A 57,671-nucleotide genomic window follows, 5' to 3' on the forward strand; every position below is an offset into this window, starting at 1 on the left:
GTGATTATTCAAAGAAGCTTTCCTTAGTGGAGCACAAATCAACAGACCAATTTAACACAGCCTACTGAAAAAGTAACCTCTTTGATATAAGTAAACGGATATGTTAAACTAAAATTAACTTATAAGAAATGGAGGTTTTCCCTTTGACTGCGTCTATGAGACTACGATTTCCTGCTTTGAACTGTTAATTGAATAGGTTCAAGGACTTTGCTTTTTGCAGAGTAACGGGAGTGGTCTGTCTATTTTTAGGAAACCTTTATTTTACGGTGATGAAAAACAAGAGGGGACGATTCTGCCCTCTTTTTTGCTGTCTTTTTTTAGATGTATTTTCAGTTTCTATTAAAAATGTCCTTGACCACATACTAGACAAATAAAAATAATTTATAGGACGTGTAATCTATGGAAACACCAAAACAAGAAATGAATAATTGGAAGAGGAATACGATTCTCTTTTTAGGTTGTCAAACTATATCGCTATTTGGATCAGCATTGGTTCAGTATGCAATTATGTGGTATATCACCTTGAACACTCAGTCGGGTGTGATGATGACGATTTCCATCATCTGCGGCTTTGTCCCAACCTTTTTTCTTTCTCCATTTGCAGGAGTATGGGCAGATCGCTACAACCGAAAAATACTGATTATCCTATCAGATTCTTTGATAGCCATTTCAACTTTAATTTTGGCCATCTTGTTTTTAATGGGGTACGAGGCACTTTGGTTATTATTTCTTATGTCAGCCATCCGGGCGATAGGAACTGGAATTCAAGGTCCAGCGGTTGGGGCTATTCTTCCTCAGCTTGTACCAGAGGATAAACTGACAAAGGTGAACGGAACAAACGGAAGTATACAGGCGTTAATCATGCTTGTTGCGCCTATGGTCAGTGCGGCATTGCTGACAATGGCTTCAATGGAAGCCATCTTCTTTATAGATGTAGTCACTGCAGCAATCGCTGTTTTTATCTTACTCACTTTTTTGCATATTCCAATCCATGCAAAAGCTGCAGAAAAGCAAACGACCAGTTATTTCAGCGACTTGAAGCAAGGTTTTATCTATATTCAAAACCACGCTTTTGTTAAAAAGTTTTTTGCATTTTTTGCGTTTTTCTTTGTATTAGCGGCTCCGGTAGCATTCCTAACTCCGCTACAGGTTACTCGAAGCTTTGGTGATGATGTATGGCGGTTAACAGCGATTGAAATTACTTTCTCAATTGGAATGATGCTAGGTGGTGTGCTTATGGCATCGTGGGGTGGATTTAAAAACAAGATTCATACGATGACATTAGCTGCACTAGTGATGGGTGCCTGTACGTTTGCGCTAGGCATTATCCCTAACTTTTGGGTTTATATCGTGTTCATGGGATTCGTAGGTATGGCAATGCCAATCTTTAACACACCATCCACTGTTCTGTTACAAGAAAAAGTGGAGGGAGATTATTTAGGAAGAGTCTTTGGTGTACTAGGAATGATTTCAACCTCCATGATGCCGCTAGGAATGCTCATATTTGGACCAATCTCTGACATTATCGACATAGAATGGCTGCTGATAGGGACTGGAATACTAATGTTTATCCAAGGATTCTTCTTAGTTGGCAGTAAGGTTTTATTAGAAGCTGGTAAACCAGTAGTAAAAGAAAGCACAAATTAGAAGGAAATACAAAAACCGTTTTCTTTTTAAAAGAAAACGGTTTTTGCGTTAGATTCTATAAATTATTAGTTTGCAGCACGTTTTCTTTCATCTTTTTTATCTGTTTGATAACCGTCAGCCCAGAATTCTGCATTCTTAATACCTAATTTTGTAGAGTTAAATTCAGGGTCCAGGCCTTGCTTCAGCTGCGCTTCATAATCCTTTAGAGCAATATTCGCTGGTTTGAATAATAAAAGAATAGCAATTAAATTCAACCATACCATGATTCCGAGTCCGATATCACCCATTGCCCAAGCTGTCCCTGCCGTCTTTATTGATCCATAGAAAGTAGAACCTAAGAGTACAAGTTTTAATATGGTCATAGCTAATTTTCTTTGTTTGCCTTTAACTAGATAAGCAAGATTGGTTTCTGCAATATAGTAATAAGCAAAAATCGTCGTGAAGGCAAAGCAGAATAGAGCCAACGCAATAAATCCTGATCCGAACCCTGGAATAATTGTATCAATGGCTGCTTGTGTGTAAGCAGGACCACTTTCAACGCCTTTCAGATTTTCCACTAAGACTTCACCCGTTTTTTCATTTACGGTATTGTACGAATTTGTAAATAAAATCATAAAAGCAGTCGCTGTAACGATTAAGAACACATCAAGATAAATGGAGAATGCTTGTACTAATCCTTGTTTTGCCGGGTGTGATACTTCTGCGGCGGCTGCAGGGTGAGCACCTGTTCCTTGTCCTGCTTCATTCGCATATAGACCACGTTTTACACCCCACATAATGGTTGAACCTAGAATACCACCGAACATTCCCTCAGTGCCAAATGCACTTTTAAAAATCAGAGTAAATACTTCTGGAATTCTATCGAAATTCACCGCAATAATTGCTATGGCGACAAGTAAATATCCGGCCGCCATAAAAGGCACGAGAAATTCCGCAACTCTCGCGATCCGCTTAACGCCGCCAAAAATAATAAGTCCCATAAGTAAGACTACTACCAAACCAGTAATGGAACTTTCAATTCCAAAAGCATTGCTAACACCCTCAGCAATTGCATTCGCCTGAATACCTGGCATGAGAACAGCCATTGCGAGGAGTGTCGCAACTGCAAAAATAACGGCAAACCATTTCCATCCAAGTCCCTTTTCAATATAGAAGGCAGGACCGCCTCGATACTCTCCATCTTGCTTTTCTTTATAGATTTGGGCAAGGGTAGACTCAACAAATGCAGATGCTGCACCGATAAAGGTGATTATCCACATCCAAAATACAGCTCCAGGCCCTCCGAAGGCAATCCCCGTTGCCGTTCCGGCGATATTCCCGACACCAATACGACCTGATAAAGACATTGCCAATGCTTGAAAGGAAGAGACACCCTCATTGGAGCTTTTGCCAGAAAATAGTAGACGAACCATTTCCTTTACATGACGAATCTGCAGAAATCTTGTCCGTACACTAAAGTACAATCCAACTGCACAAATAAAGATGATGAGCGGTGCACTCCATAAATAACCGTTAATACTGGTAACGAGTTGTTCAAACATAGAATACCTCCTTTGTTATGTATGAGTGGTTTACAACTTCCAGATGTTGTATAACAAGATGACATTAAAAGTATAAAATAATATAGGTTGATATTTCAATAGAATATTCTATAAATTCCCTATATTGTGACTTTAGTAATATAATAAATATATAAAAAGTATGTAAAACAAAAAAGGACAAACTTCATTTTACGAAGCTTGTCCTTTACTGTGGTACCTAATAGTTATGGTTTCTTTGAAAATGCATGAATCAGAACACTTTTGATGATACTCGGTGTCATCAAGGATGAAATCGGTCGAACAAGGTTCATCACTTTGACAAAAGCGTCATAGACTTCTTTATTTTGCGATGATAAAAGGAAGATTTTTCTTGCGTACCATTGCTGAAATAAAAGACCAACTGGCCTTTTCCCGTTGGTAGAAGGATACCGGAAGTCTTCGGTAATAACCATATTCCAAATCGGAGAAATGATTTTAGCAGCCTTTTTGTGAAATGCCGCTGGAATGAGAGGTAGTTCATCTTTATGTTTCTGTAACAGCTTTTGGAGTGCAAGAGCCTCTAAAATTGCAATACTCATTCCTTGACCGAATACGGGGTCAATTCTGCAGATTGTATCACCTATTAGGAGTAAACCAGTCGGTAAATTCTCTATTGTATCATATCGTCTCCAAACTATTTTTGGGATACGATAAATAGATGTTTTGGTTAGTGGCAAACCATTTGCTATTTCCTGATAAATATCTAATTGTGGCAGTTTTTTTGCTAGTTCAATAAAGCCTTTATCACTTTTCAGAACTTCTTTTTCATTAAAAGAATGATGGTATCCCATCAATGTGACTATATAACGATTTCCTTCTACCTTTGAGATGGTTCCACCCATTTTTTGATGGGGCGGGTTAGGATACACCATCTTAATCTTCCAGTCTCTTTCTTGATGATCAGCTAGTTTATATTGTTTACTAATATAACCCAGGTTGATTTCTATTTGTTCATCATGAACCAGAGTCCCTCGTTTGTTTAACCAATTTGACGTTAGACTGCTAACTCCACTGGCATCCACCACAAGGTCAGCCAAGATTGATTCATCTTTTAGTTGAACACCGATAATTTGATTTTCTTCTTCATTATATAAAAAACTCTGAACTACTTGATTGTAATTAAATACAACATTAGGAATTCTTTTTATATATTGGTCAATGTGCCATTCTAAATGCGGTCGCGTCTGTAGTGTGGTACTGTACCCTCCGTCATAACGAACCTTCCAAGCACCATGGTGAAACCAAGCGAGATCAATGGTTGAGTTAATTTTAACAGCCCCGCTATGGTAAAAGTGCTCTGTTATTCCTGGAAATAATTCCTCGAGGCCAGCCTCACCTGCATGAAGCAGGGCATGTAAATGCTCATCTTGAGGGGCACCTTTTCTTGGAGAGGGACCTGCTTGTTCTTGATCCCTCTCAAGTATAATTACTTCTTTATAATGAACTGATAATACACGTGCTGCTAATTTTCCAGAAATACCCCCGCCAATAATAATTGCAGTATTTTTTGAAGACACGAAAGTTACCACCTGACATAAAAATTAATCAAAAGGCCAATAGAAAAAGCAACCCCAAGAGGTTACTTAGATTAGGCACCAATTTTTTCTGAAATGTATAAAGAGTTGGTTTCATCCCAGTGAAAAATACCTTCTTGCAGTTGTATGGTTGTATCAAAAGGACGAGGTATCGGTAAATCTCCCAGCTGCTCCATCAATTGCTCTCTTAATTGAAGGAGTTCATTTCTCGAAGCAATCCGAATCACTTGTTTTAAGGAGAGCTCGTTTAAGTTGATACTTTTACTGTTACAGATGCTATCCTGGAAAGGCTTGTTAAACTGGATCATCATTTGTAAATCATTGAGGCAGGCAACCCCAAAAACATCTTTTATGATGTCATCATATTTAAGCTGGTAGCCAGTTGCAAACTTAATAATACTCTTTTCGGGATTTTCTAAAATATAAATTGTATCAATTTGATTTTTCATTTATTAGCACCCTTTTGTTCTAAACAGTAGTCTAATTCCTCACACCACTGCGTTAGTTGATTAAAACATTATTATTTTATTATAGCACAGATTTGAATTTTTGGGGCAATAGACAACCTGTATGTGACATTTGTCATACTCTGCACATGACACCTGGTACTTACTGTAATGATTTTATTTCCCTATACTTGGTTTAACGACACAAACCGAAGGGAATTAAAAAAATGTCTGTACAAGAAAATACAAAAAGTTTACGAAAACAAGTTGCTCCTTTTGAAAAATCAACAACAAAAGAAAGTGTATGGCAAATCATTAACACGGTTGGACCGTTTATCTTATTTTGGTTCCTTGCATATCAAAGCTTAGCCGTTTCCTATTGGTTAGCATTAGTACCAATTGTGCTTGCAGCAGGATTCTTAGTACGAATTTTTATCATATTCCATGATTGTACCCATCATTCATTTTTTAAAAACAGAACTGCAAATCGAGCAGTTGGTACGGCGATGGGAGTTTTAACATTATTCCCATTTGATCAGTGGGGACATGAACATTCCGTCCATCACGCAACGAGTGGTAACTTAGATAAGCGTGGCACAGGGGATATATGGACACTAACAGTTGATGAATACTTGGCAGCTCCGCTTAAATTACGTATAGCGTATCGTTTTTATCGCAACCCACTTGTCATGTTTGGGATAGGACCAATCTATGTATTCATGCTTAAGAATCGTTTCAACAGAAAAGGTGCTCGTAAGAAAGAACGAATGAACACTTATTTAACAAATGTGATTCTTGTTGCTTTGATTGCATTACTTTGCTGGGCAATTGGCTGGCAGTCATTTCTACTCGTACAAGGTACAATTTTCATGATTTCTGGTTCAGCAGGTATTTGGTTATTTTATGTGCAGCATACTTTTGAGGATTCTTACTTTGAAGAAGACAAAGACTGGGAATATGTTAAGGCAGCAGTAGAAGGAAGTTCTTTTTACAAGCTTCCAAAACTTCTGCAATTTTTAACTGGTAATATTGGTTTCCACCATGTTCACCACTTAAGCCCAAGGGTTCCTAATTATAAACTAGAAGAGGCTCATAATGAAACGACTCCATTACAAAACGTACCAACGATTTCACTTGCAACAAGCTTAAAGTCGCTTCGTTTCCGTTTATGGGATGAAAAAGCGAAGAACTTCGTTGCTTTTAAAGACGTTAAAGCTTTAGCTAAAAAACGTATTTCTGTTCAAGCAAAACCAGAATTGTAATGTCACACAACTTGGCAGACTCTCCTTTTGGGGAGTCTCTGCATGATTTGTAGCAGCAGCCTGATAAGGAGAGATAGGAAAATGATTCGAATTGTTATCGCAGAGGATCAGGAACTGCTGTTAGAGGCCATGGGCAATCTGCTGAATCTTGAAGATGATATCGAAGTTGTTGGTACTGCAGTCAATGGGGAAGAGGCTATAGTGCTTGTGAACCAATTACAGCCGGACGTGTGTATTATGGATATAGAAATGCCTGAAAAAAGTGGACTAGAGGCCGCAGAGTTTTTACAGCTCGATGGCTGTAAAGTGATTATTCTAACAACCTTTGCGAGACCAGGATATTTTGAACGTGCATTGAAAGCGGATGTGAGAGGATATTTACTTAAAGACAATCCGAGTGAGGAGTTAGCCTCTGCTATTCGGAGCATTATGGATGGTAAGCGAATTTATTCTAAAGAACTCATGGATGAGGATATCAGTGAAGCAAATGCTGATCCGCTCTTCCAGAAATCTTCTCAAAGTATCAATAAAGGATCTGTCAAAAACTATCTAACATCTATTATGGATAAAATAAAGTTGCCGACAGGCTGAAAAAGCATCCACAATGGATGCTTTTTATGTTTTTTCAAAAGATGGTAAGTGATCCCAATCCGGATAAATCAGAAAGAGTGATGAAGGCAATGCTGCAAATGAAGAAAATGGATATCAAAGCATTAGAGCAAGCCTACTAGGGGTAAATTAAAATACATCAAACCAAACTGGCTCATCATCCTCAGGGTCTCCATTGTAATTAATTAGAATTTCATCACCGGTTTTTATTTTAGTATAAGCAAAAATGTCGATGGTCTGATTTTTTAAATTTAGTTTATATAAAGCATTTGGGGTAAAAGAATGGTTAAACAGCGAACCATAACCTAACGCTAAGGCACATTCTTCATAATCCTCGCCCCACCAGAACACGTATTCAATCATGATGGTTTTTTTCAAATACTTATACTCATCCTTAGGGGAAACAATCACTGGTGCTGCATGGATTAGTTCTCCCTTTTTAATATCACGGGTTGCAAATATCCCTCTGCCATACTTTGATTTCTTCACTTCAAACATAGAGTTGTCACCACCATTTTTGAATAATTCAATTTAGTATCAATCTATGACAGAATGGGTAAATTTGTTTTAGATATTCTATTTTGGAATGATTTATTTAGGAGGTAACGAAATGAATGAAACACCAGAGAGCAATCATAAAACATACTGTGCCAATGAGTATGATGTATTAAAGCGTGTGATTCTTTGCGCGCCACAATATATGACCATTCGTGAAGTTATCAATGAGACACAAAAGGAATTTGAGGATGAAGGCATACATATAAAAACTGCACTAAAACAACATCGGGAATTCGTAAGGATCCTAGAAGAACAAGGGATTGAGGTTATTTTATTACCTTATCATAAGAAATACCCGGAGCAGGTGTTTACCAGAGATATTGGCTTTACGCTAGGGCAAACCATATTTGTTGCTAAGATGGCACATGATGTTCGGATGGGTGAAGAAGATGTATTAAAACGCTGGTTAGAGGATGAGGAAATGTCTTATTACAGTTTGGCTGAGGATAGGATTGAAGGTGGAGATGTAGTCATTGATGGTAAGACCATTTACGTTGGCTTAAGTAACCGGACCCATCAGGAAGCAGTAGACCATTTGCAAGGTCTACTTAATCAATTTGATGTGAAGGCCATTCCGTTTAAAGAAAAATATCTCCATCTGGATTGTGTTTTTAATGTCATATCACCGGATGTGGCTCTGATTTATCCGCCAGCACTTACAAAGGAAGATATTGATCTTTTTTCATCCCGATATGCATTAATTGAGGTATCAGAGGAAGAACAATTTACATTAGGAACCAATGTATTAAATATTGGAAACAAGAAAATTTTAAGCTTACCCGTTAATAAACAGGTTAATGAAAAACTGCGAGATCGAGGATTCGAAGTGATTGAAGTGGATATTACAGAAATCATTAAATCCGGTGGGTCCTTCCGTTGCTGCACACTTCCTATCCTGAGAGGATAAGAAAAAGGCTGTCCGAGTATCTCGGACAGCCTCTTTATAGAAATCAATAGGTTATTGACCTTGTTGATTTCGTAATGATTGTTCAGCGTAGGCAACAAGACGTTTCGTCATTTCGCCTCCAACTGAACCGTTTGCTCGTGCGGTCGTATCAGCACCAAGTTGAACTCCAAACTCGTTGGCGATTTCTTCCTTCATTTGATTCAGGACGTTCTCTGAACCAGGAACCACTAGTTTGTTTCTAGCCATGATACATCACTCCCGACGAAGTTTTTTGAGCAATCTGGAATTGCTCGTGTTTATTTTACCCAACTTCATTTGTATTATTTAGCATAATAATTTTGCGTATAATAAGGCTGTGATTTTTCATTAAAAGCGACCCCAACGCCTAAGTACTCGTAATCTTGGCGAAGAATATTTTCACGATGTCCAAGCGAATTCATTAAACCTTCATGGGCAAAAATACTGCTTAATTGACCATAAGCCAAATTTTCTCCAGCCGTATGGAAAGCTACTGCATCCTCTTTCATGCGATCAAAAGGTGATTGTCCCTCAAGATTTTTATGGTCGAAATAATCATTCTCTGCCATATCTGCACTATGTTCTCGTGCTGTTTCCCTGACATGGTCATCCCATGTTAAGATAGGGAGCTGATGATTGATACGTGCAGCATTGGTTAAATCAAACATTTGATATTCAAAGCCTTCTTTTAAGGTCGGAGATGCTTCCGTATAAAAATCTTTTTTGTTTTCTTCAAGAGGCTTGCTAATGATTTGTATGGCCGTTACAGTATCGTTCTCATGCTTATCATAAAATATGGTTACATAGGCATCATCCAGCAAAAATAAATCATTGTCACTATCCTCTTGGAGCTGGTAAATGACCATTCCCTTTTGAATCTTCGTAATCGGTTCACCGAGAATGCTGCGAACACTTTCTTTTGACGAATTGCCGATTTTGATTCCATTTGTAGATGCTAATAAATCTTGGTTCGTATAGAGACCGGCCGCTTTGTTATTATCATCGTACATCACCATGAAAAAATCATGATAGTTCTCATGGTAAGCATGCCAATTTGCTCCGTATTCATTCACTGAGATCCGTTTTGCTATGCCCAAATTATGCTCAATCTCCGCTTTCTCATTTCCTAGCTCGATATTATGAACAGAAAAAGTTTGTTCAGAAGGGGGTGTTAACTCAACTTTTTCCAGCGGCTCTTCTTTGGATTTTTCTTGGGTTTGCTGCATTTCATCGAGTTGAAAGCCAAGCTGTTTTAACATTTGCTGGATATCATCATATAAAACGCTAATGGTTTCAGGTACTTCAAGATTATCCTTGATTGACGATACAAAATTAGCTTGAATTTCGGAATTATCCAACTGTTTGGCAATAAATGGCCAAGAAATATATATCAAAAATAAAATAGCGATTAATCTAAGAAAACGAAACATAATATTCCTCCAATACTATTAGGAGTATAGCCAATTTCGCTTAACTGTAAAATAAATTAGCTTTGAAATCAAGATTAATTTTCGTTATTCTGATTATATCTGCGTTAAACAGAAAATATCTGCGTTAATTAAATTATATCTGCGATAAACAGAATATATCTGCGTTAAATCAAATATATCTGCGATGCTCAAAAATTTAAATGTCAGGCACAAAACTTAGTGCCTGACATTTTATAAAAAACGCTAATTATATTTCAAGGATAATCGGTAGAATCATCGGTTTTCTCTTCGTATGTTTAAATAAATACTGACCGACAGACTTTTTAATATTTTGCTTCATGACGTTCCACTGGCGAATATTGTCTGCTTCTAATTCAAGAATCACTTTCTTAACAAGGCGGTTAATTTCTCTTATCAAATCCTCTGATTCCTTTACATACACAAATCCACGTGTAATCGTATCAGGACCCTGAATAATTTTTCGATCGGATTTGCTGATGGTTAAGACAACAACGAGCATCCCATCTTCAGAGAGTTGTCTTCGGTCACGTAAGACAATTTCCCCAACATCGCCAACGCTAATTCCATCTACATATGTGTCTCCTGCTGGAATACTTCGAGTTTGACGAGCAACAGAATTTTCAATATCCACCACATCACCATTTTTAATGATAAACGTATTCCCTTTTTCTACACCAACCGATTCGGCTAACTGCCGGTGATGATGGAGCATTCTATATTCACCATGAATCGGGATAAAATAGGTTGGCTTCATTAACGTAAGCATGAGTTTTAAATCTTCCTGGTAGCCATGACCTGAAACATGCATACCGGTTGAGCTTCCTGAGCCATAAATAACCTTAGCTCCAAGTTGGAATAAGTTGTCGATGATTCGAGAAACACCCTTCTCGTTACCAGGTATAGGCGAAGCAGCTAAAATAACGGTATCCCCAGGGTAAATCGTTGCATCCCGATAATTTCCTGTTGATAGTCGTGCAAGGGCAGCATTAGGTTCGCCTTGACTTCCTGTACACAGAATCACGACCTTGTCAGGAGGAAACTGTTCAATTTCATTTGCACTTATCAGCATTCCATCCGGAACATTTAAATACCCGCGTTCAAGTGCAACATCAACCACGTTCACCATACTTCGTCCAAGAAGTGCAAGCTTACGATTTGTTTTTATTGCTGCTTCCACGACTTGTTGAACACGGTTAACGTTTGATGCAAAAGTGGAGAGGATAATTTTTCCCTCTGCCTTCATAAAAGCCTCCACTAAATGTTCTGCGACCATTTTCTCGGAAGGAGATAAACCTTTCCTCTCGGCATTGGTACTTTCGGAGATTAAAGCAATAACACCTTGTTGGCCAATCTGAGCCATTTTATGAATATCACTATACTGGTCATTTGACGGTGTTAAATCGAATTTAAAATCACCTGTATGAACGACATTTCCTTCTGGTGTATGAAAAACAATCCCAAGACAATCAGGAATACTATGACTTACTTTGAAAAAGGAACAACGGATTTCCCCAAATTCAAGTGTGGACTCAGAATGGATCGTTACAAGCTCACTATCCCGAAGTAGCCGATGCTCTTCTAACTTTAATTCAATTAATCCTAACGTAAATCGAGTAGCATATATTGGAACATTTAATTTTTTCAAAAAGAAAGGAATACCGCCAATATGATCTTCATGACCATGAGTCACAATCATTGCTCGGATTTTATGCTGATTATCCTCTAAATAAGTCATATCAGGGATAATCAAGTCAATGCCCATTAAACTTTCGTCTGGAAATTTACCCCCGCAATCAATCACCAAAATATCGTCTCCATATTCGATTACATACATGTTCTTACCAATTTCATTGATTCCGCCTAAGGCGAAAATAGACAATTGTTTTGTTTCTGTTTTCATATAAATTACCTCCCGAATACTTGTAGATTGTTTTATTATCCCCCTATAGAAGGTGAGTATGTTAAAGAAGTAAATTTATTAAAAAAGATATTTCGTAATTTTTAAAAAATATATTGATTTTTGGAAAAATAACAATTAAGATATGATTTATAGTAATCCTATTGAGTTAATCGGAATTAAAACAAAACAGTTTATCCCATTTCCATTATTGATTCCAAAACCACTATGGAACATTTTTATCAGTGAATGTTGACCAAATTACTCAACATTAAAGAGGAGGTTTGAAATGAAGGTATCAAGCAGGGGTGAATACGCACTAAGAGCACTAATCTTGCTAGGAAACCATAAAGGAAAAGTACTCAGCATTCAGGAAATTTCTGAAAAAACCCTTGTTAGTATTAACTACCTGGAACAAATCCTTCTTCAATTAAAAAAACTTGGGTATGTTGTCAGTAAACGTGGTGCAAAGGGTGGCTACTTACTATATGGAGAACCAACAGATATTAATATTGGTGAAGTAATCCGTGATTTAGAGGGACCTTTGTCTCCAATGAGCTGTGCCTCTATTACTAAATACGAACCATGTCCTTTAGAGAGGGGATGTCAACTAAAGCCGTTATGGTCTTTAGTTCGAGATACAATTGCTTTTGTCTTAGAACGAACAACACTGGAAGATTTACTGACAAACCAAATTTCAAAGCTGGAAGGAGAGGATTTTGTTGTCGTTAAAAGGACGTCTAGATCAACAAGTGATGGAAAAAATAGCTAGTTTGCTAGAGGGTTTGGAATTTGGAACGGTTCAAATTACGGTTCATGATTCACAAATCACGCAAATTGATCGCTTAGAGAAGCATCGGCTTCCCGTACAGAATAAAACGAGTGTAACTTCATTCCCAAACAAAACAAAAAGCAGGCCGGAAAAATGAATAATTGCCGATCGGACAGCCGAAGGCCCTTTAGTTTCTTGTACATGTGCTATGTACACGTATTTACTAATGGGGCTTTTTTTATTGGAAAAAGCCTACAAAAAAAGTAGAGGGGTCAAATAAAATGATGAAAAAAACTTGGTTAACGCTATTATTGTTAACTTTACTCTTTTGGGCTGCGGGATGCTCGAATCAAAGTGCATCAACTGAGAAAGAAACTGAAGCATCAGGGACTAAAGAATCAGTTAAAAAAGAAATTGAGCTTTTAAATGTATCATACGATCCAACAAGAGAATTTTATGAAGAATTCAACGCAAGCTTTGCAGCCTATTGGGAAAAAGAAAAAGGACAAAAAGTTACCATTAACCAATCACATGGAGGTTCGGGGAAGCAATCCCGCTCTGTCATTGATGGTCTTGAAGCGGATATCGTGACGTTGGCACTAGCCTATGATATCGATGTAATCGCTGAAGCAGGGAAGTTTCCAGAGAATTGGCAAGAAAGACTAGATAATAACAGCTCACCATACACATCAACGATTGTATTTCTTGTTAGAAAAGGCAACCCAAAAGGCATTAAAGACTGGGATGATCTCGTGAAAACAGACGTATCCGTAATCACCCCAAATCCTAAAACATCTGGCGGTGCGAGATGGAATTACCTTGCTGCCTGGGGATATGCCTTAGAACAGAATAACGGAGATGAAGCGAAGGCAAAAGAGTTTGTAACCAAACTGTTTAAAAATGTACCTGTTCTAGATTCTGGTGCACGCGGCTCTACAACTACTTTCGTCGAAAGAGGAATTGGGGATGTATTAATTGCATGGGAAAATGAAGCATTCTTAGCTTTAAATGAGTTAGGTAAGGATGAATTTGAAATTGTCGTCCCTTCCATTAGTATTCTAGCTGAACCGCCTGTTACGGTTGTGGATGAAAATGCTAAGAAACATGAAACAGAGGAAGTCGCAAAAGCATATTTAGATTATTTGTATACAGAGGAAGGTCAGGAAATTGCCGCTAAGAACTATTACCGCCCACGTTCTGAAGAGGTAGCCAAAAAGTATGCTGATCAGTTCCCTGAAATTAACCTATTTACCATTGATGAGGTTTTTGATGGATGGAAAAATGCGCAAAAGACACATTTTGATGATGGCGGAGTCTTTGATGAGATATACAAACCGTAAAGTTAAAGGAGAGTTTCAACGTGGCTACTAAAAGAAAGCAACATCGTGTTTTGCCGGGATTTGGTCTATCTATGGGGTACACACTGATTTATCTAAGTCTAATCATTTTGATTCCGATTGCCGTCCTATTTTTAAAAGCAACGACAATCAGCCTCGCAGAATTTTGGGAGACCGTAACCGATGAACGAGTAGTTGCTTCCTATAAATTAACGATTTATACATCGTTTATTGCTGCATTTGTAAATGCAATATTTGGGACGCTGATCGCCTGGGTATTGGTAAGATACGAGTTTTATGGAAAACGATTCATCGACGCGTTAGTCGATTTGCCTTTTGCTCTGCCAACTGCGGTTGCGGGTATCGCCCTTACCACCATTTATGCACCAAATGGTTGGATTGGGCAATACTTTGAATCCATCGGGATAAAGGTAGCTTATACACCACTCGGTATCATGATTGCCTTAACGTTTATCGGACTTCCCTTTGTCGTCCGGTCTGTTCAGCCAGTATTGCAGGATTTGGATCAGCAATATGAGGAGGCTGCTGCTACACTTGGGGCAAATCCTCTGCAAATCTTTGTCAAAATTATTTTTCCAGCCATATTCCCAGCCATCTTAACAGGCTTTGCCCTTGCGTTTGCAAGGGCTTTGGGCGAATATGGTTCCGTTGTTTTCATATCAGGGAATATGCCAATGAAAACAGAGATTGTCCCATTGCTAATTATTACGAAATTAGAGCAATTCAATTATGCCGGCGCAGCTGCTATCGCCGTTGTTATGCTTGTATTTTCATTCGTTCTATTATTCTTAATCAATTTCTGGCAATGGAAAACAACAAAAAAATATCAAGTGAGCTAGAGGAGATAGGGAATATGATGGTTCGAGAAACAACCCTTCATGTGAAAAATGTAAAAGCTAATTCCGAGCCTGGCTTAATAATAAAATGGCTGTTAATCACCATTGCACTAGGCTTCTTAGGAATATTTATTCTCGTCCCGTTAATTGCTGTTTTCACGGAAGGACTGAATAAAGGAATTGAGTTATACTTCGCATCTTTGACAGAGCCTGATGCCTTGTCTGCGATTAAATTAACCTTAATTACAGCTGTGATTACGATACCTGCTAACACGATTTTCGGGGTGATAGCGGCTTGGGTGATAGCAAAGTTTGATTTCCGAGGTAAGAATATATTAATCACTTTAATTGACATTCCTTTTGCCGTTTCACCTGTTATAGCCGGACTCGTTTTTGTTCTGTTGTTCGGCTCACAAGGCGTATTGGGTCCGTTTTTAGAGGCTAATAATATTAAGATTATTTTTGGAGTACCTGGAATTATTCTAGCAACTATTTTTGTTACCTTTCCATTTGTCGTAAGAGAATTGCTGCCAATCATGCAAGAACAAGGAACCGAAGAGGAACAGGCTGCGATTACTCTCGGGGCAAATGGCTGGCAAATGTTCTTTCGCGTTACTTTACCCAACATTAAATGGGGCTTGCTGTATGGTGTTATTCTTTGTAATGCACGTGCCATGGGTGAATTTGGAGCAGTTTCGGTTGTTTCTGGGCACATTAGGGGATTAACCAATACCATTCCTCTCCATGTCGAAATATTGTATAACGAATACAATTTTACCGCAGCTTTTGCTGTGGCTTCCTTATTGGCTTTGCTTGCCTTACTGACATTAATTTTAAAAAGTTTTGTGGAGTGGAAAACAAAAAAACACTAAAAGAGCACTTTCAAAGATAAATTTATTTGTCTTTACATTGGGGGATTGTTGAAATGGGGATTACGATCAAGGACGTGTCAAAGGCATTTGGAACCTTTCAAGCCGTCAAAAATGTCAATCTTGAAATTCCAACAGGAGATTTTGTGGCCTTATTAGGTCCATCGGGTTCGGGTAAAACGACTCTCCTGCGGCTCATTGCGGGGTTGGAGGGATTGGATTCAGGAGGAATTTACTTCGATGACGTAGATTACACCTACAAAAGTATTAAAGAACGGAATGTAGGATTTGTTTTTCAAAATTATGCTTTGTTCAAGCATATGACTATTTTTGATAATATTGCTTTTGGCTTAAAGGTAAGGCAGAGGAAAACACGTCCATCTAAAAATGAAATTGCCGAAAAAGTAAATGAATTATTGAAGCTCGTTCAATTAGACCATCTTGCCAATCGCTATCCTTCACAGCTTTCAGGGGGACAAAGACAGCGGATTGCGTTGGCAAGAGCTCTTGCTGTAGAACCGGAAGTCTTACTTCTAGACGAACCATTTGGTGCTCTAGATGCAAAGGTTCGTCAGGAACTTCGCCATTGGTTACGAGAAATTCATCAAAAGCTCAACATCACCACAGTATTTGTTACTCATGACCAGGAAGAGGCACTAGAAATGGCTGATACCGTAGTGGTAATGAATCTTGGAGAAATTGAACAAATTGGCTCTCCTGAGGAGGTTTATTCGAAACCTGAGAGCGCATTTGTTTATAGTTTTTTAGGAAGAGTCAACGAATTTCGGGATTCTGAAGGAGCAGGTGAGTCGGAGAGAATCAGTTATATAAGACCACATGAAATTGTTCTGCGTAAAATTTCACAAGGGGACAGCATCGTGTCAGAGGTTTCACACATCCATGTGATTGGATCAACCGTAAGAATCGAGTTAAGAAGCCGTGATACAAATGATTTATTTGAAGCAGAAATGAGTATCGATCAGTATCAAAAAATGAGCCCATTAAAAAAAGGGGATATCCTTTATGCTGAATTTAAAAATATCGTCGTATTTGATAAAAATCCGGAAAATAAAATAACCCATTCAGGAAAAAGTAGTATTAGAAATGCTTTAAAAAGCAAATTAATATAGAAGGAAAAGGTGCTAGGAAATCCTGGCACTTATTTTTTTCTCTGAAATTGAGAGTAATCGTTATGATTGAAAAATACATATATTAAGCATAAATTAATAGTAAGAAGCTTTTTCAACGTGGAAACGAATCAATCTAAAGCGCATCGGTACATTAAATAACAAATGGAAGGGCTGATCACATGAAATATAACTTTGATGAGATTGTAAATCGTAGAGGGACCTACTCTATAAAATGGGATGGAGGCCAGATACTTAAAAATATGGGTTTTACTGAAAGATACGATGAAGACACGATTCCGTTATTTACAGCCGATATGGATTTACCTGTTCCCCAACCATTAATAGAGGCATTACATAAAACCGTGGATCATCGAATTTTTGGTTATTCTGTATTTCCTGATGAGTATTTTGAAGCTGTACAGCATTGGTTTAAAAAAAGACATAATTGGGAGTTCCAAAAGGAAGAAATCGTTTATAGTCCAGGGACAGTTCATGCGTTAAATGTTGCAGTTCGGGCACTTACACAACCGGAAGACGGAGTGATTATCCAACGACCTGTATATCCTCCGTTTACATCTTCGATAAATGCCAATGGAAGAACGCTGTTAAATAATGCACTCATCGCTGATGAGGAAGGTTATTATTCCATAGATTTTGAAGATTTCGAAGCGAAAGCAAAAGATGAAAAAACAAAAATGTTTATTCTATGTAACCCACATAATCCAACAGGAAGAGTATTTAATGAAGATGAACTTAGAAAACTGGCTGCGATTTGTGTGGAACATAATGTTCTGATTATTGCGGATGAAATTCATGGAGATATCATTCGACAGGGTCAAACCTTTACTCCAATTGCAAAAGTAGTTCCAGAGTATAAAGATCATATCATTACGTTCACAGCGATTAACAAAACCTTTAATTTGGCTGGACTTCATTGTACGAATGTCATTATAACCAACCCAGAATTGAGAAAAACCTATAATGGTGTAATGGGCATGCATTTACCTTCACCATTTACGGTTTCGGCTCTTCTTTCTGTTTACCATGATGGAGAAGATTGGCTTGAGCAGCTGAAAGAATATATTGATGGCACGATGGAGTGGGCAGTTGGGTTTTTAGCAGAAAGGATGCCAAAAGTTAAGGTGCGAATTCCAGAGGGAACATACATCATGTGGATGGATTTTAGTGCTTACGGAATTTCACCTGACGAAGTTCATGACCGGATCTATAACAAAGCAAATGTCTTATTAGAAGATGGGAAAATGTTCGGAGAAGAAGGTCTGCATCATCAACGGATATGTATTCCTTCACCTAGACCGATGATTAAAGAAGCCTTCGAGAGAATCGCTAGAGAGTTTGAAGACTTAAAATAGGTAAATTAGTTTTACTGGCGGATGGCAGAAAATACTGGCGGATAGCGAGAAATACCGGCGGATGGCGAGAAATACTGGCGGATGGCGAGAAATACTGGCGGATGGCGGATAATACTGGCGGATGGCGGATAATACTGGCGGATGGCGGATAATACTGGCGGATAGCAATATGCTAGCAAGATGATAGCATGAATTACACAAGGTGATATTTCTGAAAAAGCACTAAGTTTTATAGGAGTGTGAATATGGTGAGCAGTATGCTTCAAACCTGCACGAACCTTATAAAAAACGCCCGAAACATTGTCGTCCTTACGGGTGCAGGAATTAGTACCGAATCAGGGATAAAGGATTTTCGTTCACAAACAGGAATTTATCAGCTGGCACCTGAATATATCCTTTCACTCAATAATTTTTATCAAAACCCCAAGGAGTTCTATCAGTTTGCGGTTGAGAATCTTTACCACCCTGAAGCACTCCCAAATAAAGGACATGAGGTCCTTGCACAATGGGAAAACGAAGGAAAAGTTAGCAGCATTATCACGCAAAATATTGATGGGCTCCATCAAAAAGCGGGTTCCAAACAAGTGATTGAATTTCATGGGACCATGAAAACAGCTTCCTGTCAAAATTGCCAACATGTCTATTCAACTGAAGAAATGATCAACAGACGTAACAGCATGGATGATTTTTATATTTGTAACCATTGTAGTACTCTTACTGAAAAAGAAAGATATATCAAGCCCGATGTAGTCCTATTTGGAGATTCAGGTAAATGGTTTTCCATTGATGGTTTCAATGAAATCATAAACATCATCAATCAAGCGGATTGTCTTCTGGTGTTAGGAACAAGTTTGAAGGTGACTCCATTCTCCACATTTCCGCAATACAGGAGACAAGGTACTCCTTTGATTATTATCAATAAAGGTGACTCGCCCTATGATAGAGTTAAGGATTCGTATGTCATTCATGACTCGATAGGAGAAACAGTGTCTCGGATTAAAGAGAATTGTTGAAAATAAACAAGTATTATTTTTAGGTGCCCCCATAGATAAAAGGGGGCATCTATGTGTGTTTAAATTTTCTAAATAGATTGACAATTTAACAGAGGGTAAATAAAATTAAAGAGGAAATGATAAGGGAAGTTTTTTATAAAATGAGAAACGTTGTTTGTTATTACGAAACAAGTGGAGGTGAAGGAATTGATAATTGACGAAAGTCTGTCTGAAATAAAGGCATATTTTAAAGAGTTACAGCAGATAGAAGAGGACCAACATCATCCACTGGGGAATTCCGGAAGAGTAAGAATTTCTCCCAAAACAGAAGAAGAAATTTCTACAATTTTATCTTATGCAAACACGAAAGGACATTCACTCTTCATCATGGGAAATGGCACAAAAAGAGGATATGGCGGGCTGTTAGAAAAAGCAGACATTCTCTTGTCATTAGCTCAATATACTGGAATCGTTGAACATAATCCTGGTGATATGACATTAACGGTGAAATCGGGGACACCCTTCCAAGAAATTCAAAACTATTTAGCACCGTACAATCAAAAAATTCCACTGGATCCTTTCTATCCAAAACATGCCACGATTGGAGGAATCATTTCTGCCAATGATAGTGGACCAAAAAGAGTGGGGTACGGTTCAGCTAGGGATAATGTTATTGGTCTTAGAATGGTCTACCCCGATGGAACACTTATCACATCTGGTGGAAAAGTGGTAAAAAACGTTGCCGGCTATGATATGAATAAGTTATTTATCGGTGCAATGGGAACGCTTGGTGTCGTGTCCGAGGTGACATTGAAACTGCGGCCGATTCCAAAATATGAATCTATTCTTTTCGTATCCTTTCCTGAAAATAACCTAGAAGAGATTCAAGCCTTTGCAGTCAAGGTGCTTGATTCAATGATTGAACCCATCAGCCTCGAGATTCTAACCCCCTCATTAGCTGGGAAATTGACAAACATTAATCAATATACATTGCTTATTTCGTTTGAAGATGTGAAAAGCTCAGTTCACTACCAAGAAAATGTTATCAGGAGTTTTACACCTGAAAAAACTACACTTACATCCCTATCACAAGATGAAGCAAAATCCTTCTGGGATAAATTCTATCTCCACCAACCTAATGGATTAACAAATTTACCACCAACAGTAGCAGTACTCAAAATCGGTGTGACCAATATCGATGTCATAAAGATAATAAAAGAAGCAGAATTGATCGGTGATACTTGTCATGTTTCCATAGAAGCACATGGAGGTTTTGGAACAGGATTAACTCAAATGACAATTCGTGGTGCAAGTAATGATGTCGTTTCTGCTATTAGATTGATAAGAGATCAAGCTGTTGATCTTGGAGGATATGCGATAGTAAAGCATCTTCCATTCTCTCTTCGCAAGATTGTGAACGTTTGGGGAGATCAGACTGCATCCCATTTTCTTTTTGAAGGAATCAAACAAAAAATTGATCATAACCAAATCATGAACCCAAGTCGTTTTGTCGGGGGGATTTAACATGAGTGTAAAAGAAAAACAAGACCTTCCTTGCACTTCTTCTCTAGGAAACTATTTATGGCGTGACCCTCCACAGGAGAGTATGTGGGCTGATTGTGTTCATTGTGGTATGTGCTTGGAATCATGTCCCACATATGAACAAAGTGGTGAAGAGCAGCAATCCCCACGCGGCCGTGTTTATCTGATTAAAGCAGTGGCTGAGGGAAAGCTGAATGTGGATGAACATTTTGCGGAGCCCGTCTTTTCATGTTTAGATTGCCGTGCTTGTACGACTGCATGTCCTGTTGATATAGATGTTGGCGGTCTCATAGAGGAAGCACGAGGTCAAATCAGGCAAGCTATTCCTCTTAATGGATGGAAGGGAGCAGTGAATAAGTTCTTCCTCCACGGCGTGTTCCCCCATCATAATCGCTTACGGTGGCTCGGCGGTCTGTTACGATTTTATCAAAAAAGCGGTATGCAAAAAATGATCAGAAAAACAAATCTCATTCATATTATGCCGCAGCATTTAACGGATATGGAATCAATCATGCCGGAAGTAAAAGGGTCTGTACGTGTAAAATTCACTTCTGAAATAAAAGCTAAAGGTGAATCAAAGCATAAAGTGGCAATGCTGACTGGCTGTGTAATGGACGTTTTTTTTAGTGATATCAATGAGTCCACAATCAATGTACTCACTAGGAATGGAAATGATGTAAGTATCCCGCAAAACCAAACGTGCTGTGGTGCTTTGCATGTTCATGCCGGTGACAGAGAGATGGGTAGAAAGCTAGCGAAGCAGAATATTGAAGCATTTGAGAATGAGGAAAAGGTGATTGTCAATGCCGCTGGCTGCGGGTGCATGATGAAAGAATATTCAGAGTTATTTCGTAATGAACCAGAATGGAAAGAACGAGCTGAAGAATTCGAAGAGAAGGTAGTGGATATTTCCAAATACTTGCATGACACTGGATATGAAAAGCCAAAGGCAATGATGAATACGCGCATCACTTATCATGACGCATGTCATTTAGCACATGGCCAAGGGGTAAGGAAAGAACCCCGAGAGATTCTCCTCGACATTCCAGGCGTAGAAATGGTTCAAATGCCTAATGCAGACCGATGTTGCGGAAGTGCGGGAATCTATAATATTACCAATCCTGAAATGGCAGATGCAGTGCTCAAAAGTAAAATGGAAAACGTACCAGAAGACGTTGAAATGATTTCGATGGGGAACCCAGGCTGCATGATGCAAATGGCTTTGGGTGTCCAGAAATACGGAAGAAATCAAAAGATTGTCCACACCGTACAGCTGCTCGATTGGGCTTATCAAAAAGAAGAAGGGGATTTGAATGATGTCAGTCATAAAATTTGAAACCACTGACAAGCATATTATTAATCTCGCAGCAATCGTGGGTGGCACTCGTTCCATTTTGTATAAAAAAGTAGATTTGCTCGCATATGATTGCGATGGATTTACGATTCGTAAGCATTTGCCAAAGGCTGTTGTCTTTCCAAAAAATACAGAGGAAGTATCCCAAATAGTTAAATATTGCTCTGAAAACAAGCTGCCTTTTCTTGCCCGTGGTGCGGGAACAGGCTTAAGCGGCGGGGCAATTCCTATTAATGGTGAAGTGATCATCAGCATGGTTCGAATGAAAAAACTAATCAGTGTAGACCTTGAAAATAGGAGAGCGGTAGTTGAACCTGGCTTCGTCAATCTGAAACTAACAAACTCCATTTCTGAAAAGGGCTATTATTATGCCCCTGATCCTTCAAGTCAATATTGCTGCACAATTGGAGGGAATGTCGCAGAAAATGCAGGCGGGGCACATTGTCTGAAATATGGAGTAACAACTAATCATATTCTCGGTCTTGAAGTGGTGCTGCCAAATGGAGAGATTATCGAGATTGGCGGGAATGGAGTTTTGGATGAGCCTGGCTACGATTTACTCGGGCTATTGACTGGTTCAGAAGGGACGCTCGGAATTGTCACGAAAATTACCGTTCGGATTCTCAAAAGTCCAGAAGGAAAACAGACCGTTTTAGCTTATTTTGATAGGGTTGAAGATGGAAGTCAGGCTGTATCAGATATTATTTCAGCAGGTATTGTTCCGGCGGCACTGGAAATGATGGACAAAACAGCGATTGAGGCGGTGGAAGCCGCTGCATTTCCTGTAGGCCATCCAAAGGATATTGAAGCGGTACTATTAATTGAAGTTGACGGAATCGCTGCAGGTATAGAAGAACAAATTAATCAAATCATAGAGGTTTGTAAAAAAAACAATGTCAGTGAGGTTCGAGCCGCTAAGGATGAGGAAGAAAGAGGACGGTGGTGGGCCAATCGTAAAACAGGCTTTGGGGCAATGGGTGCCATTTCTCCTGATTATTTAGTACAGGATGGGGTCATTCCTAGGAGCAAGCTGCCAGAAGTCCTGCGAAAAATCGCTCAAATAAGTGAAGAATCTGGACTGCGTATTGCCAATATTTTTCATGCAGGAGATGGAAATCTCCATCCGCTGGTTCTATTTGATGCTCGTAAGCCAGGAGAAATCGAAAAGGCCTTAGAAGCGGGAAGCCAATGTTTGAAAGCTTGTGCAGATGTTGGCGGCACGATAACAGGTGAGCATGGGGTAGGAATTGAAAAACGTGAAGAAATGCGCTTTGTTTTTAAAGAAGAGGAAATCCTTGCACAAACGAATATACGTGAAGTATTTAACCCTGATAATCTCTTGAATGCAGGAAAACTTTTTCCGACTCCAGGGCGTTGTGTAGAAATAAAAAAAGAAAGGAAAGCGTAATGTTCGTTCATAAAAACGCTGTTTCGTAATAGTGAACAATAACTAGGAGGAATTGTATATGGTTAACTATGTAAAGGTGGGAAATTTACAGGTAGCGAATGAACTCTATGAGTTTATTAATTCTGAGGCATTACCAGGCAGTCAAGTAGAACAGGGAGGATTTTGGGCAGGATTTGAAAAAATCATCACCAATCTGACTCCAAAAAATAAGGAATTACTCGCAAGAAGAGAAGAACTTCAAAGAAAAATTAACACTTGGCACCGGGAAAATATAGAATTCGATTTTAATAGATACAAAGCTTTTTTAGAGGAAATCGGCTATCTATTGCCGGAACCTGAGGAATTTAACATTTCTACTGAAGGGGCAGATGATGAAATTGCTCGTAAAGCAGGTCCTCAATTAGTCGTACCTGTTGATAATGCCCGCTATGCGATTAATGCAGCCAATGCTCGATGGGGTAGTTTGTATGACGCCTTATATGGCACTGATGTCATTAATGATGAGGGTGATGCTAAGGCACAAGGTGGATATAATCCTGTACGTGGGGAGAAAGTCATCTCCTTTGCTAGAGAATTCCTTGACCAGAGTGTTCCTTTGCAGGTTGGGTCACATAAAGAGGCTGTTAGCTACACCATTGACCAAGGAAGTTTAGTGGTAACCTTACGTAATGGGGATCAAGTCCGTTTGAAAAATGAAGCTAAATTTGCTGGGTATAACGGTGAACCAACCCAGCCATCAGCTGTCCTATTGAAAAATAATGATAACTATTTTGAAATCCAAATTGATCACAGCCATCCAATTGGAAAAACGGATGCTGCAGGTGTAAAAGATATTCTCCTAGAATCAGCACTCACTTCGATTATGGACTGCGAAGACTCTGTGGCAGCGGTGGATGCACAGGATAAGGTACTCGTATATCGTAATTGGCTGGGCTTAAATAAAGGTACTCTTTCTACGACGTTTACCAAAGGAAATAAAACCTTAACACGGACACTCAATCCTGACCGCCGATACTTGTCACCAAGTGGCAGTGAATTCACTTTGCCTGGGCGTGCGTTAATGCTCGTTCGAAATGTCGGGCATTTGATGACCAATAATGCAATTCTTGATGGGGACGGTAATGAAGTACAAGAGGGTATTATCGATGCTGTTGTTACCTCTCTATGTGCCAAGCATTCAATCATTGGAAACACCACCTTCAAAAATTCCGAAACTGGCTCCATTTATATTGTAAAGCCAAAAATGCATGGTCCAGAGGAAGCAGCATTCGCCAATGAGCTATTTAATCAGACAGAAGATTTACTAGAATTAGCCAGAAATACTTTAAAAATTGGTGTAATGGATGAGGAACGCCGGACATCGTTAAATCTAAAAGCCTGTATCTGGGAAGTCCAGGAGCGTGTTGTCTTTATTAACACAGGATTCCTCGACCGGACTGGTGACGAAATGCATACCTCCATGGAGGCAGGTGCAATGATTCGTAAAAATGAAATGAAATCCACACTTTGGCTTCAAAGCTATGAAAAATCAAATGTTAATAATGGTCTGTCTACCGGCTTCCAAGGAAGAGCTCAAATTGGTAAAGGAATGTGGGCAATGCCTGATTTAATGAAGAGTATGCTTGAGCAAAAAATTGGACATTTATCGGCTGGAGGAAATACGGCATGGGTCCCATCTCCAACCGCCGCAACCCTGCACGCGCTTCATTACCATCAGGTAAATGTTAAGGAAGTACAAAATAATCTTTTAGGAGGCATTTCTGATTTACGAGATGATATTTTGCAAATTCCTGTTGCTAAGGATACAAATTGGAGTCAAGAGGAAATTCAAGCTGAGCTTGATAATAATGCTCAAGGGATACTAGGTTATGTGGTAAGGTGGGTTGAGCAGGGAATTGGCTGCTCAAAGGTACCAGATATTAATAATATTGCACTTATGGAAGACCGAGCCACTCTTCGTATTTCCAGCCAACACGTAGCGAACTGGCTGCATCATGGAGTTTGCAAGAAGGAACAAGTGGTTGAGACAATGAAGAGGATGGCAAAGGTAGTGGATGAACAAAATGTTGGAGATTCTGCATACAGACCAATGGCACCTGATTTCGATCAATCTGTTGCTTTCCAGGCTGCTTGTGATCTTGTATTTAAGGGCTATGACCAGCCAAGAGGATATACTGAACCCATCTTGCATAGCCGCCGACTTGAAGCGAAAGCTAAATTTTCAATCAAATCCTAATTAAGGTTGAGGTTAGGGCATTTTATTGAAAAAATGCCCTGACAAAGTCCTGCTTAAAGAGGTGAGCAAGTTTGCAAAGAGATAATGTGGTGAAGTCTGTAAGCAGGGCACTGGATATTATCGCACTAGTGGGAATGAAAAAGGGCGGGCTTGGTGTTACAGAGATTTCTAATCAAATTGATATCAATAAAAGCTCTGTTTTTAGAACCCTTTCTACACTTGTTCAATATGGGTATATCGAGCAGGATCGTGAAACAGGTAAATACAAGCTTGGCTATAAGTTTCTGGATATTAGTTCGAAGCTGTTAGAATCCATCGATATAAGGTCCGAAGCGAAACCCTTTCTAAAAGAACTAGAAAATATGACGAATGAAGTCATTCATCTCGTTGTCTATGACCAGGCAGAAGTCGTCTACATTGAGAAATTAGAAGGAACGGAAACCTTAAGAACCCATTCAAAGGTTGGAAAAAGAGCTCCGATGCATTGTACGTCCGTTGGGAAGGCCATTCTAGCCCATTTACCTGAAAATGATGTCCTTTCAATCCTGGACCGAAAAGGAATGCCCTATCATACAGACCATACCATTACTTCAATCGAGGCAATCCTTCTAGAGTTAAAACAAATAAGACAAAGAGGATATGCTTTAGATTTGGAAGAAAATGAATACGGGATAACCTGTATCGCTGCTCCAGTTTTTGATCATTTAGGAAAAGTAGTCGCGGCCGTGAGTATATCTGGACCAACCACAAGGATGCCCAAGGATAGATTAACCCAGCTTGGACCGATTATGATTCAAACAAGCCAGCAAATATCAGGGAGACTAGGGCATTTAATTCCTGAACAAGGTGAAAAACGTGGCAAGAGTCGTTCAGAAGAGGCATCTGATTCCCGTTCAAAGTAAAAAACGAGGCAAGCGGGAACTAGAAGAGGCATCTGATTCCCGCACAGGGTAAAAAACGAGGCAAGCGGGAATCAGAAGAGGCCTCTGATTCCCGTCCAAGGTGAAAATCAAGGCAGGTGGGAACCAGTAGAGGCCTCTGATTCCCGTCCAAGGTGAAAATCAAGGCAAGCGGGAACCAGTAGAGGCCTCTGATTCCCGTACAGGGTGAAAAACGAGGCAAGCGGGAATCAGAAGAGGCCTCTGATTCCCGTCCATGGTGAAAATCAAGGCAAGTGGGAACCAGTAGAGGCCTCTGATTCCCGTACAGGGTGAAAATCAAGGCAAGTGGGAACCAGAAGAGGCATAAAAAGCCGCAAAAACTTGAGTAAAGTTCTGTGGCTTTTTCCTTTAAATTTTTACAATAAAACGACCTCTTGCCTGCCCTTGTAATATGATAGGCAGTTTCTGTGGAAGCTCTTCTAGTCTTATTTCTTTGAAAATGGAATCTAAAACTTCCGGTTTGAAATCAGTTGCCATTCGCTCCCAAAGTAGTTTGCGTACTTCCATCGGACAATAGACAGAGTCAATCCCGAGGAGATTAATACCTCGAAGGATGAATGGAAATACAGTCGCAGGTACGTTTCCGCCTCCTGTTAATCCACTGACAGCAACGGAACCATTGTAATGGATTTTACTTAAAATAGCCGCTAAAGATTCTCCGCCAACTGGGTCGACAGCAGCTGCCCAAAGTTGTTTATCTAAAGCTTTTACTTTTCCGTTGTAAACCTCGTCCCTAGAAACAACCTCTTTTGCACCGAGTTTATTTAAATAATCATGTTCACTTTCTTTCCCGGTACTGGCCACGACATCATAGCCTCGTTTAGCCAAAATTGCAACGGCGATACTTCCTACGCCTCCAGTAGACCCCGTAACTAACACTTTCCCTTTTTCAGGAGTAAGCCCATTTTCTTCAAGTCTTAGAACAGAAAGGGCTGAGGTTAACCCTGCAGTTCCGTAGATCATCGCTTCTTTTAACGTAAGGTTTTCTGGTAACGGTATAACCCAATCAGCTGGAATTCGTGCATATTCACTATACCCGCCATAATGGGAGACACCGATTTCATAGCTAGTAGCAATAACTTGATCTCCCTCGGTATAACGAGGGTCTTCAGACGAGACCACAACTCCTGCCAAATCAATTCCTGGTACAAAAGGGTAAGACCTTACGATTTTACCTTCAGGAATACTGGCTAATCCATCTTTGTAATTAATACTGGAATAGGCAACTTTGATCAGTACCTCGCCAGCTGGTAAATCATTAAGGGAAAGACTTTTAACCCCAACACTGAAATCAGTTTCTGTCTTATCAACGACAAAGGCTTTAAAATTCTCATTCAAAACGATGACCTCCATTAATTTAATAATTTCCATTTTCATCATACTACATTATCAAAAAGCAGCGTAAAACCCCTAGCTTTAGATATGGGGATATAAGCTGTATTTTTTGAGGGATAAAGTCAGAGCTCTTGCTATACTTTTTATAAAAATATTGGTATGATAAAAGTGAGGATAGAACATGCGTTCCTTGTGAGGGGAGGTGAACGAAATGTATAGTGCCTATAAAATACAAATACATCCAGACCATGAATTGTTCGATTACTGTGATTCACTATGTTTTAAAGCGAAAAACTTGTACAACATAACCAATTACTATATTAGACAGGTTTACACGGCGCTAAAAAAAGAAACGAGAAATGAAAATCAACTTCAGGTTCTATTGGATATTGAATCACATTTACCTAAAATGAATGAGATTCGTCAGAAAAGCTATGAAATAGCAAAGATGAAACCTAAGAAAGTAGATAAAAGCGGCAAATTAATTGATGTAAAGTTGAAGCCATTTGAGATGCCCCATCATGAAAAATCATTTATTGGATATGGCTTTGTAGAAGCCTTATTTAAAGTGATGAAACAAGTAGATTACACTTCTATGCCCTCCCAATCCAATCAACAAACAATGAAAAAAGTATATGATGATTGGAAAAGTTTCTTTAAAGCCTCTAAGAAATATAAACTCAATCCTGCAATCTTTTCAAGTAAGCCAAAGATTCCAAAATATAAACAAAAAAATGGAAGAACCACATGTTATTTAACCAATCAAATAACCACGATCAAAGAAGGAAATGTTCTTAAATTACCTGGAACCTACCTACAGTTAAGCCTGGGAAAATGGCTCAATCCGAAGGGAAATTGCAACAGGTTCGAATTGTCCCGTCCTATGGTCGCTACGTAGTAGAAATCGTTTTTAAAGGTAAACAAGACAAGGAAATCCAACGATCTGAAATTCAAATTAATGAATTGATATTTGAGCCAAAACGAGTAATGGGTATTGATTTAGGGGTAGATAACCTGGCAACTATTGTTGATAACACGGGGCTAAAACCTCTGCTTATCAAGGGCACAAGGTTAAAATCTATCAATCAATACTATAACAAATTAAAGGGCAAGTACATGAGTATTATTCGAAATGGCAAAGGTCCTAAAGAAGGTATTTTTAACACTAAACGAATGATTTCGTTGGATCGAAAAAGAAATAATCGAGTCATGGATTTTTTGCATAAGGCTAGCTCTAAAGTGGTGGAAATTGCTTTAGAAAGAAATATTGATACCATTATCATTGGAAGGAATGTTTGTTGGAAATTGGGGGTTGATATGCAAAAGGCAAATAAGCAGACCTTCATCCAAATTCCACATTCAACTTTCGTTGAAATGATTCGATACAAAGCCGAGCGCAAAGGTGTTCAAGTCATTGATAGGTAAGAAAGCTACACTTCCAAGTCCAGTTTCTTGAACCATGACCCCATACCGACATTCGGAGAAGAACACCAAACTATTTTTAGTGGGTATCGAAGCACTAGGGCTTTTTACAAAATCAAGGGCTCAAAAGTTCTAATCCATGCAGATGTAAATGGCGCCTTTAATATCGTTCGAAAACATGTAAAGAATGCCTTTGAAGGACTTGAAAAAAATCAATTCCTTCAAGCTCCACAGAAAATCATCATAAAAAATAGACATGCAAAGCTGAAGGCTTCGGCCTGATGTACTAGCGGGACTTGTGGTAGCCCACGTAAAGACAATGGTGCTTTTTAAGACTATTCTTTCGAAACCCCTAGATTTATCTATGGGGATACTCATAGTTAAACTATAGAACTCTTACGTTAAACTGGAGTGGTGAATATGTTTGTGGCTGGACAAAAAGATATGCAAAAAATGGATCAATACACCATTGAAAAACTCGGCTTACCTGGTGCTGTGTTAATGGAAAATGCAGGTGCAAGGGTAGTTGAGGAAATTTCCCAATATACTACTGATAAAAATACCAGAGTGATTGTTTTGGCTGGAGGTGGTAACAACGGCGGAGATGGTTTTGTTATTGCTCGCAGGCTCTTTGATAATGGATTAAGTCCGAAACTATGGCTATTAGTAGATCCTGAACGAATAAAAGGGGATGCAAAAATTCATTCCGAGGTTTACATAAAAAGGGGATTACCCCTATTCCAACTCAAAGAAGACAATTTACAAACACTTCGGGATGAATTGAATCAAGCAGACATCATAATCGATGCCATTTTAGGGACGGGTGTAGATGGTCCTGTTCGACAACCTTTGCATGATGTTATTTCGCTGGTTAATACATATGCAGGTAAGAAAACCATTATTTCGGTGGATATCCCATCAGGTGTTAGCAGTGAAAATGGGAAGGTAGAGAGTGTCGCTATTAAAGCAGACAAGACCATTACTTTTGTGTTTCCTAAGAAAGGGTTCTTTTTAAATGAAGGACCCCAATATGTTGGGGAGTGGAAGGCAGTCGATATTTCTGTGCCACCCTTGATTGTTGAGGAATTGGGGCTTAAAATGCCTAGGCTCATTACTGAAGAACTGGCTATTGCCTCCGTTCCAGTCAGACCCAAACATGGCCACAAGGGAACCTTCGGTCATGCGCTGATTTTAGGCGGTTCTTTGCAATTTGTAGGTGCACCCATCTTTTCAGCAAAGTCTGCACTCCATTCAGGGGCGGGATTAGTCACGTTAGCTGTTCCAGGTACGATTTATCCAATGGTCGCTGCACAAAATCCTGAATCTTTATTACTGCCTTTGCCTGCTGAGAATGGACATTTTTCTGATGAGGCAATTCACACTATCTCACCCATGCTTCATCAATTTGACACGGTTGCAGTTGGACCGGGAATGAGTAGATTTCAAGAAGGGGAAGCATGGATGAAATCCTTATTTTCTCATCTAACTCAGCCCGTAGTGATTGATGCAGATGCATTATTCTTGCTCAGAAACCAATTGGACGTGCTGGATAACTATAAAGGTATTGTAATAATGACTCCTCATCCAGGTGAAATGTCAAAGCTGCTAAATAAAACGGTAAAAGAAGTGGAAGAAAATCGACTTGAAATTGCCAGCGATTTCGCGAAGGAGCATTCTATTTATTTGCTATTGAAAGGTCACCGCTCGGTCATTGCCACACCTACTGGCGAGCTATATATCAATCCGTACGGTCATGATGCTTTAGGAAAAGGCGGGAGTGGTGATATTCTCACAGGGCTTATTGCCTCGTTTCTTGCTCAAGGAGCTACACCTTTACATGCTCTTATTTCTGCTAGTTATTTACATGCACGAGCTGGTGAAGAAAAAGCAAAAGTTCTATCGCACTATGGCGTAATGCCTTTTGATATCATTCTAGGGGTAAAAAAGCTTTTAAATGAGATGTAAGTTGTGTACTAAATTCATAACTTTAAACTAAAATAGTAGCAAGTAAAAAAATTAGGAGTTGATTTTATGTATGTGGTAAGACCCCCTTGTTAATCTAAAAAGTCCATCCGGCCGCCTCCTTAGATTTTTCTTTCAAAAAGAGAAATGAGGAGGAGTTATCTGGATGATGGTAAAAAACATTTATAAACTGTACTTAATAACATTTTTCCATAACCTTATCCCTGCATACGTAATTGAAAGATTGTTCTGGGAGCAGCGGGGTATGTCGGTCTTAATGGTTGTACTTTGCGAAATTATCTATGCCGTTACAATTGTCATTTTTGAGATACCTACAGGGGTTTTAGCCGATAAATTTGGGCGAAAACCATTGCTCGTTTTGGGTGCATTCTTATCAATGTTGGAATATATTATGCTGCTATCTGCCCATCACTTTTGGACATTTGCCTTGGTAGTGAGTTTAGCAGGAATTTCAAGCGCCTGTACAAGTGGTGCCTGGAATGCACTCCTCTATGACTCACTGAAAGCAGTCCAAAAGCAAAAATCATTTGAAAAAATTGTCGGGAGAATGAATTCACTCGATTTTGTCGGCTCATTGATTGCAGCACTATCGGGGGGAGTCCTAGCAAAATATTATGGTTTTGAGTTTAACTATATTCTTTCGGCAATAAGCATGTTCCTTGCTTTTGTACTCACTTTGTTAGTAAAAGAGCCTTCAAGGATAAGTCTAAATGGAGATACACAAACGATACAGGAAAATTTTATGTTTTATATTAGAAAATCTTTTTCTATTTATAAATCCAATCCAAAGTTAGTTTCGATTATTACGCATGCAATGGCTATTTGTGCCTGCATCACGTATTTAGATGAGTTTTGGCAGCTTTATTTAGATGAAATTGGCTATTCTGTGCTTTTTTTCGGAGTATTTTCAGCTTTGATATCGCTGGCAAGAATTCCAGGAAACCTACTTGCTTCGTATCTGCTTAGCTATTTTATTGCAGAATCAATCATTCTATTTATTCTAGGAATCACCACTGTGTGCTTTTTTATGACAGCTATTTTTCCCGGCAGTATCGGCTTAATTATGATTCTAATCATCTTTTTAGCTAGTGGGGTAATGGATCCTGTTGTAATTGGATATATTCACCATCATGGTAATTCAGACATACGAGCCACAATGGAGTCCATACAATCCTTGATTGAGAGCATCCTTACGTTTACAGTCGGCATCGTATTTGGAATCATCTCGTCATATATTTCAGTCATATCGGGTTTTTTCTTTTTAGGAGTTTTCTCCTGTCTGTTTTACTTTTTCTTTTTAAGAAAAATTCGGTGCTTTGCAAAAGGGTAGAGGCCATCCTCCGGGATGGTTTTCCTATTTTTCACACACTATAACGTTATCTAGTTGAAACCTATTTGCCTATTTATTCGTCTTTTTGGTTGTAGCAACTTAGAAATTTGTTAAGGAGAGATTATATGAAACGTTTTTATAAGGTGACGGCATTTGCTATTATTCTTGCTTTACTTTTTTCAGTAAGTAGTACAAGCAAGGTGTTCGCCGATACGAATACTAATGGCAATAATGAAGAAAGTATCAACGAAAAGTTCGGGCTGCCAATCGTGGTTTATGGAGAAGCATTATCAGAGGCTCAAAAGGATGAAGTTAGGGAGCTATTAAAGGTAAAGGATACAAGCAAGGTAAAAGAGATTACTGTTTCAGGAGAAGATCTTGTTACTTATATTAAAGGTGATCCACACTCTAATATGTATTCCTCCGCTAAAATTACGAGAAAAGATTCAGGTGAAGGACTTGTTATTAATCAGGTAACTCCCGAAAATATTACAGAGGTTACCAATGAAATGTATGCAAACGCCTTGTTGACTGCTGGTATTCAGGATGCCGTTGTGGATGTGGCTTCTCCGGTAAAAGTAAGCGGACATTCTGCGTTAGTAGGAATATATAAAGCCTATGATGCAGGAGAAGGTGCAGGTTTAAATAAAGAACGGACAGAGGTTGCCAATGAAGAGTTGAACTTAGCAACTGACTTGGCTAAAAAGGAAGGGTTAGATCAGGATAAGGTTAGTGAGCTATTAACTGAAATTAAAAAGGAAATAGCAGAGCAGAATCCAGCAACAAAAGAAGAACTTGCTGCCATTATTGATGAGAAGTTAAAGTCCCTGGAGATCAACTTAAGTCCAGAAGACCGACAGCTGTTACTAGACTTATTTGAAAAAATGAGAGACCTAAATATTAATTTTGATAATGTTAAATTACAGCTTGAAAATCTTACTAATGACATTCAGCAACGGATTGAAGAAGCAGTAGGCGACAAGAATTTTCTGCAAAAAGTTGCAGATTTCTTTAAAGAATTAATCGAAAGTATTAAAAGTATATTCTCATAATTCTTGGCTCAGTCTTTGAACTGAGCCTTTTATATGTTTGTAACAAAATTTTAATGATAAAAAAAAGAGGAATGACTACAGGACTATATAAAAATCCCCAGTTTTTTGTTAAAATAGAATTTAAGAATAAAGTTTCGACAAAATTCACAAAAATATGCTTTAGTTAGATTATAATTTATACTAGTGTAATAAATCTGCTATAAGCTTTAGAACCTAAAAATACTCATTTGAATTTTTTGAATTTTGAATATGAGGCAAAGAATTATGCGGGAGCAGGAGGAAATCTATCGTGTGGGATTTTGAAATGGACATAGATCAAGTTGCAAGAATTAAAGTTATTGGTGTTGGCGGCGGCGGTAATAATGCCGTTAACCGGATGATAGAGGACGGCGTTCAAGGCGTAGAATTTATCGCGGTTAATACAGATGCTCAAGCACTTAAACTATCAAAAGCAGAAATTAAAATGCAAATTGGCGCAACCTTAACGAGAGGCTTAGGTGCAGGTGCTAATCCTGAGGTTGGCAGGAATGCCGTCGAGGAAAGTAGAAAACAGATCCAAGAAGTATTAAAAGGAGCAGATATGGTCTTTGTTACCGCTGGTATGGGCGGAGGAACTGGTACTGGTGCTGCGCCAGCTATTGCCCAAATCTCCCGTGAACTTGGTGCTTTAACCATTGGTGTTGTGACACGTCCATTTGGATTTGAGGGCCGTAAACGTGCAACCAATGCAGCAGCAGGGATTGATTTGATGCGGGAAGCAGTAGACACATTGATTATTGTCCCTAACGATCGCTTACTGCAAATCGTAGATAAGAAGACTCCTATGATTCAAGCATTCCGTGAAGCGGATAACGTGCTCAGACAGGGTGTACAAGGAATTTCCGATCTAATTGCGGTTCCTGGATTAATCAACCTCGATTTTGCTGATGTTAAAACCATTATGTCTAATCAAGGTACAGCTTTAATGGGTATTGGTTTAGCTAAAGGTAAAGACCGTGCAGTAGAAGCAGCGAAGAAAGCTATTTCTAGTCCATTACTTGAAACTTCGATTGATGGAGCACAGGGAGTCCTAATGAACATCACAGGCGGCAGCAATTTAAGTCTATATGAAGTTCAAGAAGCTGCAGATATTGTTTCCTCTGCTGCAGACAAGGAATTAAATATGATCTTTGGTTCGATTATCAATGAAGACTTTAAAGATGAGATTATGATAACGGTCATCGCTACTGGTTTTTCTGAAACAGAACTTTCTTCAAGAAAAAGTGCGGCTGCTCCTACAAGGGACACGAATTCTAGACCACAGTCACAAGGTTTTTCACGACGTGAGCAAAGTGTTCAAGAAGAGCCGGTACAAAGTAATGAAAGACAAAGACAACAATCAGAAGATGGGTTAGATATCCCAACATTCCTGCGTAATCGAAATAGAAGATAAAAGCTTACAATGAAGGCTGCTCGAGAATAATCTCGGCGGTCTTTTTTTGATGAGAATAAAGCGCATACAATTTTTTTGAAAATATAAGGTTAATTTAAAAAACTTATGCTAAAATAATATTGAAATAACAACAGCAAGGAGTAATCGCTATGTTGAAAGATATTTTTATAGGCTTATCTCAAAATCAATTTTTAAATAGTGCAGCTAAAAAGTATGGCTTAAAATTGGGTGCACAAAGTGTTGTTGCCGGTACCAATATTGATGAAGTAATAAAAAGTATTAAAGAGTTAAACGCACACGGTATCTCTTGTACAGTAGATAACCTAGGTGAATTTGTCTTTAAAGAAGAAGAAGCGACAGAAGCGAAGGAACAAATTCTTAACGTTATTGAAGCGATACATGAGCATAAGGTGGATGCGCATATTTCTTTAAAACCTACTCAAATAGGTTTGGATATTGAATACAACTTTTGCTTAAACAATCTTAGAGAAATCGTTGATAGAGCAAACAACTATGGTATTTTTGTTAATATTGACATGGAGGATACTAGCCACCTACAGCCTACTTTTGATATTTTGGATGATTTGTCCAAGGAATATGACAACGTAGGAAGTGTTATTCAAGCTTATTTGCTGCGTGCTGATGAATACCTAGAAAAATACAAAAACTACCGTTTACGTATTGTAAAAGGGGCTTATAAGGAGCCCGCTGAATACGCTTACCAAGATAAGAAAGATATCGATGCAAACTTCATTAAATTAATTGAGTGGCATTTATTAAACGGAAAATTCACTTCAATTGCAACACATGATCATCACATTATTAACCATGTGAAGGAATTTGTTAAAAGGAACAACATCCCAAATGAACAATTTGAGATTCAAATGCTTTATGGTTTTAGAAAAGAACTTCAACTTCAATTGGCAAGCGAAGGCTATAACTTCTGTACGTATGTTCCATTTGGAAATGACTGGTATGGTTATTTTATGAGACGACTTGCAGAAAGACCTCAAAACTTAAATCTAGTTGCAAAGCAAGTTTTTAACAAAAAAACAAACACAATTATCGGCGTAGCTGCAGGGGCATTTTTAATAGGAAGAATGACGAAAAATGCTAAGAAGAAACGTAGATAAGTATGTGGTAAACCCTCACTATCGAGAGGGTTTTTCTTTTTGTTATCAATGTAGGTCAAAAGAACTAATGTTGACAAATTTGACAAGTTTCTACCTTATCATTAATAAGTATTGAGTGATGGACAGCAATTTATAAAAAGGGGGGAATTTTTTTGAAAAAGAAAAGGTTTTATCTGTCAATGGTCTTTATCTTAACACTCTCTATGATTCTTGCAGCGTGCGGAAACAAAGATGAAGGTGCGGAAAAACCTGCAAATGAAGAAGATAAACCAGAATTTATTAGTATATTAACAGGTGGTACTGGGGGAACTTACTACCCGTTAGGAGGTTCTTTTGCTGAGATTATTAAAGATGAAACAGGAATTGACACGAATGCTGAAACAAGCGGTGCTTCGGCAGAGAACATGACCACGCTTAAGAATGGCGATGCTGAAATTGCCTTTTCCCAAACAGATATTGCTTCGTATGCTGTGGACGGTAAATTAATGTTTGAAAACAATAAAGTTGACAACGTAAAGGCCATTGCTACGTTATATCCAGAAACTATTCAGATTGTAACGACCAAGGATTCCGGAGTTACTTCCGTTGAAGATCTGAAAGGTAAAAAGGTATCTGTTGGTGCACCTGGCTCTGGTACAGTAGCAAATGCAGAGCAGATTCTTGAAGTACATGGAATGACATTTGAGGATATTGAAAAACAAGATTTATCATTTGATGAATCTACACAAGGTATTCAAGATGGTACGATTGATGCCGCTTTCGTAACAGCAGGAACACCTACAGGAGCGGTTGAAAGTCTTGGGGCAACGGAGGATGTGGTCATTGTTCCTATTGTACAGGACAAAATCGATAGCATCATTGAAAAGTATCCATTCTATGTAAAGGAAGAGATAGCTTCAGGGACGTATGGATTGGAGTCTGCGGTAACAACAGTTGCTGTTCAAGCGATGTTAGTAGCTAGCGGTGATCTTTCCGAGAACGTTGTTTATGAGATTACGAAAGCCATTTTTGAAAATCTTGATAAAGTGACACACGCAAAAGGGAAATTAATTAAAGTTGAAAATGCTTTAAATGGTGTGGGGATTGAGGTTCATTCTGGTGCACAGAAATACTTTGATGAAAAAGGCATCAAAGCAGAGTAAATGATTCCCTTTTTCTAAAATTACCTGGCCGGCTGACAGCAGCCGGCCTCCTTTTCTACTGAATTGGAGGGGGAAATGCGTAAACTTCAAATAATCCCATATCTATTAGTCTTCTTTATTAACCTAATTGTCTTAGCATTCATACCATTCCAGAGAGCAATTGTCTTCCAGCCAAATCACAGCCAAGAGGAACTTGCTTACATTCCTATAAAAGACGAAACTATTTTCCAAATCAAATACACGCATTCCATTCATTTATCAGATGTCATTGAAAGCTTTAAAATTACTCCCGCCAACTTGATCCAACTATATGAGCTGATGTATGAGGATTTTGCTATCGGAATGCCAGCAAATGCTGAGGAAGGAGAAACCTTTGAGCAAAGGGGTGGAGCCTATTACATCAAAAATATGAAACAGGAATTTCCTTTCTTCCATTTACGAATCGGACAGGTCCGTGCCAATCATAAGGTAATATTTAAGAATATTGAATATCCATTAAACCGTTCGATAAAACCTGGCACCTCAGTAAAGGTAGAAATCCGTAAATTGAACTTTTTGAAGCTATGGAAAGGAGTGAATATCCTTGAGTCAATATGATACCGCCTTGTCTGAAGCGAAACAGCAGGAGCTTTTGGAAAAATATGATCCAGAGGCAGGAACTAGGAAGTTAAAAGGGGCTGCAGGCTGGATTGCATTTGCTGGTTTACTGGCCTTTTCATTATTCCATGTCTATACAGGTATATTCGGTATGTTAACAGCTCAGCTGCAACGCTCCATTCATTTGGGCTTTGCACTTGCACTTATATTCTTATTATTTCCAGCTAGAAAGAAAAATAGGGGAAAAGAGTATAAGGTAGCTTGGTATGATATCATCTTTGCAATTATATCGGTAATTGTTGGTGCCTATTGGCCAGCCTTGATTGATGATTTGGTCTTAAGGACGGGAAATATCACACAGATTGATTTTTTTGTTGGTCTTTCGGCGATTTTACTAGTATTAGAGGCTACTCGTAGGACAGTTGGTCTTCCGATTACCATTATTGCAATTGTTTTCATGGGCTATGCAGTATTTGGACCTTATATGCCGAGGGTAATTGCGCATCGAGGGCTAGAGTTGGATAGACTGGTGCAGACGATGTTTTATACAACGGAAGGTATTCTTGGTACACCGATTGGTGTATCCTCCACCTTTATCTTTCTCTTCTTATTGTTTGGCTCTTTTTTAATCAAGACTGGGGTTGGGGAGTATTTTAACGACCTTTCCATTGCCATTGCCGGGAGGAGTGTAGGTGGTCCTGCAAAGGTGGCTATTTTTTCAAGTGCTTTGCAAGGAACGATTAGCGGGAGTTCCGTTGCAAATGTGGTAACATCGGGTGCCTTTACGATACCGATGATGAAAAATCTTGGTTATAAAAAGGAGTTTGCAGGAGCAGTTGAAGCGTCTTCCTCCACTGGAGGACAGTTAATGCCGCCAATTATGGGAGCAGCAGCTTTCTTAATGGTAGAATTCATCGGGGGTATTAGTTACTGGGAGATAGCAAAGGCTGCAGCAATTCCAGCAGTGCTTTATTTTACAGGAATTTGGATTATGACACATTTCGAGGCAAAGCGAATTGGTCTTCGCGGGTTAACAAAAGAAGAAATGCCAAGCAGGAAAGAAGTTCTTGGGAAACTCTATTTGTTACTTCCTATTATTGCTATTGTTCTTTTGTTAAGTTCAGGAATGAGTGTCATTCGTGCTGCACTTTGGTCGATTGTCATAACGGTTGTGGTCAGTGCGATTAATAAAAATACAAGAATTGGATTTAAAGGAATCATTGATGCCTTGGTAGATGGAGCCAGGTCTGCATTAGGTGTTGCCGCTGCATGTGCTTCTGCAGGGATCATCGTTGGTGTGGTAACGAAAACAGGACTAGGATTGAAAATGGCAAATGGTCTGCTCGATTTTGCTGGAGGAGCACTGCTCCCTACCTTGTTTTTAACAATGATTGCTTCCTTAATATTAGGGATGGGATCTCCGACAACTGCTAATTATGTCATTACCTCAACCATTGCAGCTCCAGCAATCATTTTATTAGGAGTTCCAGATTTATCGGCTCACTTGTTTGTGTTTTATTTTGGTATTGTGGCCGATATTACTCCGCCAGTGGCTCTAGCTGCTTTTGCTGCAGCAGCAATATCCGGCGGGGAGCCTTTTCGAACGGGCGTGGAATCAACAAAGCTTGCCATATCAGCTTTTATCATTCCCTATATGTTTGTTTTGTCGCCAGAATTGCTAATGATTGATACCACTTGGACTTATTTAATTTGGGTTGTATTTACGGCCTTTATTGGAATGATAGCCATAAGTGCAGGGGTAATTGGTTTTTGGATGCGAAAATTAAATTGGATCGAACGTATTGCGTCTCTTGGAGCAGGTTTATGCTTAATCTACCCGGAAAATATATCTGATATAGTCGGGTTAGTATTGTTTACAATCTTGCTTGCTTTGCAATATTTATATAAACGGGATCAAATTCCTAAAGTACAAAATTAAATAAAAAGCAAAAACTCGTGGCCTTGTTAGGTTACGAGTTTTTTGTTATACAGAGGAGTAGATACTTGTTAATTTCTGTATTTATATATATTGAAATAAAAGAATGGTAGTTTATGATAGATTTTATGGTTCAAAATGGGAAAAATAATTAATAAGACTTCAACTGGGGGATACATACGAATGGTACAATCCATAAATAAAGCTGAAAGGCCGCCCTATGGTATTATCGCTGTATTAATGATTGGGGCCTTTATTGCATTTTTAAATAATACTTTATTAAATGTAGCGTTACCTTCCATTATGAAGGATTTAGATGTTGATATAGCTACGGTTCAGTGGCTGACGACAGGATTTATGCTGGTCAACGGGATTATGATTCCGACTACCGCTTTTCTAATCCAAAAGTATACAGTCCGGCGTTTATTCTTAGTCGCTATGGGGCTATTTACAGCAGGTACTATTATCGCAGGTATTGCTCATCACTTTCCTCTGCTATTAACTGCTCGGATGATACAGGCTTCTGGCTCTGCCATTATGATGCCGCTTTTAATGAACGTCATGTTAGTCAGTTTTCCGATTGAAAAAAGAGGAACGGCTATGGGTGTTTTCGGACTCATTCTAATGTTTGCGCCAGCAATTGGTCCTTTGTCTGGCTGGATTATTGAACATTATGATTGGAGAATGTTATTCCACTTTGTTACACCAATTGCAGCGATTATTCTTTTTATAGGCTTTTTGAAGCTTAAAGATAAAAAAGAGAAAGTGGATATCAAGCTTGATTTCTTTTCGTTATTGCTGTCAAGTATCGGTTTTGGTGGTTTGCTCTATGGGTTTAGTTCAGCTGGCAGTAAAGGGTGGGACAGCCCGCAGGTTTATTTGACTATCATCATTGGGGTTGTTTCATTAGTTTGGTTTATCTTACGCCAATTGAAGCAAGAGCGGCCAATGCTGAATTTCAGGGTTTTTAAATATAACATGTTTGCTCTTTCATCGGCTATTTCGATGATCGTAAATATTGCGATGTTTTCAGGTTTTCTACTTCTCCCTATTTATGTTCAAACCATTCGAGGGATCTCTCCATTGGATGCAGGATTAATGTTATTGCCGGGAGCCCTTGTCAATGCTTTCATGTCTCCCGTTACCGGAAGATTGTTTGACAAATTTGGCGGTCGTATATTAGCCATTACAGGGTTGTTCATTACAGCCGTTACTACCTATTTATTCAGCATGTTATCGTTTGAAACGACCTATATGTATATGGTTTTTTTACATGCTATTCGTATGTTTGGAATGTCAATGGTGTTTATGCCTGTGTCGACCAATGGATTGAATCAATTGCCGCCTCGTTTTTATCCCCATGGTACGGCGATGAACAATACCATGCAGCAGGTATCAGCTGCCATCGGTACAGGTTTATTGATTACTCTTATGTCTAATCGGTCAGCATCGTATGGAAAAGAACTTACTGAATCCGCCATGCAAAAAATAACCGAGCAGCCATCAGAAACAGCCCTCGCGGAAATGCAGCAACAAATTGCTCTGGAAGCAATGTTAGAAGGAATTAACTTTACCTTCCTTATATCAGCTATTATTATTGGCGTTGCCTTGATTCTTGCGTTCTATATTAAACGAGCAAAACCTGAAGAGGAAACCCTAGAAGAAAATCAAACCAGATCGAATGATAAATTGCTGAAAAAGTTAGCGAAAAATTAATACCCGTTGAAAGAGAAATAAATATCATAAAATATGAACAGCCATCGTTTGATGGCTGTTTGCTTTTATTACTGTTTTAATTAGCAATGGTTGTTAAACTGTTTGATTTGTCCGCGGATTTCTCCGTCAGGATTTTGGACTGTATGTGCATTGACATATGTTTTTCCATCTCTCATAAGGTCTATTAAATCTGAAAGTGATTGTCCCATTAGGGGACCAACAAGATCATCTGCTGTAATGATTCCTTCAACGACTCCTTTTTTTACACTTATACTAGGGTCAGCTGGACCAAATAAAAAGACGACTACAGGACCGTTTACACCTCTTCTCCCTAAATGAATATGAGCCTGCGTAAAATTATCAAGATTATTTACAGTTAGGCGATATCCAATCCTTTTTTCATCTCTGCTAACTTTAAATTTTGCAAACCCAAAAGCATCTGTTCGAACAGGTGGGACCTCTTCTGAACCTTCTAATATAGCAAAAAACAGTTGATTATTTTCCATATTTGTCCTCCAAAAAAATATAATTTATGTATCATATTTTCTAGAGGATTAATTGCTTGTACGAATGTCCTATATTATCGAAACCATTCCACTCTATAAAAAATATTGGATAATTCTAATATCATTAACTATTGCTTTTACTTATTAAAAAATTAAAACTTTAAAATCATGACTCAACTTTTAATAAGACTGAGTTTATTTTTTATAAGAAATTGTTAATTTTCAGAGAATGTTCATTTTAAAAGATTGAATGTAGGTTTATAATGGCTACTATGAAAATGAAAAAATATTAAATTTGATTAAGTGATTAAGAGGTTTCCTTTTTTCTCTTTTTCTATAAGGAGACAGCTATGCGCAGTTACCTCATTATAGGAATGTGTGTGTTATTTTTAATTCAGTACTTTCTCAAGATTCAATGGCTAGAGTATACAGTTGTAGCCTTATCGTTACTGGCATTTTTAGGGAGTGCCCTTAGGGCTGATAAATTTCCCCGTTGGCTCGGTATTATTATGATGACTTCTGGTTTACTCATTGAGTGGAATAAGGGTACCGGATTAAGTGGAATAAGTGAGGGGATATTTCTTATTCTGCCTTTATTAAGCCTCATTACCTTGGCTCCACTTCTTTCGATCCCATTAAGGTTAGGGGCAAGTCCATATCACTGTTATTGCGCAATTTACTACAACAGCCAAAGAAATTTTATGCTGGTATCACTGGTACGTTGTTTTTTCTAACTCCTATTCTAAACTTAGGATCGGTGAGAATCATAAATGAATTTTTAGAGGAACTTAAGCTGCCCTCTGCATTGTCAGCAAAGGGATATCTGGTTGGGTTCTCCACTGCAGTTATGTGGTCGCCATACTTTGCCTCGGTTTCACTTGTATTGCATTATCTGAATATAGCATACAAGGATTATATTATTTTTGGAATCGGGTTATCTTTACTTTCCTTAGTAATTGGTAACATTCTGTTTGCCATCTGGGAGAAACGACACCCACTCCCAAAAGAGTCAGGCAATTTGGTGACTTTAGAAAAAAGAGACCGAAATCAACTATTTAAATTAGTATTCTTTGTTATCATTTTAATTGGTTCTTGCTTAGTAATCGAAAATATTACGAACTGGTCGATGATTGTTATTGTTTGTCTTGTTTCAATCTTAATTCCACTACTGTTTGGACTACAATCTAAACGCTGGAAAGAGCTCATCCCGCCATTGGTTGACTTTCGAGATCGAACAGTATTGATGTTGAACAATGAAATTATGTTATTTATGAGTGCTGGGATGTTGGCCTTCGCAATGAAAGGGACTGCCGCTGCAAATGGTGTTAGTCAATTCCTAACCAATTTAGCACAGCAATCCTTCATTTTATTTGCTTTAGCCGTTATGGTGATTGTATTAAGTATAACGTATATTGGAATTCACCAAATTGCCGCAGTAGGGGCTTTGGCCATGCAATTAAATGCTGCAGAAATTGGTATAAGTAATATTAGTCTTGCGCTTTTGCTATTATTGACTTGGTCAATATCAACAGCGTTAAGTCCATTTTCCGGTTTGAATTTAATGGTAAGCCGATTTGCTGGAATTTCGGGGGTTCAAACGGGTTTGCGATTCAATGGATTGCACTTATCTGTTATTGCCATAATTGGGATAGGAATCATTTCAATAATTGGTTAAGCAGCAAAAAACCGCCTTCACGGTCCGCTCATTTCGGTTGGGGGATAAGGTTAAACATCCGATCTGATAAATAGACGGAAAAATTTCGCTTATTTAGTAAATAGCTTGGAAATTAGCTTCAATAGACGGAGAGATTCCGCCTATTGAATCGAAAAACGTTATAATGGGGGATATTGCTTTGAATAACCGGAAAACCTCCCCTTATATCCCCCGAAACGAGCCACATTCTGCATCTAACCAGAAAATCTCCGCTTATTATACTTTTGCTGGTTACTGATTAAGGACAAGACATCTTAAAAGGGAGTGAGTTTTATCTCAAAAATCCATGAGAACCTCATTTTGATGCACTACGGTGAACAGTATCACAAGGAAGTGAGGTTATATTTATATAAATAAGTTTTTGTATTCCAAATAAAGAATTCGCCAATTATGGCAAGTTTTACTTTTATTTATACCAATAACGATTCCAATACTACTGCCATTTGGCACGTATTCTAAGAAAAGCACCTCAAAACGGAACCCTTCACGGTATTGTGAAGTCTGTTTTTCATTAATAGGATTTCATTTTATATAAAACATAGCCGGTAAATAGCTCAAATAAATCGGTGAATTTCTTTGGGTTTTTATTCGTTAGAATTTCAATTCTTTGTAATCTGTAGGCAAGACTGTTTCGATGAATATGAAGCTCTTTTGAAATGGCATTCATATCACCGCTGTTTGTGATATAGCTAATGAGAGTTTCTACTAGTTCGCGTCCTTTTGGATTCTCTTCAAGCTCTTGGTAAAAATGATTCATCTCATTAAGGGAGTTGTCTTTGTTTGTTAAATAATCTATGAATTTTAGATCTTTATAATAGTAGTGAATTTGATTCATTCCAAGTTTTTCTGCGGTTTCAATCGCCCTTTTTGCTTCGTGCACGGATGTAGCCACGTGAGTATATGGATTTCCTAATCCAATTTTAAAATCACTATTTTCCAAACTTTTTTCAATCCGTTTTATTAGTTCGCTTTGGATTGGAACAATGAAAAGAGTTAGATTGGGATTTAGACGGAAGATGAATTCCTGTTCGTGAAGGGGGATGTCTTTATTTACATTACTTTTAACAACAATTGCTTTTCGCTGAGGATAAAATGGTAGGAGCAGATTATGTTTTTACTGGGGAAGGCAGCATCGACGGGCAAACGTTGTTTGGAAAGACACCTTTTGGCGTAGCTTCGATTGCAAGGAAATACTCCATTCCAGTAATTGCATTTGCAGGAAGAATCGGTAATGGTGTTGAACCGCTTTATGAACACGGATTTACGTCTATTATTGGTATATTAAAAGGCGTTTCTTATTTAGATGAAGCACTTAAATCAGGTGAAGCAAATTTAGAATTTGCAGCGGAAAATATCTGCCGAATATTAAAATCATAAGGTAATGAAAGCAGTCATAATTCGGTGGCTGTTTTTTTTTGTAAAATGTTGATTAATATGGTGGAAAAAGTTAAGTTTGTTTAATAAGAGCAAATATGGAGGTAATTATGAAATGAAAAGATGCGGTTGGGTGAAACAGGATCCACTATATATTGATTATCATGATCATGAATGGGGCGTCCCTGTGTATGATGATCGATTACTATTTGAGTATTTGAACTTAGAAGGTGCTCAAGCGGGATTAAGCTGGTACACGATTTTGAAGAAGAGGGAAAATTACCGCAAAGCATTTGACCATTTTGAACCAAGTAAAATTATTAATTATGATGAAAAGAAAATCGAAGAACTTTTACAGAATGAAGGAATTGTTAGAAATAAACTAAAAATAAATGCAGTCATTACAAACGCAAAGGCATTCTTGAAGGTAAGTGAAGAGTTTGGTTCTTTCAGTAAGTATATTTGGTCTTTTGTAGATGGTAAACCGATAAAAAATCACTTTATTGATTTATCCGAAGTTCCGGCTACAACGGATATTAGTGACAGGTTAAGCAAGGATTTGAAAAAACGCGGCTTTAAATTTGTTGGGTCAACCATTTGTTATGCCTTTATGCAAGCGACGGGGATGGTAAATGATCATATAGAGTCTTGTATTTGCTACCATAAATCCCGGTGATATATATATAAATCTCTTTTGTTCTTTATCTTGTAAAAATCTTTTAAAAAATTTCTTGAAACCAATTATGATGAAATCCGTCTAATAAGTGTATCCAATTTAAGGAATTTATAACAGGTAGTTAGCAGGAATTTTGTGTCTGAAGGTGGAATAGATTAAGAGAATGAGAGCGAAATTCTTTTTCTGAATATTCAAAAGTGTTTCGTTGGGGATGACGAGATTTTGGGAAAAGAGGAGAAGTTGTTAATGGCTATACGGACCTGGGTGATTTCATTCATATTAATTGGCAGTTTAATAGGATTAGCAGGCTGTGCGGAGAAAACAAATGGCAAGGAAGCAGATCTTGAGAACAAAGTAACAGAACTAGAGAAGAAGCTTGAAGAGCAAAAGGCTGCAGAGGAAGCGGCAAAGAAAGCCGCTGAAGAAGCGGAAGCAAAGAGAATAGCAGAGGAAGAAGCAAAAAAGCCGAAGGTGGTAAATGTCATTGACCCAAGTACAAAAACCGTTTTAAAAAGTCTCATTCCAGTAGATATGGGTTTTGGAAGTGACAATGAAAAATATAAGCAGGAGCTTGAGCAATGGGCTAAAGAGTTAGCAAGGGGAACAGATACGACTCCTGGTTATGACTCAAAGATGATACTGGATAAAATTGATGCAAACGGTCAGGTTATTAAAGGGAAACCAAGAGTAGTTCTCGAGGAAGCAGAACTTGTGATGAAGGTAATCGAGGCTTCAGTCAATGGCGGCGATGTTCTTCTGCCAATCTATGTTACTGAAAGTGGCTATAAACCTGAAGACGCAGCCCATTTATCTGAAGTGGTGGTTGCAACTTATACAACTAAATTTAATCCGAGCATAACAGGGAGAAACAAAAATATCGAACTGTCTGCGCAGGCTATCGATAATGTCATTATTGGAACAGGGGATATTTTCTCCTTTAATCATACAGTGGGACCAAGTGATGCTGCACATGGTTATCAGCCTGCTCAAGAAATTGTGAATAAGGAATTGGTCATGGGAATTGGCGGCGGTATTTGTCAAACATCTTCAACCCTATTTAATGCAGTTGATCAATTAGCCATCGAATATGTAGAATGGCACCATCATTCTTTGACAGTGGGGTATGTACCTTCAGGGCGGGATGCAACAGTTTCATATGGTGGAAAAGATTTTCAATTTAAGAATACAGCGGGTGTCCCGTTCCTGATTAAGGCGATTTACAATGGAAATGGTACTCTCACCGTTGAAGTTAGAACATCTTCCGCCTATCAAAGTTTACTGCAAAAGCGATAACATTTTATTAAAAGGATTTGTGGAGATTAAAGGCACTGTCATTTTTTGATGGTGCCTTTTCTGTTTAGACATTACTTAAATTGGGTATAAGCCCTGACTATAATTGACTTTTGGAATAGCTTATCCTGAGAGAATTTCTATCAGGAGATGATTAGTTTTGAACAATATGAATAGCATGGAGCCGAGTGCGCTTTGCCAGGAATTTGCAAGGATATTAGGCGCAACTCCTTCCGTCATCAATGGGGTATGTACTGCAACTAGATCACGAACAAACATCCATCCGGTTGTATTGGGCCGTCGGGCTGAATCCTTTATGTTTGTGCCACAGGCATTTTCTTTTGAAGGTATAAACGGAGAAGGAAGAGCATTATGTCTTGGGGAAACCGTCATCCTCCAAGATGAGGTTAATCCATTTATTTCTAGGCTGCGAGAAGATGATATCATTGTGACTGCCTTACACAATCACTGGCTTTTTGATGAACCGCGCTTAATGTATATTCACTTCGAATCTATTGACGAGCCATTGGACTTTGCAAGAAAGGTCCGTGATGCACTAGATGTACTAACTACGCGGAACATGGGTCGTTCGGGTCGGGCTCGACAGGTAACAAATAGAAGGGCAGAGGAACTGTGCGAAGAATTTAGCGATATTCTTGGAGGGATGAGCACGTTCGAAGATGGTGTTTGTATGGTGATGAATTCCCGTACAAATATAATGGCGCGAATACTAGGCAGAAGAACAAGATCCTTTCTAGCTTTGCCGCAAATGTTTGTGTTTGAATCGCTCTCTTCAGACGGCAGGGCACTATGCAGCGGTGAAACAGTCATTCTCCAAGAAGAACTGAACCCATTTATCAGTATTCTTCGTGAACATAATATAATAGTGACTGCTTTTCATAATCACTGGCTTTTTGAAAATCCAAGGCTCATGTACATTCATTTTGAAAAAATAGATCGTCCTATCGAGTTTGCAAGAGATGTAAGGGATGCATTACAAGTGCTGACAACGAGAGAAGTAAGACCGAGTAAATCATAACCTGTTTTACTATGAATGGTTCCTCGCTGAAAAGGGGATTATAAGGTAAAAAAGGATGGGGCGAAATATTGGAACTATTATTACAAGGTCAAGTAGCATTTATAACAGGTGCAGGCTCAGGAATTGGCCGTTCTGCAGCATTAACATTAGCTGAAAACGGAGCAAAAGTTGCCTTAGTCGATTTGCACCCTGAAAATTGTAAAGAGATTAAACAGTTAGTTGAGGATAATGGGAGCGAGGCACTAATAGTTGAAGCCAATGTTTCTTCAGTGGAAGACATGGAAAAAGGGTATAGCATGGTTATGGAGAAATGGGGCAGACTGGATATCGTTTTTGCCAATGCAGGAATAAATGGTGTTGTTGCGCCGATTGAAGATTTGTCACCGGATGATTGGGACCTGACCATTTCTAATAATCTTAAAAGTACTTTTTTAACTATTAAATATGCTATTCCTTATATGAAAGAAAAAGGCGGAAGTGTGATTATCACGAGCTCTATTAATGGTAATCGTGTATATAGAAACTTTGGGATGTCGGCTTATAGTACTTCGAAAATTGGACAAATGGGATTTGGAAAGATGGCTGCCCTTGAGTTAGCCAAATATCGTATTCGTGTTAACATTATTTGCCCAGGTGGAATCGAAACTCATATAGGGGAAAACACTTGGAAAGAAAAAGAAGAATTAAAGGAAATTGAAATACCGATTAATTACCCAGAGGGAAGCCAACCCCTTGAGCATCATCCAGGAAAGCCCGAACAAGTTGCAGAGCTAGTCTTATTTTTAGCATCAAAGCAATCCAATCATATTACTGGAACAGAAATTTACATTGATGGTGCGGAGTCACTATTATAAATTTTTTCCAAAAACAGGCACCATCCAAATGGAGGGTGCCGTTTATTTATAATATTTTTTTATTCTAATCCTTCGATTACAATTTCTTTTGCTGGAAGGAAGTCTTCATCCGTATCCAAGTAGGTGACATTTACTTTGTCTCCTTCTTTTAAGTAAATGACCAATGGTTCTTTTTCAGAGGAAAGGATATAGCTTTTCTTGTTGTCTAAAAGGAATGAAACAACGGTGAAATCCCCTGACTTTTCCTTATATACACGGAGTACTGTACCTGAGATCTGTTTTTCATCCGCTTTTGAACTTCCATCAACTGAACCGCCGCCTCTTTGAAGGGCCGTTTTATACTGTTTTAAAGCTTCATTTGGGGTAACCCCAAACACCGAAATTTCTGGATTAGCGGCTGAAACGATAAAGTAATTCTGCAAAAATCCATTAGAATCCAGTACAGGTGTCAACCAGCTTGCCTCTCCATAGAAGTTATAGATAACAGGCAATTCACCATGCCATTTCTTTTCAATGAATTTCTTTTCAATAATTTGTAAGGCACCTTGCGAATCCATATAGGATTCTTCAGGATTCCCTGAATAATAGGTCGCTTCACCCGTACGCGAGTTTGTCAGCGAGTAGCCTAGCATGGAATCGACACCTTCTTTAGGGCTTGTGAAGTCAGTGAAATAATACATTACACCATTTTGGTCGAATATCGGGCTAACATTCGCCTCAGTACCTTCATCAGAAGGAAGTTTTACATCTGATTTACCGAATAGGCTATTCCAAAATCCGTGAATATAATTTCCGAAGTAACTATTTTGCAAGCTGACAATTTCTGGTGATACAGCACCATCAATAAATTCTGGAACTTCAGATATCGAATACGACTTTGTATCGCCATTTCTGGAATCCACGACAACAACACCTTTAACATCAAACCCATTTCGAGCAGAAATAAATTCTCCGTAGGAACGGATATAAAAAGGTTTACCTTCATCATCAATTTCTAATTGAACATCACCATAGAAAATATGTTTCGGCAACTGCATACGAATATGGCGCTCAATGGCCTTATTAAAGTATGAAGAAGGGGTATAGATCATTTCTGATTTAATAAATTTTGGATTAGCAGAAGAATCAGTTGCACTTAATGTGAAATAACCAGGTGTTTCTTTCCCTTTCCACCATTTGAAAAAACCAGAGAACTCAACAGGCGCTATGTAGACATAATCTCCTTTTACCTTTTGAATTTGAAGATTTCCCAGTTCATAATAGCTCGTATTTGGCACTTGACCAAAAGCTTTTTTCATTTTATTTCTTGCAAATTCAGGTGGTACACTAGCAGGTGTTTCTTTCTCGTCAAAGGACTTAATTTCCACTTCCTGCTCCATTTGAGCAATCTCATATTTTTCATCCGCATTAAATAGAAAGGCAGTGAGAAAGTAAATTCCAAAGATTAAGCTGACTGCAAATAGCAGTGCTTTTACTTTTCTTTCCAATCCAGTGGATAGTATGGCACCTAACGCAGTAATAATAATCGCAAACACCCATAAAGATGAGGTATTCCTATCAAAATTTGTAAAATAATAGTAAACAAAAACAGAAGGAATCAAAACTACTATAACAGCGATAATTACTCCGGGAAAAAGCCTTCTATCACCTTTAGAACTCTTTTTATTACTTTTCCTATCGGCAGACTTATCATCCCTATAAATCGGTATAAGAACAAGAGCAGACACAATAGCAACAATCAGCACAAACAAAAACATATTCCCCATAACCAATTCCCCTTTATAATCTATTGTCTTTTTACTGAGTCTCTATATATACGAGTATATAGGAAGATAGTTTCATTATTAGTTGCTGACATTATATGGAGACAGTATATGGAGACATTGTGTGGTGCCATTATTTGGTGACAGGCACCGCTCGTGTACATTTGTACGCCTGGAGTGGACATAGTTATCAAGCATTTCGCTATATGATAACAGAACATTCAGAATACTCTGTATAGTGGTATAAAATATTATCGATTAACATAAGTGAAGATATAAATTTAAAAAGGGGATGGGTAGATGTTTCAATTTGTTTCACCGATGCATATCTATCATGGTGAAGGTTCACTTAATAAATTGGCAGATATTATAAAGGTATACTCTTGTAAAAAGGTTTTTCTCCTTACAGATCCAGTATTAAAAGATTTGGGAGTAATTGAACCTATTCTACTGCTATTAGAGCAACAAAGTATTCGTGTGGATTTATCAACCCAAGTTGTACCTGAGCCCTCTTTAGAAGTTGGAAATCAGATCGTTGATGAGATTAGAAAAAGTAAAGCTGAGTTAGTAATTGGGGTTGGCGGCGGCAGTGCACTAGACTTAGCGAAGGCTGGAGCAGTTTTGGCGGAAAATGAGGGCTATGTGCAGGATTACTTAAATTTGAGCGGAGGTAAGAAGTTTTCTCGCAGGGGACTTCCCAAGATATTGATCCCTAGTACAGCAGGCACTGGTGCAGAGGTTACAGACATTGCCGTGTATTCGTTAGAAGAGACAAAGGATGTCATTACACATGAATTTTTACTTGCGGATTATGCGATTGTAGATCCTGTTCTGACATACACGCTTCCACCAAGAGTTACGGCTGCAAGCGGAATAGATGCCTTTACACATGCATTAGAGGCGTATACTTCCATTAACGCAACTCCGTTAACAGACACACTGGCATTAGAAGCGATGCGCAGAATCGTTGGCAACATTAGAACTGCTGTTTGGAATGGCAAGGATAAAGCAGCTAGGGAACAAATGGCCCTCGGAAGTTTATTAGCAGGTTTAAGCTTTTATAACGCCGGGGTTGCAGCTGTGCATGCCCTTGCCTATCCATTAGGCGGATTGTTTAAACTGCCGCACGGGGAATCGAATGCCGTCTTGCTACCATATGTTTACGATGATATTTGGCACGCCTGTGTGGATAAAATGGTCAAAGTAGCAGAGATTTTTAAACTGCCTTCTGATGGAAAAAGTGATCGTGAATTAGCTAAAGATGTGGTCCGAAGTTTACTAGATTTAGTTCAAGATGTTGGATTGCCAACAACCCTAGAATCCTACCATATCCAAAGAGCAGACATTATGGTATTAGCAGAAAACGGAATAAAACAAAAAAGGCTATTAAATAGAAGTCCAAAACCATTGACGATTGAAACCATCGAGAAAATCTATCGAAACGCTTTCGATGGAGTATTATCCAATTGTTAGTTTGAAAGGACGAGTATACTATGTATAAAAAAATCATTGAGCCTCGTGTATCTGAAACAGATGGTGTAGGTCATATCAACAATACAACGATTCCTGTTTGGTTTGAAGCGGGGCGGAACGATATATTTAAATTGTTTACCCCAGATGCTTCATTCGTAAATTGGAAGATGATTATATTAAATATGAACGTAGATTATTTGAAGCAAATCTATTTTGGGAGAGCTGTTGAGATTTACGTATGGGTTAAAAAGATTGGTAATTCTAGTTTAGTATTATATGAAGAAATCCATCAGGATGGTCAGATATGCGCGAAAGATACGGTAACGTACGTAAACTTTAATCTCAAAACCCAAAAATCTGAACCTATTCCTGATGAAATAAGAAGTGCGTTAGAGTTACATTATTATCACAATGAAATTTAATCATTTTTTTGAAAAATAAAGAGTCCTCCAAATTATTATTGTGATGGACTTGTTATTTTTATAGGAACCATATTTTCCCATGTTTTTACAATAAAAATTATTATCATGATTTTCATTTTCCTAACGTAAGCTTTATTGTACTCCATTTTTTAGCAAATTAATTCAAGAAGGGGGGGCTGACAAAAAGCATAAAGGATGTGATGATCTGTCATTTTGTACTATTCAGTAATCTTGTTGGGTGTGAGCACGGATTTCCAAGTATGAGAAAAATTAATTGGAAGAGGTGTATTTAGGTGAATTTAACATCCTTTTTACGATTTACTGGAGTAAGTTCAATCATTACAGGGGTTCTATTCCTTTCTATGGCTATTTGGTATAATATTTCTTCTTTAGAGGCAATTGGTTCTTACCTTAACTTAATTGGAATGGCATTTTTACTATTAGCACTTGTAGGGATTTACCTACGACAAATGAATGCTATTGGAATTTTTGGTTTTATTATTTTTATTATTTCTTTTATTGGAGCGGTGTTATGGGCAGGGTTTGGCTGGGTAGGAGCATTCGTAGTGCCTGCCTTGGAAGAGGTTGCACCAGAAATATTGTCAGGTTCTCCTCCCGAGATGATAAATATGGGTATGATGTTATCGATGTTTACTTTTTTTGGGGGTATGTTATTATTTGGACTCGTGACTGCCTGGAAAGCAATCCTGCCTAGAGGCGGTGCACTTTTATTAGCATTGGTACCCATTTTAGAATTTATTCCTTTTGGGTCAACCGTAGCCCAACCACTTGCGGGAGTTGCATTAATCTGGCTCGGTTATGCTCTTTGGAAGGGGAACTATGAAGAAGTAGGCACTGGGGAATAAAGTAAATGATAAGTATAAAAGTGACAGGAGCCATCCAGAAAATTGGAGGTTGCCTGTCACTTCTTTTATTTGTATGAATTTTCTAATTCATCTATTAATGAACCAACATATGCTACTGCTTTACGGACTGGCTCAGGTGTCGACATATCAACACCAGCGTGTTTTAGTAGCTCAAGAGGTTTCATTGTTCCACCTGCACGAAGTACCTCGAGCCAGCGGTCAACAGCAGGCTGACCTTCTTCCTGAATCAATTGTGCCACTGCAGTAGAAGCGGTCAAGCCGGCAGAATAGGTATATGGATACAAGCCCATGTAATAGTGAGGCTGACGCATCCAAGTTAGGCTTGCACCTTCATCGATTTCCACAGTGTCTCCCCAGAACTCAGAAAGTACATTCCTAGTCAATTCAGATAGAGAATTAGCAGTAAGTGCTTTTCCGCTTTCAGCTAATGCATAAACCCTGCGTTGATATTCTGCCTCTAGAAGATGGGTAACAAAATTATGATAATACGTTCCTAGCAACTGAAGAACGACCCAGCGGCGCATTTGTTTGTCTTGATTATTGGCTAATAGGTGCTGTCCTAATAAAAGCTCATTCATGGTAGATGGAGCTTCAATGAAATACATGGATGGACGAACATTCATGATTCTTTGATTTTTGTTCGCCCAGTAGAAATGACCTGCATGCCCAAATTCATGTGCCAGGGTAAAACAGCCGCGCATATTATCCTGCCATGTAACCAAAATGTAGGGGTGCGATCCATAGGGACTTGAGCAGAAGGCGCCAGTGGATTTCCCGATATTGTCCGCAAGATCCACCCATCTCTCTTTGAAGCCCTTTTCAATAATTTCACTATATTCTGGTCCCATCACCTTTAAAGATTCTAAAATAAGCTGACTAGCTTCTTTATAGGTTGTCTCTGGATTAAAGTCAGGATCTAAGGGTGCTTTCAAATCACAAAACTTCATAACATCAAGACCTAATGCCTTTTTCTTCAACTTTGCAAAGCGGCGCATATGAGGAGCCAGCTCTTTAAAAATAATATCAATCTGGTTGTTGTACATATCAAGTGTTACCTGATGTGGTTCTAAGAGCATTTGTTCAACTGACTGATAGTTTCTAAATCGAGAAAGAGTTACTTGTTTTTTCACTTCAGCTGAATAGGCAGCTGCGATTGTGTTTTTATATTGTTTTAGTGTTGAAACGAAAGAGTCATAGGCTTTTCTGCGTGTTTCTGTATCGGAAGAAAACTCGTAGCGGTTTTCAAATAATGCAAAGGATACCGGTAATTCATTTCCCTCACTATCCACGATAGGAGCAAAGTCCATGTCTGCTAATTTAGCCATGCTATAAATGGTATAAGGGGCACCATGTACCTCACCTAAAGCAGCTAAAACCTCTTCCGTTTCGGGTGAAAGTCGATGTTTTTTCGTTTCGAGCAGCTCGAGTAAATCTTTTCGAAAAGGTTGAAGGTCCGGATTCTCTTGAAGGTATTTTTCAATCGTTCCATCTTCTAGTGAAAGAATCTCTGAATTAATAAATGATAATGCGGCAACCATTTTTGTCCGTAATGCCGATAATTTCGCTGAATTTGACTGATTAATAGGATCTGTCCCATCCGCGGATTGTTTCAAGCTTGCATACGTTGCTGCCTTGACCATTTTCATTAATAAATTTTCCTGAGCAATCAAGCAAGATGTTAAATCTTTTGAACTAGTATGTAATGTCCCTTTAAATACCTCAATCTTTACAATATCTGTTTCAATCACTTCAAGTTCTTTTTCCCATGCCTGCTCTGATGTAAATAGATCATAAAGATTCCAAGTTAGTTCCTCTGGAACCATTGATCGGGTCAGCCGTTTTTCTACAGTCTTTTCCATTAAGTATCGCCTCCTATTAATCTTTCGTGTATCTAAGTAATATCATATATTATTTGAAAATTATAGCAACTAAAAAAATGGAGTCACACCATTTAAGGTTTGACTCCATTTTTTCACCATTCTCTAGGTTCATAATTAAGATCACTAAATAATTGATTCTTTTCTTTCTTCGTTAAATCTCTCCATTGACCAATAGGGAGGTTTCCTAAGTTAATATTCATAATCCGAATTCTCTGGAGACGAACAACAGAATAACCGAGAGCCGAGCACATCCGTCGAATTTGACGATTTAACCCTTGTGTTAGGATAATCTTAAAAACATACTTAGATAATTGCTCCACTTTACATGGAAGAGTTTTCGTATCAAGGATTCTAACTCCTTCAGACATCTTCTTTAAAAACTCCGAAGTAATTGGCTTATCCACCGTAACTATATATTCTTTTTCGTGCTTATTCTCCGCACGAAGTATTTCATTAACAATATCTCCATCATTCGTAAGGAGGATTAACCCATCTGAATCTTTATCTAGTCTTCCAATATTAAAAATTCGTAGTGGGTGATTGACTAAATCAACAATGTTGCCTTTGATATGTTTTTCAGTAGTACTTGTAATCCCGACCGGTTTATTTAAGGCTATGTAGACATAGTTTTTGGCTACCCTAATGGTTTCACCATTTACACGAACTATATCACCGGGCTCTACTTGACTGCCAACCTTTGCCACTTTTCCGTTTATTGTGACTCTTCCTTCTTCTATCCATTTATCTGCACCGCGCCTTGAGGTTTTTCCGGATTCAGATATAAATTTATTTAATCGCAGGTTCAACACATCCTTCATTTCGTTGAATATGTTCTTAGAATACTTAACTACTAGCTTAATTTCAAGGTTTAGTCTACTTTAATGTTTACCAATCCCAACTTTTTTTCATACATGATATATATTTCGAACAGGTGAAAAAGGTTTCTCTAGACCCACTAGATGTTTTTGTTCAATAATATATATAGGGAAAAGAAGTGGGTGAGTGAAATGATTGAAGAACAAGGATTTTTGGATTTAAAAAGAGGAGAGCGCGGAGCAATTATAAGCATTATTGCCTATATATGTTTGTCTGCATTGAAATTAGCAGTTGGTTATTTTGCAAATTCCGAGGCATTGAAAGCAGATGGATTAAACAATGTAACGGATATCATAGCATCTGTTGCTGTTCTAATTGGACTTAAATTATCACAAAGGCCAGCGGATGATGACCACCCCTATGGACATTGGAAAGCCGAAACCGTAGCTTCTATGGTTGCCTCTTTTATTATGATGGCAGTAGGTCTGAAGGTTGCATACGATGCTATTTTTAGTATTTTCTACGCACAAAAGGAATCTCCGGACGTAATTTCCGCCTGGACGGGATTATTATGTGCTTTCGTTATGTACTTTGTTTATCGGTATAATAAAAAACTAGCAACAGAAATAAATAGTCAATCCGTCATGGCTGCAGCTAAGGATAATCTCTCTGATGCATGGGTAAGCGTCGGGACGTTCATTGGTATTATCGGAGCACAGTTTGGTCTGCCATGGCTAGATCCTCTAGCAGCAGTCATCGTGGGATTCCTCATTTGTAAAACTGCCTGGGACATTTTTAAAGAAGCCTCTCTCTATTTAACTGATGGTTTTGATGAAAAGGAAATAGAAATATATAAACAGACCATCCATCATTGTCAGGGCGTAAAGGGTGTGAAAGAAATTAAAGCTAGAAATTACGGGAATAACGTTGTTGTTGATGTTGTCATCCTTGTTAATTCCACATTAGATGTTAAAAATGCCCATGATATTGCTACAAAAGTAGAAGATGAATTAATTGCAAAACATAAGGTTTATGACGTACATGTTCATGTTGAACCAAAATAATGACCATTCATGAAAAGTAATTGATATGTTATAATTTTCTGAAAAGGGGGAATGTCAAATGGAAGAAAAGGTACATAATGCAATTCAAGATGAATACCCTGATGATTTCGCCTG

At 38.5% G+C, this 57,671-nt stretch carries 52 protein-coding genes (1 of these 52 running past the window's edge); 39 read left to right on the forward strand and 13 right to left on the reverse strand.

The window, feature by feature from the left end:
- Positions 1-420: 420 nt before the first annotated feature.
- Positions 421-1,647: an MFS transporter gene (locus CHI06_RS02195; RefSeq protein ID WP_095246847.1), complete on the forward strand. Its 1,227-nt coding sequence runs from the start codon at positions 421-423 to the stop codon at positions 1,645-1,647.
- 65 nt (positions 1,648-1,712) lie between these two features.
- Here CHI06_RS02195 and CHI06_RS02200 read toward each other — a convergent pair whose 3' ends face one another.
- The 3 genes from CHI06_RS02200 to CHI06_RS02210 all read right to left on the reverse strand — a co-directional run bounded on the left by CHI06_RS02200 (position 1,713) and on the right by CHI06_RS02210 (position 5,211).
- Entirely contained in the window at positions 1,713-3,188 is a 1,476-nt protein-coding gene (locus tag CHI06_RS02200; protein ID WP_095246786.1) for an alanine/glycine:cation symporter family protein, read from the reverse strand.
- 224 nt (positions 3,189-3,412) lie between these two features.
- A complete protein-coding gene (locus tag CHI06_RS02205; protein ID WP_095246787.1) occupies positions 3,413-4,744 on the reverse strand; it encodes an NAD(P)/FAD-dependent oxidoreductase in 1,332 nt (443 codons plus the stop codon).
- A 71-nt stretch (positions 4,745-4,815) separates the two neighbouring features.
- Complete coding sequence (locus CHI06_RS02210; RefSeq protein ID WP_095246788.1) at positions 4,816-5,211, reverse strand: hypothetical protein; 396 nt, start codon at positions 5,209-5,211, stop codon at positions 4,816-4,818.
- 224 nt (positions 5,212-5,435) lie between these two features.
- Between CHI06_RS02210 and CHI06_RS02215 the strand changes: the two genes are divergently transcribed.
- Complete coding sequence (locus CHI06_RS02215; RefSeq protein WP_095246789.1) at positions 5,436-6,470, forward strand: fatty acid desaturase; 1,035 nt, start codon at positions 5,436-5,438, stop codon at positions 6,468-6,470.
- Between the two features lie 81 nt (positions 6,471-6,551).
- Positions 6,552-7,061 (forward strand): response regulator, encoded by a 510-nt coding sequence (locus CHI06_RS02220; RefSeq protein ID WP_095246790.1) that lies wholly within the window; start codon positions 6,552-6,554, stop codon positions 7,059-7,061.
- 147 nt (positions 7,062-7,208) lie between these two features.
- On the opposite strand, the gene CHI06_RS02225 is transcribed toward CHI06_RS02220, so the two are convergent.
- Positions 7,209-7,577: an SET domain-containing protein gene (locus CHI06_RS02225; RefSeq protein ID WP_095246791.1), complete on the reverse strand. Its 369-nt coding sequence runs from the start codon at positions 7,575-7,577 to the stop codon at positions 7,209-7,211.
- A gap of 112 nt (positions 7,578-7,689) precedes the next feature.
- On the opposite strand from CHI06_RS02225, the gene CHI06_RS02230 reads away from it, so the two are divergent.
- A complete protein-coding gene (locus CHI06_RS02230) occupies positions 7,690-8,544 on the forward strand; it encodes a dimethylarginine dimethylaminohydrolase family protein (RefSeq protein WP_095246792.1) in 855 nt (284 codons plus the stop codon).
- A gap of 51 nt (positions 8,545-8,595) precedes the next feature.
- On the opposite strand, the gene CHI06_RS02235 is transcribed toward CHI06_RS02230, so the two are convergent.
- From CHI06_RS02235 to CHI06_RS02245, 3 genes are all read right to left on the reverse strand, one after another.
- Positions 8,596-8,790, reverse strand: coding sequence for an alpha/beta-type small acid-soluble spore protein (locus CHI06_RS02235; protein WP_095246793.1), 195 nt, complete (start codon positions 8,788-8,790; stop codon positions 8,596-8,598).
- A gap of 74 nt (positions 8,791-8,864) precedes the next feature.
- On the reverse strand, positions 8,865-9,992 hold the full coding sequence (locus CHI06_RS02240) for a CAP-associated domain-containing protein (protein WP_095246794.1): 1,128 nt from the start codon (positions 9,990-9,992) through the stop codon (positions 8,865-8,867).
- A 247-nt stretch (positions 9,993-10,239) separates the two neighbouring features.
- Complete coding sequence (locus CHI06_RS02245) at positions 10,240-11,913, reverse strand: ribonuclease J (protein ID WP_095246795.1); 1,674 nt, start codon at positions 11,911-11,913, stop codon at positions 10,240-10,242.
- Positions 11,914-12,199: 286 nt separating this feature from the next.
- Between CHI06_RS02245 and CHI06_RS02250 the strand changes: the two genes are divergently transcribed.
- The 13 genes from CHI06_RS02250 to CHI06_RS02310 all read left to right on the forward strand — a co-directional run bounded on the left by CHI06_RS02250 (position 12,200) and on the right by CHI06_RS02310 (position 26,682).
- Positions 12,200-12,682 carry an RrF2 family transcriptional regulator gene (locus CHI06_RS02250; RefSeq protein ID WP_095246796.1) on the forward strand — a complete coding sequence of 161 codons (483 nt, stop codon included), beginning with the start codon at positions 12,200-12,202 and terminating at the stop codon, positions 12,680-12,682.
- Positions 12,666-12,839 carry a YezD family protein gene (locus CHI06_RS02255; protein WP_095246797.1) on the forward strand — a complete coding sequence of 58 codons (174 nt, stop codon included), beginning with the start codon at positions 12,666-12,668 and terminating at the stop codon, positions 12,837-12,839. Before CHI06_RS02250 ends, CHI06_RS02255 begins: the two co-directional genes overlap by 17 nt.
- A 124-nt stretch (positions 12,840-12,963) precedes the next feature.
- Entirely contained in the window at positions 12,964-14,022 is a 1,059-nt protein-coding gene (locus CHI06_RS02260) for a sulfate ABC transporter substrate-binding protein (protein WP_095246798.1), read from the forward strand.
- 20 nt (positions 14,023-14,042) lie between these two features.
- A complete protein-coding gene (gene cysT / locus CHI06_RS02265) occupies positions 14,043-14,879 on the forward strand; it encodes a sulfate ABC transporter permease subunit CysT (protein WP_095246799.1) in 837 nt (278 codons plus the stop codon).
- A gap of 14 nt (positions 14,880-14,893) precedes the next feature.
- The gene (gene cysW / locus CHI06_RS02270; protein ID WP_095246800.1) at positions 14,894-15,748 is read left to right on the forward strand and encodes a sulfate ABC transporter permease subunit CysW; all 855 of its coding nucleotides are present in this window, start codon (positions 14,894-14,896) and stop codon (positions 15,746-15,748) included.
- A 53-nt stretch (positions 15,749-15,801) separates the two neighbouring features.
- On the forward strand, positions 15,802-16,875 hold the full coding sequence (locus CHI06_RS02275) for a sulfate/molybdate ABC transporter ATP-binding protein (RefSeq protein ID WP_095246801.1): 1,074 nt from the start codon (positions 15,802-15,804) through the stop codon (positions 16,873-16,875).
- A gap of 179 nt (positions 16,876-17,054) precedes the next feature.
- The gene (locus tag CHI06_RS02280; RefSeq protein WP_095246802.1) at positions 17,055-18,248 is read left to right on the forward strand and encodes a MalY/PatB family protein; all 1,194 of its coding nucleotides are present in this window, start codon (positions 17,055-17,057) and stop codon (positions 18,246-18,248) included.
- Between the two features lie 245 nt (positions 18,249-18,493).
- Positions 18,494-19,261: an NAD-dependent protein deacylase gene (locus CHI06_RS02285; RefSeq protein ID WP_095246803.1), complete on the forward strand. Its 768-nt coding sequence runs from the start codon at positions 18,494-18,496 to the stop codon at positions 19,259-19,261.
- A 186-nt stretch (positions 19,262-19,447) separates the two neighbouring features.
- On the forward strand, positions 19,448-20,764 hold the full coding sequence (locus tag CHI06_RS02290; RefSeq protein ID WP_095246804.1) for an FAD-binding oxidoreductase: 1,317 nt from the start codon (positions 19,448-19,450) through the stop codon (positions 20,762-20,764).
- Between the two features lies 1 nt (position 20,765).
- Positions 20,766-22,118 (forward strand): (Fe-S)-binding protein, encoded by a 1,353-nt coding sequence (locus CHI06_RS02295; RefSeq protein WP_095246805.1) that lies wholly within the window; start codon positions 20,766-20,768, stop codon positions 22,116-22,118.
- On the forward strand, positions 22,099-23,544 hold the full coding sequence (locus tag CHI06_RS02300) for an FAD-linked oxidase C-terminal domain-containing protein (protein ID WP_095246806.1): 1,446 nt from the start codon (positions 22,099-22,101) through the stop codon (positions 23,542-23,544). The genes CHI06_RS02295 and CHI06_RS02300 overlap by 20 nt, the downstream gene beginning before the upstream one ends.
- Positions 23,545-23,602: 58 nt before the next feature.
- A complete protein-coding gene (locus CHI06_RS02305) occupies positions 23,603-25,780 on the forward strand; it encodes a malate synthase G (RefSeq protein WP_095246807.1) in 2,178 nt (725 codons plus the stop codon).
- A gap of 71 nt (positions 25,781-25,851) precedes the next feature.
- A complete protein-coding gene (locus CHI06_RS02310) occupies positions 25,852-26,682 on the forward strand; it encodes an IclR family transcriptional regulator (protein WP_095246808.1) in 831 nt (276 codons plus the stop codon).
- Between the two features lie 387 nt (positions 26,683-27,069).
- Here CHI06_RS02310 and CHI06_RS02315 read toward each other — a convergent pair whose 3' ends face one another.
- Complete coding sequence (locus CHI06_RS02315) at positions 27,070-28,059, reverse strand: NADPH:quinone oxidoreductase family protein (protein WP_257009139.1); 990 nt, start codon at positions 28,057-28,059, stop codon at positions 27,070-27,072.
- A gap of 208 nt (positions 28,060-28,267) precedes the next feature.
- On the opposite strand from CHI06_RS02315, the gene CHI06_RS02320 reads away from it, so the two are divergent.
- The 11 genes from CHI06_RS02320 (at position 28,268) to CHI06_RS02375 (ending at position 41,799) form a co-directional block, all read left to right on the forward strand.
- Complete coding sequence (locus CHI06_RS02320) at positions 28,268-28,954, forward strand: hypothetical protein (protein WP_095246809.1); 687 nt, start codon at positions 28,268-28,270, stop codon at positions 28,952-28,954.
- The gene (locus CHI06_RS02325) at positions 28,912-29,481 is read left to right on the forward strand and encodes a transposase (protein ID WP_179292510.1); all 570 of its coding nucleotides are present in this window, start codon (positions 28,912-28,914) and stop codon (positions 29,479-29,481) included. Before CHI06_RS02320 ends, CHI06_RS02325 begins: the two co-directional genes overlap by 43 nt.
- A 417-nt stretch (positions 29,482-29,898) precedes the next feature.
- Entirely contained in the window at positions 29,899-31,443 is a 1,545-nt protein-coding gene (locus tag CHI06_RS02335) for an NAD(P)H-hydrate dehydratase (RefSeq protein WP_095246812.1), read from the forward strand.
- Between the two features lie 163 nt (positions 31,444-31,606).
- Positions 31,607-32,791, forward strand: coding sequence for an MFS transporter (locus CHI06_RS02340; protein ID WP_095246813.1), 1,185 nt, complete (start codon positions 31,607-31,609; stop codon positions 32,789-32,791).
- Between the two features lie 125 nt (positions 32,792-32,916).
- Positions 32,917-33,843 (forward strand): DUF1002 domain-containing protein, encoded by a 927-nt coding sequence (locus tag CHI06_RS02345; protein WP_095246814.1) that lies wholly within the window; start codon positions 32,917-32,919, stop codon positions 33,841-33,843.
- A 304-nt stretch (positions 33,844-34,147) separates the two neighbouring features.
- Positions 34,148-35,275 carry a cell division protein FtsZ gene (gene ftsZ, locus CHI06_RS02350; protein ID WP_373558127.1) on the forward strand — a complete coding sequence of 376 codons (1,128 nt, stop codon included), beginning with the start codon at positions 34,148-34,150 and terminating at the stop codon, positions 35,273-35,275.
- Positions 35,276-35,424: 149 nt separating this feature from the next.
- A complete protein-coding gene (locus tag CHI06_RS02355) occupies positions 35,425-36,408 on the forward strand; it encodes a proline dehydrogenase family protein (RefSeq protein ID WP_095246816.1) in 984 nt (327 codons plus the stop codon).
- Between the two features lie 152 nt (positions 36,409-36,560).
- Positions 36,561-37,550, forward strand: coding sequence for a TAXI family TRAP transporter solute-binding subunit (locus CHI06_RS02360; RefSeq protein WP_095246817.1), 990 nt, complete (start codon positions 36,561-36,563; stop codon positions 37,548-37,550).
- Positions 37,551-37,625: 75 nt separating this feature from the next.
- Positions 37,626-38,147, forward strand: a complete 522-nt coding sequence (locus CHI06_RS02365; RefSeq protein ID WP_095246818.1) for a DUF1850 domain-containing protein — start codon at positions 37,626-37,628, stop codon at positions 38,145-38,147.
- A complete protein-coding gene (locus tag CHI06_RS02370; RefSeq protein ID WP_373558125.1) occupies positions 38,134-40,086 on the forward strand; it encodes a TRAP transporter permease in 1,953 nt (650 codons plus the stop codon). The genes CHI06_RS02365 and CHI06_RS02370 overlap by 14 nt, the downstream gene beginning before the upstream one ends.
- A 180-nt stretch (positions 40,087-40,266) precedes the next feature.
- Positions 40,267-41,799 (forward strand): DHA2 family efflux MFS transporter permease subunit, encoded by a 1,533-nt coding sequence (locus tag CHI06_RS02375; protein WP_095246820.1) that lies wholly within the window; start codon positions 40,267-40,269, stop codon positions 41,797-41,799.
- An 80-nt stretch (positions 41,800-41,879) separates the two neighbouring features.
- Here the strand turns inward: CHI06_RS02375 and CHI06_RS02380 are convergent, their stop codons facing one another.
- Positions 41,880-42,290, reverse strand: coding sequence for a CHRD domain-containing protein (locus CHI06_RS02380; protein ID WP_179292513.1), 411 nt, complete (start codon positions 42,288-42,290; stop codon positions 41,880-41,882).
- 772 nt (positions 42,291-43,062) lie between these two features.
- Here CHI06_RS02380 and CHI06_RS02390 point away from each other — a divergent pair.
- On the forward strand, positions 43,063-43,980 hold the full coding sequence (locus CHI06_RS02390; protein WP_142300917.1) for a hypothetical protein: 918 nt from the start codon (positions 43,063-43,065) through the stop codon (positions 43,978-43,980).
- Between the two features lie 550 nt (positions 43,981-44,530).
- Here the strand turns inward: CHI06_RS02390 and CHI06_RS02395 are convergent.
- A complete protein-coding gene (locus CHI06_RS02395) occupies positions 44,531-44,959 on the reverse strand; it encodes a PucR family transcriptional regulator (RefSeq protein ID WP_095246824.1) in 429 nt (142 codons plus the stop codon).
- 152 nt (positions 44,960-45,111) lie between these two features.
- Between CHI06_RS02395 and CHI06_RS02400 the strand changes: the two genes are divergently transcribed.
- The 5 genes from CHI06_RS02400 (at position 45,112) to CHI06_RS02420 (ending at position 49,252) form a co-directional block, all read left to right on the forward strand.
- Positions 45,112-45,396: a glycerate kinase gene (locus CHI06_RS02400; RefSeq protein WP_095246849.1), complete on the forward strand. Its 285-nt coding sequence runs from the start codon at positions 45,112-45,114 to the stop codon at positions 45,394-45,396.
- A 112-nt stretch (positions 45,397-45,508) separates the two neighbouring features.
- Positions 45,509-46,069, forward strand: a complete 561-nt coding sequence (locus CHI06_RS02405) for a DNA-3-methyladenine glycosylase I (RefSeq protein ID WP_095246825.1) — start codon at positions 45,509-45,511, stop codon at positions 46,067-46,069.
- Between the two features lie 246 nt (positions 46,070-46,315).
- Positions 46,316-47,362 (forward strand): VanW family protein, encoded by a 1,047-nt coding sequence (locus CHI06_RS02410; protein ID WP_095246826.1) that lies wholly within the window; start codon positions 46,316-46,318, stop codon positions 47,360-47,362.
- A gap of 166 nt (positions 47,363-47,528) precedes the next feature.
- Positions 47,529-48,398 (forward strand): DUF1259 domain-containing protein, encoded by an 870-nt coding sequence (locus CHI06_RS02415; RefSeq protein ID WP_095246850.1) that lies wholly within the window; start codon positions 47,529-47,531, stop codon positions 48,396-48,398.
- A 68-nt stretch (positions 48,399-48,466) separates the two neighbouring features.
- Positions 48,467-49,252, forward strand: coding sequence for an SDR family oxidoreductase (locus CHI06_RS02420; RefSeq protein WP_095246827.1), 786 nt, complete (start codon positions 48,467-48,469; stop codon positions 49,250-49,252).
- Between the two features lie 59 nt (positions 49,253-49,311).
- On the opposite strand, the gene CHI06_RS02425 is transcribed toward CHI06_RS02420, so the two are convergent.
- A complete protein-coding gene (locus CHI06_RS02425) occupies positions 49,312-51,018 on the reverse strand; it encodes a hypothetical protein (protein WP_095246828.1) in 1,707 nt (568 codons plus the stop codon).
- Between the two features lie 297 nt (positions 51,019-51,315).
- Here CHI06_RS02425 and CHI06_RS02430 point away from each other — a divergent pair, with 297 nt between their 5' ends.
- The 3 genes from CHI06_RS02430 (at position 51,316) to CHI06_RS02440 (ending at position 53,776) form a co-directional block, all read left to right on the forward strand.
- Positions 51,316-52,488: an iron-containing alcohol dehydrogenase gene (locus CHI06_RS02430; protein ID WP_095246829.1), complete on the forward strand. Its 1,173-nt coding sequence runs from the start codon at positions 51,316-51,318 to the stop codon at positions 52,486-52,488.
- 20 nt (positions 52,489-52,508) lie between these two features.
- Complete coding sequence (locus CHI06_RS02435) at positions 52,509-52,910, forward strand: acyl-CoA thioesterase (RefSeq protein ID WP_095246830.1); 402 nt, start codon at positions 52,509-52,511, stop codon at positions 52,908-52,910.
- Positions 52,911-53,203: 293 nt separating this feature from the next.
- Complete coding sequence (locus CHI06_RS02440; RefSeq protein WP_095246831.1) at positions 53,204-53,776, forward strand: hypothetical protein; 573 nt, start codon at positions 53,204-53,206, stop codon at positions 53,774-53,776.
- A 65-nt stretch (positions 53,777-53,841) separates the two neighbouring features.
- Here CHI06_RS02440 and pepF read toward each other — a convergent pair whose 3' ends face one another.
- Both pepF and rluF read right to left on the reverse strand, forming a co-directional pair.
- Positions 53,842-55,656, reverse strand: a complete 1,815-nt coding sequence (pepF, locus tag CHI06_RS02445; RefSeq protein ID WP_095246832.1) for an oligoendopeptidase F — start codon at positions 55,654-55,656, stop codon at positions 53,842-53,844.
- Between the two features lie 113 nt (positions 55,657-55,769).
- Entirely contained in the window at positions 55,770-56,486 is a 717-nt protein-coding gene (gene rluF / locus CHI06_RS02450) for a 23S rRNA pseudouridine(2604) synthase RluF (RefSeq protein ID WP_095246851.1), read from the reverse strand.
- Between the two features lie 201 nt (positions 56,487-56,687).
- On the opposite strand from rluF, the gene CHI06_RS02455 reads away from it, so the two are divergent.
- Both CHI06_RS02455 and CHI06_RS02460 read left to right on the forward strand, forming a co-directional pair.
- A complete protein-coding gene (locus CHI06_RS02455) occupies positions 56,688-57,557 on the forward strand; it encodes a cation diffusion facilitator family transporter (protein WP_095246852.1) in 870 nt (289 codons plus the stop codon).
- Positions 57,558-57,615: 58 nt separating this feature from the next.
- A protein-coding gene (locus CHI06_RS02460; protein ID WP_095246833.1) for a PaaI family thioesterase crosses the window boundary here: on the forward strand, positions 57,616-57,671 show its beginning. 430 nt of this gene lie beyond the right edge of the window; the window shows 56 of its 486 coding nt (coding positions 1-56); its start codon is at positions 57,616-57,618; the stop codon falls past the right edge of the window.

The sequence above is a fragment of the Bacillus sp. 7884-1 genome (genome assembly GCF_002272245.1).
In the GTDB taxonomy this organism is placed as follows: Bacteria; Bacillota; Bacilli; order Bacillales; family Cytobacillaceae; genus Neobacillus.

What these genes read in the sequence shown, in the direction of transcription:
- CHI06_RS02195 (WP_095246847.1), top strand. Translation starts at nt 421, where the DNA reads ATGAATAATTGGAAGAGGAATACGATTCTCTTTTTAGGTTGTCAAACT.
- CHI06_RS02200 (WP_095246786.1), bottom strand. Translation starts at nt 3,188, where the DNA reads ATGTTTGAACAACTCGTTACCAGTATTAACGGTTATTTATGGAGTGCA.
- CHI06_RS02210 (WP_095246788.1), bottom strand. Translation starts at nt 5,211, where the DNA reads ATGAAAAATCAAATTGATACAATTTATATTTTAGAAAATCCCGAAAAG.
- CHI06_RS02215 (WP_095246789.1), top strand. Translation starts at nt 5,436, where the DNA reads ATGTCTGTACAAGAAAATACAAAAAGTTTACGAAAACAAGTTGCTCCT.
- CHI06_RS02220 (WP_095246790.1), top strand. Translation starts at nt 6,552, where the DNA reads ATGATTCGAATTGTTATCGCAGAGGATCAGGAACTGCTGTTAGAGGCC.
- CHI06_RS02225 (WP_095246791.1), bottom strand. Translation starts at nt 7,577, where the DNA reads ATGTTTGAAGTGAAGAAATCAAAGTATGGCAGAGGGATATTTGCAACC.
- CHI06_RS02230 (WP_095246792.1), top strand. Translation starts at nt 7,690, where the DNA reads ATGAATGAAACACCAGAGAGCAATCATAAAACATACTGTGCCAATGAG.
- CHI06_RS02235 (WP_095246793.1), bottom strand. Translation starts at nt 8,790, where the DNA reads ATGGCTAGAAACAAACTAGTGGTTCCTGGTTCAGAGAACGTCCTGAAT.
- CHI06_RS02240 (WP_095246794.1), bottom strand. Translation starts at nt 9,992, where the DNA reads ATGTTTCGTTTTCTTAGATTAATCGCTATTTTATTTTTGATATATATT.
- CHI06_RS02245 (WP_095246795.1), bottom strand. Translation starts at nt 11,913, where the DNA reads ATGAAAACAGAAACAAAACAATTGTCTATTTTCGCCTTAGGCGGAATC.
- CHI06_RS02250 (WP_095246796.1), top strand. Translation starts at nt 12,200, where the DNA reads ATGAAGGTATCAAGCAGGGGTGAATACGCACTAAGAGCACTAATCTTG.
- CHI06_RS02255 (WP_095246797.1), top strand. Translation starts at nt 12,666, where the DNA reads ATGGAAAAAATAGCTAGTTTGCTAGAGGGTTTGGAATTTGGAACGGTT.
- CHI06_RS02260 (WP_095246798.1), top strand. Translation starts at nt 12,964, where the DNA reads ATGATGAAAAAAACTTGGTTAACGCTATTATTGTTAACTTTACTCTTT.
- cysW (WP_095246800.1), top strand. Translation starts at nt 14,894, where the DNA reads ATGATGGTTCGAGAAACAACCCTTCATGTGAAAAATGTAAAAGCTAAT.
- CHI06_RS02275 (WP_095246801.1), top strand. Translation starts at nt 15,802, where the DNA reads ATGGGGATTACGATCAAGGACGTGTCAAAGGCATTTGGAACCTTTCAA.
- CHI06_RS02280 (WP_095246802.1), top strand. Translation starts at nt 17,055, where the DNA reads ATGAAATATAACTTTGATGAGATTGTAAATCGTAGAGGGACCTACTCT.
- CHI06_RS02285 (WP_095246803.1), top strand. Translation starts at nt 18,494, where the DNA reads ATGGTGAGCAGTATGCTTCAAACCTGCACGAACCTTATAAAAAACGCC.
- CHI06_RS02295 (WP_095246805.1), top strand. Translation starts at nt 20,766, where the DNA reads ATGAGTGTAAAAGAAAAACAAGACCTTCCTTGCACTTCTTCTCTAGGA.
- CHI06_RS02300 (WP_095246806.1), top strand. Translation starts at nt 22,099, where the DNA reads ATGTCAGTCATAAAATTTGAAACCACTGACAAGCATATTATTAATCTC.
- CHI06_RS02305 (WP_095246807.1), top strand. Translation starts at nt 23,603, where the DNA reads ATGGTTAACTATGTAAAGGTGGGAAATTTACAGGTAGCGAATGAACTC.
- CHI06_RS02320 (WP_095246809.1), top strand. Translation starts at nt 28,268, where the DNA reads ATGTATAGTGCCTATAAAATACAAATACATCCAGACCATGAATTGTTC.
- CHI06_RS02335 (WP_095246812.1), top strand. Translation starts at nt 29,899, where the DNA reads ATGTTTGTGGCTGGACAAAAAGATATGCAAAAAATGGATCAATACACC.
- CHI06_RS02340 (WP_095246813.1), top strand. Translation starts at nt 31,607, where the DNA reads ATGATGGTAAAAAACATTTATAAACTGTACTTAATAACATTTTTCCAT.
- CHI06_RS02345 (WP_095246814.1), top strand. Translation starts at nt 32,917, where the DNA reads ATGAAACGTTTTTATAAGGTGACGGCATTTGCTATTATTCTTGCTTTA.
- ftsZ (WP_373558127.1), top strand. Translation starts at nt 34,148, where the DNA reads ATGGACATAGATCAAGTTGCAAGAATTAAAGTTATTGGTGTTGGCGGC.
- CHI06_RS02355 (WP_095246816.1), top strand. Translation starts at nt 35,425, where the DNA reads ATGTTGAAAGATATTTTTATAGGCTTATCTCAAAATCAATTTTTAAAT.
- CHI06_RS02365 (WP_095246818.1), top strand. Translation starts at nt 37,626, where the DNA reads ATGCGTAAACTTCAAATAATCCCATATCTATTAGTCTTCTTTATTAAC.
- CHI06_RS02375 (WP_095246820.1), top strand. Translation starts at nt 40,267, where the DNA reads ATGGTACAATCCATAAATAAAGCTGAAAGGCCGCCCTATGGTATTATC.
- CHI06_RS02400 (WP_095246849.1), top strand. Translation starts at nt 45,112, where the DNA reads ATGGTAGGAGCAGATTATGTTTTTACTGGGGAAGGCAGCATCGACGGG.
- CHI06_RS02405 (WP_095246825.1), top strand. Translation starts at nt 45,509, where the DNA reads ATGAAAAGATGCGGTTGGGTGAAACAGGATCCACTATATATTGATTAT.
- CHI06_RS02410 (WP_095246826.1), top strand. Translation starts at nt 46,316, where the DNA reads ATGGCTATACGGACCTGGGTGATTTCATTCATATTAATTGGCAGTTTA.
- CHI06_RS02415 (WP_095246850.1), top strand. Translation starts at nt 47,529, where the DNA reads ATGAATAGCATGGAGCCGAGTGCGCTTTGCCAGGAATTTGCAAGGATA.
- CHI06_RS02425 (WP_095246828.1), bottom strand. Translation starts at nt 51,018, where the DNA reads ATGGGGAATATGTTTTTGTTTGTGCTGATTGTTGCTATTGTGTCTGCT.
- CHI06_RS02430 (WP_095246829.1), top strand. Translation starts at nt 51,316, where the DNA reads ATGTTTCAATTTGTTTCACCGATGCATATCTATCATGGTGAAGGTTCA.
- CHI06_RS02435 (WP_095246830.1), top strand. Translation starts at nt 52,509, where the DNA reads ATGTATAAAAAAATCATTGAGCCTCGTGTATCTGAAACAGATGGTGTA.
- pepF (WP_095246832.1), bottom strand. Translation starts at nt 55,656, where the DNA reads ATGGAAAAGACTGTAGAAAAACGGCTGACCCGATCAATGGTTCCAGAG.